General features: G+C 30.5%; 50 protein-coding genes, 1 tRNA gene and 1 pseudogene. 29 read left to right on the forward strand and 23 right to left on the reverse strand.

Annotated features, from left to right (window positions below):
• Positions 1-200, forward strand: a 200-nt coding sequence (locus tag ACP5GV_RS04540; RefSeq protein ID WP_428102523.1) for a hypothetical protein, incomplete at its 5' end; no start/stop codon positions are given.
• Between the two features lie 49 nt (positions 201-249).
• Here ACP5GV_RS04540 and ACP5GV_RS04545 read toward each other — a convergent pair.
• Entirely contained in the window at positions 250-573 is a 324-nt protein-coding gene (locus tag ACP5GV_RS04545; RefSeq protein WP_292319540.1) for a hypothetical protein, read from the reverse strand.
• A 155-nt stretch (positions 574-728) separates the two neighbouring features.
• Here ACP5GV_RS04545 and ACP5GV_RS04550 point away from each other — a divergent pair, with 155 nt between their 5' ends.
• Positions 729-1,025 carry a hypothetical protein gene (locus ACP5GV_RS04550; protein ID WP_292319539.1) on the forward strand — a complete coding sequence of 99 codons (297 nt, stop codon included), beginning with the start codon at positions 729-731 and terminating at the stop codon, positions 1,023-1,025.
• Between the two features lie 81 nt (positions 1,026-1,106).
• On the opposite strand, the gene ACP5GV_RS04555 is transcribed toward ACP5GV_RS04550, so the two are convergent.
• Positions 1,107-1,856, reverse strand: a complete 750-nt coding sequence (locus tag ACP5GV_RS04555) for a helix-turn-helix domain-containing protein (protein WP_292319538.1) — start codon at positions 1,854-1,856, stop codon at positions 1,107-1,109.
• Positions 1,857-1,932: 76 nt separating this feature from the next.
• The gene (locus ACP5GV_RS04560) at positions 1,933-2,610 is read right to left on the reverse strand and encodes a Snf7 family protein (protein WP_292319537.1); all 678 of its coding nucleotides are present in this window, start codon (positions 2,608-2,610) and stop codon (positions 1,933-1,935) included.
• A gap of 114 nt (positions 2,611-2,724) precedes the next feature.
• On the opposite strand from ACP5GV_RS04560, the gene ACP5GV_RS04565 reads away from it, so the two are divergent.
• From ACP5GV_RS04565 to ACP5GV_RS04580, 4 genes are all read left to right on the forward strand, one after another.
• Positions 2,725-3,435, forward strand: coding sequence for a CdvA-like protein (locus ACP5GV_RS04565; protein WP_292319536.1), 711 nt, complete (start codon positions 2,725-2,727; stop codon positions 3,433-3,435).
• A 92-nt stretch (positions 3,436-3,527) separates the two neighbouring features.
• Positions 3,528-3,613: transfer RNA gene (locus tag ACP5GV_RS04570), tRNA-Leu, on the forward strand.
• Positions 3,614-3,632: 19 nt separating this feature from the next.
• Positions 3,633-4,526: a DUF1028 domain-containing protein gene (locus tag ACP5GV_RS04575; RefSeq protein ID WP_428069136.1), complete on the forward strand. Its 894-nt coding sequence runs from the start codon at positions 3,633-3,635 to the stop codon at positions 4,524-4,526.
• 132 nt (positions 4,527-4,658) lie between these two features.
• On the forward strand, positions 4,659-5,171 hold the full coding sequence (locus ACP5GV_RS04580; protein ID WP_292319534.1) for a DUF4382 domain-containing protein: 513 nt from the start codon (positions 4,659-4,661) through the stop codon (positions 5,169-5,171).
• A 3-nt stretch (positions 5,172-5,174) separates the two neighbouring features.
• On the opposite strand, the gene ACP5GV_RS04585 is transcribed toward ACP5GV_RS04580, so the two are convergent.
• Entirely contained in the window at positions 5,175-6,020 is an 846-nt protein-coding gene (locus ACP5GV_RS04585; RefSeq protein WP_292319533.1) for an SPFH domain-containing protein, read from the reverse strand.
• A gap of 205 nt (positions 6,021-6,225) precedes the next feature.
• Positions 6,226-7,506, reverse strand: a complete 1,281-nt coding sequence (locus ACP5GV_RS04590; protein WP_428102527.1) for an NfeD family protein — start codon at positions 7,504-7,506, stop codon at positions 6,226-6,228.
• An 85-nt stretch (positions 7,507-7,591) separates the two neighbouring features.
• Between ACP5GV_RS04590 and ACP5GV_RS04595 the strand changes: the two genes are divergently transcribed.
• A complete protein-coding gene (locus ACP5GV_RS04595; RefSeq protein WP_428102529.1) occupies positions 7,592-7,993 on the forward strand; it encodes an NfeD family protein in 402 nt (133 codons plus the stop codon).
• Positions 7,994-8,000: 7 nt separating this feature from the next.
• A complete protein-coding gene (locus tag ACP5GV_RS04600; RefSeq protein WP_428102531.1) occupies positions 8,001-9,104 on the forward strand; it encodes a hypothetical protein in 1,104 nt (367 codons plus the stop codon).
• On the opposite strand, the gene ACP5GV_RS04605 is transcribed toward ACP5GV_RS04600, so the two are convergent.
• Positions 9,098-9,589, reverse strand: coding sequence for a TrmO family methyltransferase domain-containing protein (locus tag ACP5GV_RS04605; RefSeq protein WP_428102533.1), 492 nt, complete (start codon positions 9,587-9,589; stop codon positions 9,098-9,100). The two genes, ACP5GV_RS04600 and ACP5GV_RS04605, sit on opposite strands and share 7 nt — an antisense overlap.
• 276 nt (positions 9,590-9,865) lie before the next feature.
• Entirely contained in the window at positions 9,866-11,827 is a 1,962-nt protein-coding gene (locus ACP5GV_RS04610; protein ID WP_428102535.1) for an acetate--CoA ligase, read from the reverse strand.
• A 176-nt stretch (positions 11,828-12,003) separates the two neighbouring features.
• On the opposite strand from ACP5GV_RS04610, the gene ACP5GV_RS04615 reads away from it, so the two are divergent.
• From ACP5GV_RS04615 to dnaG, 5 genes are all read left to right on the forward strand, one after another.
• Positions 12,004-12,963, forward strand: coding sequence for an ROK family protein (locus tag ACP5GV_RS04615; protein WP_428069124.1), 960 nt, complete (start codon positions 12,004-12,006; stop codon positions 12,961-12,963).
• 80 nt (positions 12,964-13,043) lie between these two features.
• Positions 13,044-13,670, forward strand: coding sequence for a hypothetical protein (locus ACP5GV_RS04620; RefSeq protein ID WP_428069122.1), 627 nt, complete (start codon positions 13,044-13,046; stop codon positions 13,668-13,670).
• A complete protein-coding gene (locus ACP5GV_RS04625) occupies positions 13,655-14,911 on the forward strand; it encodes a UbiD family decarboxylase (RefSeq protein ID WP_428069120.1) in 1,257 nt (418 codons plus the stop codon). The genes ACP5GV_RS04620 and ACP5GV_RS04625 overlap by 16 nt, the downstream gene beginning before the upstream one ends.
• A 59-nt stretch (positions 14,912-14,970) precedes the next feature.
• Positions 14,971-16,047, forward strand: coding sequence for a tyrosine--tRNA ligase (locus ACP5GV_RS04630; RefSeq protein ID WP_428069118.1), 1,077 nt, complete (start codon positions 14,971-14,973; stop codon positions 16,045-16,047).
• A 138-nt stretch (positions 16,048-16,185) separates the two neighbouring features.
• A complete protein-coding gene (gene dnaG / locus ACP5GV_RS04635) occupies positions 16,186-17,478 on the forward strand; it encodes a DNA primase (RefSeq protein ID WP_428069116.1) in 1,293 nt (430 codons plus the stop codon).
• On the opposite strand, the gene ACP5GV_RS04640 is transcribed toward dnaG, so the two are convergent.
• On the reverse strand, positions 17,470-19,866 hold the full coding sequence (locus tag ACP5GV_RS04640) for a DNA-directed DNA polymerase (protein ID WP_428102537.1): 2,397 nt from the start codon (positions 19,864-19,866) through the stop codon (positions 17,470-17,472). The genes dnaG and ACP5GV_RS04640 overlap by 9 nt on opposite strands.
• 191 nt (positions 19,867-20,057) lie before the next feature.
• On the opposite strand from ACP5GV_RS04640, the gene ACP5GV_RS04645 reads away from it, so the two are divergent.
• Positions 20,058-21,275 carry a radical SAM protein gene (locus ACP5GV_RS04645; RefSeq protein WP_428102539.1) on the forward strand — a complete coding sequence of 406 codons (1,218 nt, stop codon included), beginning with the start codon at positions 20,058-20,060 and terminating at the stop codon, positions 21,273-21,275.
• A gap of 18 nt (positions 21,276-21,293) precedes the next feature.
• On the opposite strand, the gene ACP5GV_RS04650 is transcribed toward ACP5GV_RS04645, so the two are convergent.
• Together ACP5GV_RS04650 and ACP5GV_RS04655 are read right to left on the reverse strand one after the other, a co-directional pair.
• The gene (locus ACP5GV_RS04650; RefSeq protein ID WP_292320811.1) at positions 21,294-21,761 is read right to left on the reverse strand and encodes a hypothetical protein; all 468 of its coding nucleotides are present in this window, start codon (positions 21,759-21,761) and stop codon (positions 21,294-21,296) included.
• A gap of 13 nt (positions 21,762-21,774) precedes the next feature.
• Positions 21,775-22,272: a DUF2299 domain-containing protein gene (locus ACP5GV_RS04655; protein ID WP_428069110.1), complete on the reverse strand. Its 498-nt coding sequence runs from the start codon at positions 22,270-22,272 to the stop codon at positions 21,775-21,777.
• 134 nt (positions 22,273-22,406) lie between these two features.
• Between ACP5GV_RS04655 and mtnA the strand changes: the two genes are divergently transcribed.
• On the forward strand, positions 22,407-23,501 hold the full coding sequence (gene mtnA, locus ACP5GV_RS04660; protein WP_292320808.1) for an S-methyl-5-thioribose-1-phosphate isomerase: 1,095 nt from the start codon (positions 22,407-22,409) through the stop codon (positions 23,499-23,501).
• A gap of 195 nt (positions 23,502-23,696) precedes the next feature.
• Positions 23,697-24,962 carry an NADP-dependent isocitrate dehydrogenase gene (locus ACP5GV_RS04665; RefSeq protein ID WP_428102542.1) on the forward strand — a complete coding sequence of 422 codons (1,266 nt, stop codon included), beginning with the start codon at positions 23,697-23,699 and terminating at the stop codon, positions 24,960-24,962.
• Here ACP5GV_RS04665 and ACP5GV_RS04670 read toward each other — a convergent pair.
• Entirely contained in the window at positions 24,957-25,613 is a 657-nt protein-coding gene (locus ACP5GV_RS04670) for an HAD-IB family phosphatase (RefSeq protein ID WP_428102544.1), read from the reverse strand. The two genes, ACP5GV_RS04665 and ACP5GV_RS04670, sit on opposite strands and share 6 nt — an antisense overlap.
• Positions 25,614-25,683: 70 nt before the next feature.
• The gene (locus ACP5GV_RS04675; RefSeq protein WP_428102546.1) at positions 25,684-26,190 is read right to left on the reverse strand and encodes a DUF123 domain-containing protein; all 507 of its coding nucleotides are present in this window, start codon (positions 26,188-26,190) and stop codon (positions 25,684-25,686) included.
• A gap of 114 nt (positions 26,191-26,304) precedes the next feature.
• Between ACP5GV_RS04675 and ACP5GV_RS04680 the strand changes: the two genes are divergently transcribed.
• From ACP5GV_RS04680 to ACP5GV_RS04695, 4 genes are all read left to right on the forward strand, one after another.
• The gene (locus tag ACP5GV_RS04680; protein ID WP_428069101.1) at positions 26,305-27,180 is read left to right on the forward strand and encodes a hypothetical protein; all 876 of its coding nucleotides are present in this window, start codon (positions 26,305-26,307) and stop codon (positions 27,178-27,180) included.
• 168 nt (positions 27,181-27,348) lie between these two features.
• Positions 27,349-27,942, forward strand: coding sequence for a DUF981 family protein (locus ACP5GV_RS04685; RefSeq protein WP_428102548.1), 594 nt, complete (start codon positions 27,349-27,351; stop codon positions 27,940-27,942).
• Between the two features lie 16 nt (positions 27,943-27,958).
• Positions 27,959-28,429, forward strand: coding sequence for a hypothetical protein (locus ACP5GV_RS04690; protein ID WP_428102550.1), 471 nt, complete (start codon positions 27,959-27,961; stop codon positions 28,427-28,429).
• A gap of 51 nt (positions 28,430-28,480) precedes the next feature.
• Positions 28,481-29,509 carry an FAD-dependent oxidoreductase gene (locus ACP5GV_RS04695; protein ID WP_428102552.1) on the forward strand — a complete coding sequence of 343 codons (1,029 nt, stop codon included), beginning with the start codon at positions 28,481-28,483 and terminating at the stop codon, positions 29,507-29,509.
• Between the two features lie 14 nt (positions 29,510-29,523).
• On the opposite strand, the gene ACP5GV_RS04700 is transcribed toward ACP5GV_RS04695, so the two are convergent.
• Positions 29,524-30,342 carry an SAM hydrolase/SAM-dependent halogenase family protein gene (locus ACP5GV_RS04700; RefSeq protein ID WP_428102554.1) on the reverse strand — a complete coding sequence of 273 codons (819 nt, stop codon included), beginning with the start codon at positions 30,340-30,342 and terminating at the stop codon, positions 29,524-29,526.
• 44 nt (positions 30,343-30,386) lie between these two features.
• Positions 30,387-31,601 (reverse strand): pyridoxal phosphate-dependent aminotransferase, encoded by a 1,215-nt coding sequence (locus ACP5GV_RS04705; protein ID WP_428102556.1) that lies wholly within the window; start codon positions 31,599-31,601, stop codon positions 30,387-30,389.
• A gap of 472 nt (positions 31,602-32,073) precedes the next feature.
• Here ACP5GV_RS04705 and ACP5GV_RS04710 point away from each other — a divergent pair, with 472 nt between their 5' ends.
• A complete protein-coding gene (locus ACP5GV_RS04710) occupies positions 32,074-32,736 on the forward strand; it encodes a PHP-associated domain-containing protein (RefSeq protein WP_428102558.1) in 663 nt (220 codons plus the stop codon).
• Between the two features lie 30 nt (positions 32,737-32,766).
• Here ACP5GV_RS04710 and ACP5GV_RS04715 read toward each other — a convergent pair whose 3' ends face one another.
• Complete coding sequence (locus ACP5GV_RS04715; protein ID WP_428069087.1) at positions 32,767-34,215, reverse strand: aldehyde dehydrogenase family protein; 1,449 nt, start codon at positions 34,213-34,215, stop codon at positions 32,767-32,769.
• Positions 34,216-34,347: 132 nt separating this feature from the next.
• Here ACP5GV_RS04715 and ACP5GV_RS04720 point away from each other — a divergent pair, with 132 nt between their 5' ends.
• Positions 34,348-34,719, forward strand: coding sequence for a hypothetical protein (locus ACP5GV_RS04720; protein WP_428102560.1), 372 nt, complete (start codon positions 34,348-34,350; stop codon positions 34,717-34,719).
• 241 nt (positions 34,720-34,960) lie between these two features.
• Here the strand turns inward: ACP5GV_RS04720 and ACP5GV_RS04725 are convergent, their stop codons facing one another.
• Positions 34,961-35,560, reverse strand: coding sequence for a hypothetical protein (locus tag ACP5GV_RS04725; protein ID WP_428069083.1), 600 nt, complete (start codon positions 35,558-35,560; stop codon positions 34,961-34,963).
• A gap of 151 nt (positions 35,561-35,711) precedes the next feature.
• Here ACP5GV_RS04725 and ACP5GV_RS04730 point away from each other — a divergent pair, with 151 nt between their 5' ends.
• Positions 35,712-36,830, forward strand: a complete 1,119-nt coding sequence (locus ACP5GV_RS04730) for a glycosyltransferase (protein ID WP_428102562.1) — start codon at positions 35,712-35,714, stop codon at positions 36,828-36,830.
• Between the two features lies 1 nt (position 36,831).
• Here ACP5GV_RS04730 and ACP5GV_RS04735 read toward each other — a convergent pair whose 3' ends face one another.
• On the reverse strand, positions 36,832-37,740 hold the full coding sequence (locus ACP5GV_RS04735; protein ID WP_428102565.1) for a metallophosphoesterase: 909 nt from the start codon (positions 37,738-37,740) through the stop codon (positions 36,832-36,834).
• Between the two features lie 84 nt (positions 37,741-37,824).
• Positions 37,825-38,997, reverse strand: a complete 1,173-nt coding sequence (locus ACP5GV_RS04740) for a PLP-dependent cysteine synthase family protein (RefSeq protein WP_428069078.1) — start codon at positions 38,995-38,997, stop codon at positions 37,825-37,827.
• A gap of 159 nt (positions 38,998-39,156) precedes the next feature.
• On the opposite strand from ACP5GV_RS04740, the gene ACP5GV_RS04745 reads away from it, so the two are divergent.
• The 3 genes from ACP5GV_RS04745 to ACP5GV_RS04755 are packed head-to-tail and all read left to right on the forward strand — an operon-like array spanning position 39,157 to position 41,110.
• Positions 39,157-40,584 carry a SelD-related putative sulfur metabolism protein gene (locus ACP5GV_RS04745; RefSeq protein WP_428102567.1) on the forward strand — a complete coding sequence of 476 codons (1,428 nt, stop codon included), beginning with the start codon at positions 39,157-39,159 and terminating at the stop codon, positions 40,582-40,584.
• A gap of 9 nt (positions 40,585-40,593) precedes the next feature.
• Positions 40,594-40,857 (forward strand): acylphosphatase, encoded by a 264-nt coding sequence (locus ACP5GV_RS04750; RefSeq protein ID WP_292320778.1) that lies wholly within the window; start codon positions 40,594-40,596, stop codon positions 40,855-40,857.
• A 10-nt stretch (positions 40,858-40,867) separates the two neighbouring features.
• Positions 40,868-41,110 carry a sulfurtransferase TusA family protein gene (locus ACP5GV_RS04755; RefSeq protein WP_428102569.1) on the forward strand — a complete coding sequence of 81 codons (243 nt, stop codon included), beginning with the start codon at positions 40,868-40,870 and terminating at the stop codon, positions 41,108-41,110.
• On the opposite strand, the gene ACP5GV_RS04760 is transcribed toward ACP5GV_RS04755, so the two are convergent.
• A complete protein-coding gene (locus tag ACP5GV_RS04760; protein WP_428069073.1) occupies positions 41,103-41,543 on the reverse strand; it encodes an HIT family protein in 441 nt (146 codons plus the stop codon). The genes ACP5GV_RS04755 and ACP5GV_RS04760 overlap by 8 nt on opposite strands.
• 69 nt (positions 41,544-41,612) lie before the next feature.
• Here ACP5GV_RS04760 and ACP5GV_RS04765 point away from each other — a divergent pair, with 69 nt between their 5' ends.
• Both ACP5GV_RS04765 and ACP5GV_RS04770 read left to right on the forward strand, forming a co-directional pair.
• Positions 41,613-41,885, forward strand: coding sequence for a DUF504 domain-containing protein (locus ACP5GV_RS04765; protein WP_292320774.1), 273 nt, complete (start codon positions 41,613-41,615; stop codon positions 41,883-41,885).
• On the forward strand, positions 41,875-43,236 hold the full coding sequence (locus ACP5GV_RS04770) for a hypothetical protein (RefSeq protein WP_428069070.1): 1,362 nt from the start codon (positions 41,875-41,877) through the stop codon (positions 43,234-43,236). The genes ACP5GV_RS04765 and ACP5GV_RS04770 overlap by 11 nt, the downstream gene beginning before the upstream one ends.
• On the opposite strand, the gene ACP5GV_RS04775 is transcribed toward ACP5GV_RS04770, so the two are convergent.
• Entirely contained in the window at positions 43,222-44,169 is a 948-nt protein-coding gene (locus ACP5GV_RS04775) for a winged helix-turn-helix transcriptional regulator (RefSeq protein WP_428102571.1), read from the reverse strand. The two genes, ACP5GV_RS04770 and ACP5GV_RS04775, sit on opposite strands and share 15 nt — an antisense overlap.
• Positions 44,170-44,281: 112 nt before the next feature.
• Between ACP5GV_RS04775 and ACP5GV_RS04780 the strand changes: the two genes are divergently transcribed.
• A complete protein-coding gene (locus ACP5GV_RS04780) occupies positions 44,282-45,412 on the forward strand; it encodes a tryptophan--tRNA ligase (protein WP_428069067.1) in 1,131 nt (376 codons plus the stop codon).
• On the opposite strand, the gene ACP5GV_RS04785 is transcribed toward ACP5GV_RS04780, so the two are convergent.
• From ACP5GV_RS04785 to ACP5GV_RS04795, 3 genes and pseudogenes are all read right to left on the reverse strand, one after another.
• Positions 45,390-45,797, reverse strand: a complete 408-nt coding sequence (locus ACP5GV_RS04785; protein WP_428102573.1) for a CopG family ribbon-helix-helix protein — start codon at positions 45,795-45,797, stop codon at positions 45,390-45,392. The genes ACP5GV_RS04780 and ACP5GV_RS04785 overlap by 23 nt on opposite strands.
• A 36-nt stretch (positions 45,798-45,833) precedes the next feature.
• A complete protein-coding gene (locus ACP5GV_RS04790) occupies positions 45,834-46,238 on the reverse strand; it encodes a metal-dependent transcriptional regulator (RefSeq protein ID WP_428102575.1) in 405 nt (134 codons plus the stop codon).
• 41 nt (positions 46,239-46,279) lie between these two features.
• Positions 46,280-46,966 (reverse strand): annotated as a pseudogene (locus ACP5GV_RS04795) (NAD-dependent malic enzyme); the annotation flags it as partial.
• Positions 46,967-47,048 lie beyond the last annotated feature (82 nt).

A 47,048-nucleotide genomic window follows, 5' to 3' on the forward strand; every position in this document is an offset into this window, starting at 1 on the left:
CATTAAGCACCATAATTAAATTCACATACAAAGTATATAAACTTCACGGTTTATCGGAAACTGTTGACGACGGCTTTGCAATTATAACAGGTAGTTCTAGGTCGTGTGATAATATTGCCTCCATATGCTTGAACTATGAGAGGCTTAATAGTTGGGTAGAATTCTTCTTATCTCCTCCCAGTCCTGGGGATCAAGACTAGCCTTTAGTTTGTCATTTATGATGTAGAGCATTTAGAAGCAATTGATATTTTATTTTGTGTTAATTCTTATTCTATTTATGTCATAATCTTTTATTTTTCCATCAGAAATATCTATTTCTATGGAAAATATTACCTCTGCATCTATTAAATCACTTTTAAATTTATACTTACATTCAACAATCCCTTCTTTTGAGTTGTTGCAAATTAATTCTATTCCTTCAGTGCTTAAAGTTTCTGAAAACTTTTCTATAAAATCTCCTATGTGGTCATCTAAATAATCTTGTATTGTATTTATGTCTTCTGCTAAATCATTTAATTCATCAGATAATTCATCTATATCATTCACGTTTTCAAGATCAATATAACATGTCAAGCTATACACCAAAATGATATTTCTTAAATTAAAGTTTTAAATATATGTGCTATTTTATAATTTAATATGTAAAAATTAAAATTTAAACTAAGTAATACTGAGAGTTTCCAACTTTAATTGCAGAAAATTAATTTAATAAGAATTGGGAAATAAAAATGGAGTCAGTTGGTCAAAAAAGTATTGAACCCATGCAAAGTATAAATGCTAACTTACTTGATATTATGAATAAAAATTTAGATTTAGAGGTATATATAGATAAGCATGCATGGGAGTTACTAAAAGGTTATTTGTATAAAAAAGGATTTGTTGTAGAATTATCAAAGAAACCAAAGCATTTATACATATATGTTTCTTTGGAGAAAGGAAAAATATCAATTGAATTAAAGGATAAAGATAATATGATATATAAAGAACTTATGACAATTGAAGATTTTGTAAAAACCTTTTCATGATAGCAAGTTGATTTTAAGTTAATCGGAATATATGAAATAAAACGTTGTAGTTAATTTTCTTCTAAAATTTAATTTATAGTATTATTCATTATTTAGCTTCCATAAGGCATTTAATTTATCAAATACTTCTCTTGCTTCTAGTTCTTCTTGTTGTACTATACTAATTAATCCTTCTGCACTTCTTAAAACAATAATATAGGATTTTTTTGATGATATTAAATCATATAGTATAGGTTTATAAATTTTAAAAGATATTCCTAGTTCTTTTCCTTCATCTTTTAACCCTTTATTAAACTCATTAAATTCCTCAACAAATACTCTTATATCGTTAACGAACATCATTACTGATTTTATTAATGGTTTAAGATTTTCTTCCCAATTACTTAAATTTCTGCTTGTTGCAATGTATAATATGTCTGTGTCTCTGGCTTTTTCGGCTAATACGGATAAGAGATTATAATACCCCTTTACCATAAGAATTTCATTTATGTTTTCTGATATAGTTACATTTTCAAGATTATCTGCTATATTTAGAATTTCTTTTATTTTTTTCTTTGATTCTTCTTCTAAGCGGGCAATAGCTGAAACTGCAACAGCTCTTGGATGGACTGCTCTATACCAACCCTTTGGATCAGAAACAGCCATACCTTTAGCTTCAAGTACTTTTATTACATCATAAATTCTAGGCAATGGTACTCCGCTTTTTGCGCTGGCTTCCTTAGGATCCTTAGCCCCTTCTAACAAGGCTAAATACAATTTTGCTTCATAAAGCGTTAGATCCAAGCTTTTTCTTATTTTTTCTATAATTTCATCTTTTGTATTTTCTGACACAATATACCCCATTATATTTAATCCTGATAGAAAAGATAAACTTTTAAAAAATTTAAAATAAAAAAATTAAAATTGGTTATTTGCCGGAACCGGCAGTAGCGCTGTTAAGGTTATTAGTTGAAGTTGGTATACTTTCTGCTGATGGAATCTCTGGGAATTCTTGTTTCATCTTTTGTTCTGCTACTAAGCTTGCATCTTTTAATATCTTTTGGGCTTCTTCAGTTACGAATTCGTTTTCTAACATTGGTACACTTCCAGAGCTGTATTGCATTAATGCCATCTGTAATTCTTCATCTACTCCCATTAATTCTGTAAACACGTCTGGCATCATTCCCTTTAAGTATCCAGCTACGCTCTTCAGAGCAATTATAGCTGGGGCTAAGTCTGCATTAACGTCACCAAATATTAATGTTGTATCTAATCTCAACTTTACTCTTTCTAAAGCAAATCTAACAGTCATTAATACCTTAGCCATCTTTCTTACTTCGGCTACTTCATTAGCATACATTCCAGCTTTGCTTTTGTCTCCTTCGACCAATGCATTAACAGTCTTTTCAAATAGTTGTTTATCATATGCTTCTAGCTTGCTTAAATTGTAGTCCAATTTATTTATTTGAGTTGCTATTTTATATGTAGCACTTATTATTTGCCCCTTTAATGGGGGAGGGGGTCTTACAAACTCTTTTACTTTCTGACCTATAGTCTCCTTCTTCTGTTCATACCATCTCTTGTTCCATTCATCTAAGCTGCTCATTAATTGCTCACCGATAATCTATAGTTGCTGTTATATCTTAATAAGGAGAAGAACTTAGTAAGTGGGGGTTTCACATTATATATTCTACCTGTTAATTAAAGATTGGTGTCTATAGTGGCGATCCTAAAAATTGATGAGGTTTCCAGATATACTGGCGACGAAATACATGACGAATATGGAAGGGTTTTAGGTACTATAATAAGTATACAAAGCTCAGTTGATGGTAGGGTTGAAAGTCTTACAATTAAAGTTGCAGATAGGTATCTTGAAACAATAGAAGGAGAAAGATTAAAAATACAGGAAGGTAAAATAATTGTTATACCAAATTGGAAATTTGAAGCTAGTAGGATAATAGAAAACTTAGATAGAGCATATAAAAGAAGGAAGGCATTAGATACAGTAAATGGGCAAAACGAATTACCAAGTAGTGTAGTAGAACCAATGAAAAGAAGGCTAGAAGAAGACATAAAAGCTCTAAGAATTAAAGCAGACGAAGTTAAGAAAGTTATAAATGGTAGAGTAGGAGAAATAGAAGATGAAGAGCTTAAAGTGGCTAAAGCTATAGCTAGTATAGAAATTTCATATTTTAGTGGTGAAGTTGGTGAAAAAGGTTACACACAAAGCATGAATCATCTAAGAAAGCTAAAGGAATCAATAAGTGAAGAAAAAAGAAATGCAAAAGAGTATTTGGAGAAATTAGACAAAACTATGCAATTAGCATTTAGTGAAAACAAAGAAGTAGCTAAACCTAAAGAGGAAGAGAATAAAATACCGCAAATTCCTCAAACAAATCAAGGATCTTTAGTAGTGAAAATACAAGGTTAACGGTATAATTTTTTATTATGATATTATAATCTATTTATTTTGGTTAAAAAGAAATAAAATTTATTCCCCTCAAATGTATAATTAGAATATGCGCGGGGGTGCCCGAGCTTGGTCTAAAGGGGACGGGCTCAAGACCCGTTGGCGTAGGCCTGCGTGGGTTCAAATCCCACCCCCCGCATTTTTATGATGGTGAAAATATGAGTAACGAAAGTCAATATAAGATAAGTATGTCTACTTTTTCTATAGTAGGAGTTGACGTAGATAATGGGGATCTTGGAGTTGCAGTCGCTTCCAAATTTTTAGCTGTAGGTCATGTTGTACCATGGGTCAAAACAAATGTTGGAGCAATTGCAACTCAAGCATGGGCTAACGTCAGATATGGTCCGTTAGGATTAAGATATTTAGAAAAAGGGATAAATCCAAAGGATGCTATAAATAGATTAACAGAAAAGGACAGGAAAAGAGATTATAGACAAATTGGTATTGTCAATTTTAAAGGTGAATCGGCAGCGTTTACTGGAAAGAATTGCCTTAGTTATGCGGGTCATATAACAGGAAATGGCTTTTCAGTGCAAGGCAATATATTAAAAGGTGAAGAAGTTTTAAATTCTATGGCAAGAACCTTCGAAAATGCTAAAGGCGAATTAGTTGATAAACTTATTGCAGCTCTTGAGGCTGGAGATAACGCAGGTGGAGATAAAAGAGGAAAACAATCAGCTGCATTGATAGTATTAAGAAAGTGTGGAGGATATGGAGGATGCCGTGCAGGTGTTGATAAGTATGTTGATATTAGGGTAGATGATAGCAATGAGCCAATTGCAGAATTGAAAAGAATTTTTAAGATATGGGATTTAACATTTTTAAAAAGAGATAAAGAATTATTGGATTGGAAGGACATATGGAGTGATGTAGCAAAAGCATTAATAAAATTAGGCTATTTAGATTATGTACCTAAGAAACAAAATGATAAAAAATTGATTATGGCCTTTAATACTTGGGTTAGTACTAATAACTTTGAAAATAAGCTTAGAAGAGATAAAAAAGTTTGGAAATCTATTTACGATTATTTACTGGATCAATCTAAATCTTAAATTAACATTTAATTTATAAATCCTTTTTTAATAACAAATGTTATGTAGCTTACAATTTTTAGGTTTAAATATATTATCGTAATATGATTTTTTTAAAGTCCGAAATATATCTATTTTAAACATGGTGAAAATATGAAATCGCTAAGTAAATCTGCTTTGATAATAGCGGTTATCATAATTGTAATAGCGGGGCTGGGGCTATACTATTATGAATCTTATGGAAAGGTTTATGTATATTTATCCGATCCAGGTAATTCGAGTTTCATTGCAATTTATTTAACTGTAACATCAATTCAAGTTCATTCTAACAAAGGATGGATGACTATATCTAATAAGACTGAAACCATCCAACTATCTTCAATACCTCAATTTGTTGCATCGGCTAATCTTCCTACAGGTAATTATACAGAACTTAGATTTGTTGTAGAATCAGTAATGATATCACTTGCGAACAATGTTAACGTGTCAGCTACTTTGCCTAGCAATGTATTTAAAGTCGCGATACCAGGTGGATTGACTGTAAAGAGTGGAAGTCCACAGTATTTAACAATAAGCATTGGACCTCATGTCACAGAAACTGGAAATGGTAGCTTTATATTAAGACCACTTATAACAGTAACTGCTTCAAATAAACCTCCAAAATGATTTTTATGTTTTCTTTTGTTCACTTTCTGTTTGTTTTGGTTGAGTTTGCATTAATTCTTGCATTTTTTGGATTCCAAAAACTCCTAATGGAGATCCGGAAATTGGACCTGCAGCCGGAAGATTAACTGGTATGAGCATTAATGTATTTTTACCCTCCATTCCTAATTCATAAATCATGTTCATCCATCTTAGCATAAAAGCTTCATCATGATCTCTGTATAAATTAGCTGCTTCAACCATTTTTTGAGCAGCTTGGAACTCTGCTTCAGCTAATGTAACTCTAGCTCTTCTTTCTCTTTCAGCCTGAGCCTGCCTTGACATTGCTTCTACCAAATCGTGTGGAATTTCTACATTTCTTATCTCAACAGCAGTAACTTTTACACCCCATGCTTCTGTTTTACTATCTATTATGTTTCTTGCTAAGGCTGCAACTTTATCTCTCTCAGCCAATACCTCATCCAAAACTGTTTGACCAATAACCTCTCTTAGAGTTGTTTCAGCTGCTAATTGAGTTGCTATATTATAGTTTTCTACAGATAATACTACTTTTTGCAAGTCTACAGGTTGATAATACATTACTGCATCAACAACTACGGGAACATTATCTTTAGTTAAGGATTGCTCTGTTCTAAATGCTAAAGCTTGTAATCTTGTTGATATTCTAAAGGGTATTTGAGAAATGAAAGGTATTACATAAACTATTCCAGGTCCTTTAAGTCCTCTGAATCTACCCAAAACTAAAACTGGAATTCTTTCCCATTCTTTGACAATTTTTATACCGCTTAATAATATAATTAACACTATTAAAATAATAAAAACTTCAATAACCAATAATCCGAAATTTATCAAACTTTACGCCCCATTATTACTATTATGTGCGCAGTTAAAAGTTTACTTTAATAAATTTTTATTTTAGAATGTTTATTTATATTGAATTTATAACAAAGAAATCCGACTATTTTCATGCAGGTAAGTTTGCAGGCATCAATAAAAAACAATAATTATATAAATTAAAAGCTTTGCATTACCGCTAAACGAGATAAAGTCCTTTTTATTATTTACTCTCGATCTTCTTTACTATTAATTTTAGTCCTTCAATTCTTAAAACTTCAACCATTTCTCCTTGATTTGCTGTACAAGATTCACATATTGCCTTCCATACAATACCTTCTACTTTAACTTCTCCTTCTGGGTTTAATGGTGATATGACAACACCCTTCTTTCCTATTAATGATTCAGGTCCTGCTAGTTTTTCCTTTTTCCTCAAAGGACCTGCTATCCACCTAATATATAGACCTGCTACGATCCCCACAGCTCCCACGCCAGTTATTTCTAACTGGGATATATAACCATTGGGAACACCCGTTGAAATAAATGGAATACCCTCTGCCATGAAATAAATTCCTAATGCAGACACTATAGTTCCTGCCATTAATGCAAATCCGTGACCTAATTTTAGTTCAATTAACATTATTGCTGCTCCTATAATGATTAAAGTAATTCCAAGTAAAGAAGCACTTATAATTTCAGCTCCAACAAGTCCAGCAATAATGGCGATAATTCCTATTACAGTTAAAAATATTGTTGGATGATATAAATCTAATAATATTGCTAAAAAGCCCAATGTCATTAAAATTCCATCTACTGTTGAGTTACTTATAGCACTTAAGAATTGTTCATAGAAATCCTCGCTTATATGTATTTGAGGATTATTAGTTAAATTCCAAGACTGCAATGCAGAGCTAAGCGAATCTGATATGCCATTAATTAGATGGTATTGATAAGCCTGGGAAGATGTATACGCTATATCGTATAAAACCATGTTTGTTGCTGCAGTTGTATTACGTCCCCATTTTTGGGCTAAACTTTGCATAAAACTTATCATAGCATCTTCTGTATGATTTTGTTCTAATTGAGAGCCACCTACAACTATAGGAGTTGAAGGACCAATCTCTGAACCAGTACCCATTATAATTTGATTCGTTGCCATAGCTATATAGCTTCCTGCTGAAGCAGCAAGGCTATTAGGAGGGACATAAGTATATGTAGGAATGCCTGATTTATTGGCCTCTTCTATTATGTTTACAATATTTATCATATCGCTTAAATACCCTCCAGGAGTATTCATTACTATTACTATAGCTGATGCATTATAACTCTGTGCAATAGTTAATGCTCTCTGCATCATATCACTTGAACCTATATCAACTGGTACATCAAAATTTACTATTATAACAGGCTTTTTTATGGCACTGCTTGTGGTATTTACTTTAGTGAGCAATATAAGCATGATTAATAATAACGTGATCATTATGTATTTTTTTGTTTGTTCCATACTTATACCCCATATTTAAATAAAATTTAAAAGCTATAAAATTACATTAAATATTATATGATGATCGATATGAAGAAAACTGAAAATGTCGGATTTTTTTTCAAGAATCAGATGGGGATTTGGAAGTATATTATTAGTAATTTTGTTAATAATATTTTCAGCAATTTTTATATACATATATCATAAATATAATAGCAATTTATCTTTGTTCGTAGCAATATTATTTCTAATTGTGGTAATTATTATAGTCTTTGTTAAATCTTCTGAAATTATTTTGCCAATGAATCCAACAACAACACCAATCATTGGCAAGACTGGTATAGTAATAAAAAAGATTGAAGTTGGGAAACCTGGTGTAGTTAAAATTGATAATCAACTATGGTCTGCATATAGCGAAACGAATATAAAAGAAAACACAGAAGTTATAGTTACAGAAGTTAATGGTATTTATGTAAAAGTTAAAGAAAAAACCCAAAATGATAAGTGATTGAAATATGAAGCAATTAAATTATAGCAAAATAATGAAGTTAGTAAATAGATCTAGTATGGCTATGGTATATATATCAATATTATTGCTAATAACAGCACTATATTTGGTTACAAGAAATTTAGGTTTAATACATGCAAAAATAATTTTACTCGCTTTTTTACCTATATTTATTTCTGGTGTAGCAGAATCTTATTCTTCATCATCTTTAAGGCCGAGCGATAGGTTTGCCTCAATAATATTGATATTACAAATATCATCAACAATTCTTACTTTAATTTTAAGCTTAACTTCTCTTATTACTGGAAAAATAATATTTTTATTGGTATCTTTATTTTATTTTGGTCTAGTTAATTTAATAACATCAACAAGATCTAAAGGGGATGTTATGATATCTGTTTTATTAATAGGCTATACAGGAATCTTATCATCATTGTTTTTATATTTAAATTCTTCTGAAAATATATTCCAATTAGCTATTGGTTTTATATTTATATATGCAATTTCTTCAATATATGCTGTAACAATACATTCATTTCCAAATACGTTTAAAGATAAACCAAAAATACCAATAGTATATTTGCTTTTTGCATTACAAACTATATCAGCCATAATTTATCCATTTATGTTTAGGGTTTCTGTAATATTATTTTCTATTTCGGCTATAATTTTCTACACATCGATTAACATATACAGATATAAAAAATATAATAATTTTGCTAAAAATACTACTAATGTATATGCAAAGGCAGGTACATTATATATGCTATATGGTCAGGAAATAACTGCTTTATACTCGTTAATTTTATTAATATCTTCAATTTTATTATATTATAATATAATTAGTATGCTTGATTTTATTCATATTCTCATAATTGGATTTGTTGGGATCCATATATTTATTCATGCTCCACTTATGTTACCTGTTATATTGAGATGGACATCAGCTAGAAGATATTCATTATTGCCATATATTTTGATTATTATAGCATCTTTGATTTGGCCGATAGATCATCACGTATCATTTCTCTTTGTTGCATTGTCTATAGTATTTCTTGTATTGATAGTAAAACCTTCAAAAGAACCTATCCCTTTTTCATTAACTCATTGATTACTCCAAATTCTCTTATACCAATCAGGTGTTTCTATTTTTTCTTTAAGGATCCTTTCTATGGTAAAAGGTCTTATATCTAATATTGGAGTTCCATTAAACATATCAAGGTTATCTACTTCTAGGATGTTATCTTTTATTCCCATTAACTTTAATATGCTTACTATGAGCAAATTAGGCCTATCTGGAGAACCTGATGCAAATACCCCAACTTCAGGTGTTTTTATATTATAGAGCCTTTCTATTTTTCTAAATCTGACCTTTAATGTTGCTTGAGAATTTTCTCTTGCCTTATCTGCATATCCAATAACTAAAAGATGGGAAAATCCATCCAAACAGCAAATTCCATCCTTATATTTATCATATATAAGTATTTTCCCTCTAACTCCGTTAAAAGAGTTTCTAATTTCATCATCGCTAAAATCTGTTAAAACTTCGCCAATAGGTTTTAATAAAATTTGTTTATTAGGCAAATTTAATATCAACCCTAATTATTAATGAACTATAGGGTTAAAATTTTTATTCTTTAAATTAGTAAAGAGAAATTAAATACTATTCAATTTCAGATTATATTACTTATTAACAATAAATAATGAAAAACAATAAAATAAATTGCTTTAAGACAAAAGTTTAAATCTGTATTAAACGTTGAGATTGCCTATATGAGGTATAGAATTATCTAAAATGAAGATTGATAAATAGAAATAATAGAAAAATAAATCTAATTATAAATATAAAAGTAAAACAATTAATTTATACATTCATTTTATTTCTTTCTTGAATTCTTCAACTGCTTTTTTAATTTCTTCAACTGAAGCTTCATCTTCCAGAGTCGATATGTCTCCCATTGGTTGATCTAAATAAACTGCCCTAATTACCCTCCTCATAATTTTTCCACTTCTTGTTTTTGGTAAGGCTTTAACTATTTCAATTCCTTTAAATACCGCTATAGGTCCGAATGTTTTCTTGGCATGTTCGATAAGTTCGTTTTTGAGTTCTTCGCTGGGTTTATATCCTTCCTTTAGTATGACAAATCCCATTGCAACTTCTCCCCTTACTGGATCAGGTACTCCAACGACAGCAGCTTCTGCAACAGCAGGATGGGATACTAACGCGCTTTCGAGCTCAAATGTACCAATTCTATGAGCTGATATCTTTATTACATCATCAGCTCTTCCCATAAACCATATGTAGCCATGTTCATCAATAGTTGCAGCATCTCCTGTATATATCATCCCTTTAAGGTTTGGATTCGCTTCCCAATATGATTTCCAATATCTATCTTGATCTTTCCATAACTCTGAAGTAAATCCTGGAAACGGATTTTTTATAACAAGCACACCTTTTTCACCAGGTTTTACTGGTTTCCCAGTGTTTTCATCGACGACTTCTCCAATAATACCTGGTAATGGTATACCTGCACTACCGATCTTTATGGGTAACATCTTAATTCCATAAGTGTTTCCTACTATTGGTCCTGCAGTTTCAGTTTGCCAATAATGATCTATAACGGGTACTCTGTTTTCAAACACATCATACATCAACCATTTTAATGGTGTTGGATTTAATGGCTCTCCTGCGCTAAACACTACTTCTAAGCTTGATAAATCATGCTTTTTGGCATAGTCTGTTCCATATTTCATCAAAAGTCTAATTGCTGTAGGTGAAAACCAGACCTTAGTTACTTTATTTCTTTCTATAACTTCCCACCACATATCTGGCTTTGGGTAATCAGGAACTCCATCATATAATATGCTTGGTATACCAAATATTGGGACACCCCAAACCATATAGCTGATCCCTGCTTGCCATCCAACATCACTTGTTATAAACCAAGTATCAGTTGGCTTTAAATCATAGATCCAACGGGCCATAGTTACAACATGGTTCTGGAAACTTCCATGCTTATGTACAACAGGTTTTGGTTTTGCTGTAGTGCCTGATGTAGGAGTGATAAAGACTGGCTCATTGGATTCCATCCATTCTACTTCACTTGATCCGCTTTTAGAAAAGTCTAAAAATTCTTCCCAATAGATATCTCTCCCTTTTTCCATATTTACATCTTGATTAAAATATCCTGATTTTAGTACAACAACTTTTTTAACCTTAGTCTTCACCAACTTTAATGAATCATCAACAACTTGCTTTAAATTAGAAACTTTTCCTCTTCTTAAATTATAATCTTGTACAAATATCCATTCAGCTTCAACTCCATCTATTCTATCAGCTAAAGCCTTTGCAGAAAAACCAGCATAAACGCTTGAATGTATTGCTCCGATTCTTGCAGCTGCATGAAGTATTGCAACCGATTCTGGCCTTGTAGGCATATATGTTAAAACTCTATCGCCTTTCTTAACTCCCATGCCTCTCATTGCCGAAGCATATTTATCTACAATGTTCTTATATTGAGCAAAAGTATAAGTTTTTGAAACTCCTATTTCAGGGTTTTCATATATGTAAACTGCTTTATTTCCATAACCCTTTTCTATTTGGAAATCAATATGACTGTATTCGGTATTTGTAATCCCTCCAATAAACCACTTATATGGTTCTCCATTTTTACCCCATTCAAATGTTTTATCCCATGTTTTTTTCCAATAAATGTATTTCATGTTTTCTATAGCAATTTTTTCCCAAAAGCTTATTGGATCTTTTTTAGCCAATTCTGTTAAATATTTAACATACGGGGGAATCAAAACTAATTCTCCCATTCCTTCTGACATATAGTTCACCTATACCACTTTTTTTCCACCAATATGTATTCTTTTTTGAATACTTAAGCTTTAATTTTCAAAAGTATATATTAAAAATATTTAATATACTAATAATTTTAAATAATTAGAAAATTTTGCAAATCTATTTATAATAGGTTTTTAACTTATTAATAAAAGGGGAACGCATGAACATAATAGCCGTTGATATTGGGGCTACAAATTTAAGAGTCGCATTGTTTAAAGATAATAAAAAAACTAAAGAACTTAAAATACAAACACCTAAGGATAATCCTAGTTTTCTTTCAAAATCAATTATAAACATGATTTATGAGCTTTCTCCTGATAGAGATTTTAATTCAATAGGAATTGGATCTATAGGTCCATTAGATTTAAAAAAAGGCATTATAGAATTAGCGCCAAATCTTGGACTTAAAAATATCCCTTTAAAAGATCCTATATATGAAGAATTTAGAAAGGAAGTATATATAGCAAATGACGCAATGGCAGCAGTATGGGCTGAAAAAACTCTTGGTGATGGAAAAGACAAAGATGACTTAGCATACATTACTATGAGTTCTGGTATAGGAGTAGGGGCAATAGTTGATGGTAATTTAATGGTTGGAAGAAGAGGAAATGCTCATGAGCTAGGACACGCAGTTGTAAAATTCGATTCCAATTTTATATGCGGATGCGGTAGATTAGGTCATTGGGAAGCATATGCGGGAGGAAAAAATATACCTAAAGTAGCTTATGAGATGGCAAAGGAATGGAAAGGAGAAAAAACTCAAGGATATAATTTGGCTATTAATGGTAATTTAACACCGGAGAAACTCTACGATCTTGCTAGGAAAAATGATGAGTTTTCGAAATCATTAGTTGATTTATTAAATATTGTTCATGCTGCTGGTATATCAACTTTAATAGCCGCATACGATCCAGAAGTCATTTATATTGGAGGTAGCATTTATTTATATAATGAAGACTTAATAAAGCCATACTTATTGAAATACATACCAAAATATAGCGCTCTTGGAGTGCCTGAAATTAAAATGTGTAGTTTTGGTGATGATCAAGTATTATATGGTGCGGCGAGCATAGCAATTAATCCACCTATAACTATTAAAAAGTTTAATATTTTAAAATAAAGTTCACTTTTATTCTTAACACATTTTTATATAAAGATTAATTAACTTCTTATATTATTTAATTAATTAAGTGTATTGAGGTGGACGGTTCGGCTAAAGTAATAGTTTGCTTAAGGGCTGACTATAATGCAATAAAAACAATAAAGAATAAGAAAGACATTTTAGAAAAACAAGGTATAATAATTTTAAATGATTATATAAATACTAAACCAGATGTTATTATATCTCCCTTAAAAAACACTCCAGAATATGAAATTTATCATGATAATATTAAAAATTTTAACAATGTTATATACGAGGACGATCCAGATATAGCTTTGTTTAAAGCTATTGCATATCCTAAATTAGACTTTTCTCACATATTGATTGGAATAGATCCAGGAAGATTATGTGGATATATAATAATGGGAGATGGAATTGTTATAAATTCGGGGAAAATAGATTGCAATAAAATAGGAAACGTGATTAAAGAAGAATTAAATAAAATACCCTACAAAAGCAAGGAAGTTATATTAGGTACTGGTGAAGGGTGGACTACAGCTGGAGTTTCATTGATAAATAATGGTCTGCCCTATAAAATGATTAGAGAAGATGAAGTAGCAAAATTTATGCCAAAAACACCTATCTTCAAAATATTTAAGGATAAAGATGTAAGATCTGCAATGGCTATTGCGCTAAGAGGGAGCAGAAATTGGATGGATCATTGACTAAATTCATTGATAAAATAGGCGGCGAGTACTCTGGAAAATTGTCAAGGGACTATGAAGTTTCTAGGTTATTAAAATCTAAACAAGGAACTGAAAAAATTCAAGTATTTAATGTTGATGATATAAGTCAAATAAGTTCAGGGAATGTTGTTGATTCAAAAAGAAAAATTTTAGAATCCTTGTCTGTAAATACTTTAGAAGATGCATACAATAAGCTATTAGACTCCTTTTCGCGAGAAGGGAAAATAGTAAAGGTTGGAGAACCAAAACTAAAAGAAGGAAACTTAAAAGATTTGCCTTTTGTTAAATTCTATGAAAAAGACGGAGGTTATTATTTAACAAGTTCATTAATAATAGCATGCTATAAAAATATATGCAATGCGAGTATACATAGGATAATGATGTTAAACGATAAAGAAGCTGCAGTTAGAATAGTTCCAAGACACCTATATTATCTATATAACGAGGCATTAAAAAATAATGAGATTCTTCCTGTTTCTGTTATTATAGGAATTCATCCAGCTATCATTTTAGCCGCATCAAGTTCCCCACAGCTAGGATATTTTGAATTAAATGCGGCAGCGAATATACTTGGTAACCTTGAGATATACAATTCGCCTATACATAAAAACCCTATACCATTAGGTGCGGCAGCAATTATAGAAGGTTTCATAACAGAAAAACAGGTAGATGAAGGTCCTTTTGTTGAAGCTATGGGGGGTTATGATAAAATAAGAAAACAACCAGTTCTAAAAGCAGAAAAGGTTTATCTTAATTCAGATGAGACCACTCATGTAATTTTACCCGGTGGGTATGAACATGCTATGCTTATGGGATTTCCAAGGGAGGCAAGCATATACAATGCAGTATCTAAGGTTGTTCCGAAAGTTCACGGGGTTCATTTAACATTAAACAGCGGAGGCTGGTTGCATGCAATTATTTCCATAGATAAAAATCATGATGGTGATTCAAAAAATGCAATTTTAGCTGCTTTTTCTGCCCATCCAAGCCTTAAGCATGTAATTGTTGTTGATCCTGATGTTAATATATATGACATAAATGATGTTGAATGGGCCATTGCAACAAGATTTCAGGCAGATAGAGATTTAATAATAATAAATAATGCAAGAGGATCAACCCTTGATCCTAGCGCTAAGGATGGTCTTACATCTAAAATGGGGATAGATGCAACAAAGCCATTAAATGCAGGATTTGAATATGAAAGAGCAAAAATACCTTAAAAATTTTTATATTGAAAACATTAAAATTAGAAATGATAAGATGTGAGGTGGAAAAATTATTGGATACAAATGAAAAATTCGAGCTGATTAAAAAAAATTTGGTAGAGATTATAACTGAAAAAGAATTAATGGAGAAAATAGAACATGGAGATAAAATGAAAGGTTATTTAGGTTTTGAACCAAGTGGTTTAGCTCATTTAGGTTGGCTAATATGGATGAACAAAGTAAAAGACTTGATAAATGCAGGAGTAGAGTTTAATTTATTAGAAGCAACATGGCATGCAATGATAAATGATAAGCTAGGAGGCAATATGGATTTAATTAGAAAGGCGGCAAGGTTAACTAGAGAAGTAATGAAAGCTTTAGATATACCTACCGAAAAGATAAATTTCGTGGATGCAGAAGAAATGGCCCAAGATAAAGATTATTGGGCCCTAGTTATTAAAGTTATGAAGATGACAAGTCTAGCAAGAATGAAGAGAGCCTTAACAATAATGGGAAGGAGCATGGATGAGGCAGATTTAGATACTTCAAAGTTAATTTATCCAGCGATGCAAGTTAGTGATATAATTTACATGGATTTAGATATAGCATTAGGCGGTTTAGATCAAAGGAAAGCGCATATTTTGGCAAGGGAAGTGTCTGAAAAAATAAATGCTAAAAAGCCAATTGCTCTGCACACGCCAATACTAACAAGCCTTGATGGAGGAGAAAGAATGAGCTTTGGAGAAATAGATGAGCAAGCAGCAAGCCATAAAATGTCAAAGTCGAAACCAAACACAGCTATATTTGTAAATGATAGCGAAAATAATATAAAAGAAAAAATATTAAATGCTTATTGTCCTCCAAAGCAAGCTGAGTTTAATCCTATATTAGAAATAAACAAATATCTCTTATTTGCAAGAGAAAACTTTAAGTTAGTTCTAGAAAGACCTGAAAAATACGGCGGAACAGTTGTTTTTGAAAACTATGAAGAATTGGAAAATGCTTATGTTAATGGAAAAGTTCACCCGATGGACTTAAAAAATGCAACAATAAATTCCTTAATAGAAATGCTGAGGCCTGTAAGGAAAATATTTGAAAAAGAAGAAACCAAGGAGTTAGCTAAAGAAATCTTGAAGGGGATTACTAGGTAATTTTTTAATTAAAATTTTTAATAAATTTATATGCTCTGACAAAAACGTCAATATTTAGAGAAGGGCGAGAGCCTAATTAATGAGGTATGCCAGGTATAAACAATTTCGGTATACCTCTCAATAAAAAGGGTGTTAGAATTGAAGTATTTAATTAAAGCTTCATTCGAGGTTGATGGCAGAGTAGATAAACATGATGTAATAGGAGCTGTATTTGGCCAAACAGAGGGTCTATTAGGCAGTGATTTCAATTTGGAACAACTACAAAACAAAGACAAAATAGGAAGAGTTCACATAGATATGAAATACCAAGGAACAAAATCTGTTGGAATATTACAAATACCTAGCAATTTAGATAGAGTTGAAACTGTTTTACTTGCAGCTATGATAGAAAGTGTAGACAGAGTTGGACCATATAATTCAAGAATAAACATAGATGATATTCAAGATTTAAGAATAGAAAAATTACAAAAGATAGTCGAAAGAGCAAGACAGCTTTTGCAAAGAGTTAAAGAACAAGAACCTGATATAAAGGAAATTTTAAGACAAATTTCTCAAAAGCCCGAAGTACAGCCAAAAGTGATAGAAATAGGAGAAGAGAAATTACCAGCTGGACCAGATGTAGAGAAAGCTGATACGATTATCATAGTTGAAGGTAGAGCTGATGTCATAAACTTAATGAAGTATGGATATACTAATACAGTAGCATTAGAAGGCGCAAGAGAAAAAGTTCCAAAAACAATAGTCGAATTAGCTAAAAACAAAAAAGTTATAGCGTTTGTTGATGGAGATAGAGGAGGAGATTTAATTCTCAAAAATTTATTGGATCAAGTACATGTCGATTATGTAGCCAGGGCACCAAAAGGGATGGAAGTTGAACAATTAACAGGAAAAGAAATAGCAAGATCCTTGTCGCAAATGATGCCAGCAGAGGCTGTTAAACAACAATTATTAAGCATAAAGGAAACAAAAGAAGAAGCAGAGGCTGCTCATGAACAGACTTTGCCAGAAGTTCAAACGACAGAAGAAAAAGCAGAAGAAAAGAAAGAAGAAATTGCTCAGGAAGTCTCTAATCAACAAGTTTTACAAGAAATTGCAAAGGGAGAACAAAAGTCAGAATCTATTTCTCAATTAGTAGTTCCAAAGCAAGTCATAGATAACATCAAAAATATTAAAGGTACCTTAGAAGCAATAATTTATGACAGAGACTGGAAGGAAATAACAAGGATAAAGGTTAGAGATTTGTTTACATGGCTTGATACAGCTCAACCGAATTCTGCTTATGCAATAATATTTGACGGAATTATCACCCAAAGAATATTAGATTTAGCAGGAGATAAAGGAATAGTTCTATTAATTGGAGCAAGGATGGGTAGCAAAATATCATCCAAAAGAGGAGATGTTAAGTTTGCTACCTTTAGTGATTTAACTTGAATCCAAAAAATCAAAGAGAGAAGGTTGCTTTGAACCAACCTTCAAATCTTTTTCTGTTATTCCGAAATAGCTTAGGATTCTTAATGCAGAAGGTATTATTTGTTTATCTATGTAATAATTTGTATCTATATCGGATTCCTTCACCATAAAATAAGGTCTAGCTTTTTTAGAAATAGATCCAGAGCCTTTTATTATTACGAACCCTATTTTACTACCAGCTGTAACCTTATAACCATATTTTTCCATTAATTTTGCTGCATATGCATGTGGGGTCTCAGCTTCATATTGTTCGATTTCTTTGGTCAAAGTTTTCCATATAATTAATTTATCAAGGACTATTTTTCCATTTTTAAGATCTTCTATCACTGCTTTAACATACTCTATCGCTTTTTTTGGATTTCCTGTCTTTAATATTAGTTCAGCAATATTTGATTGGACTTCCTTTGCCAATTCGCTCCAATCCCCTCTTACAGCCTCAAATCCAACTATATCTATTTTACCATCTTCTAATAATCCGGCATATCTTTTCTTAGCTTCGGTGAAAAAGACTCTTTTATAAATTTTGTCTATCTTTATATCAAATTCCAACACTTTAGTTATCCAGTTTATTACTTGTTCTATTTTTTCTTTGTTATTGTCAACAAATATGCTATCGGTGTCTCCATAATATACTTTTAATCCTATTGATTTTGCAAAATTTATCGATTGTGATATAAGATCCCTTCCCCATGCAGTTATTGCTTCTGCACAGCTCCTGCAATACCATCTAGCAGCCCCCCATCCTAGGTAGCCATAACTAGCATTGGCTAATACCTTGATAGCTTTTTGTCTTTCATTTAATAAATTGTATTCAGAACTTCCTTCTTTATATAATTTCATGGCTTTCTTAATTTCACTTCTCCATTTTAGAAATCTTTCTAAAACTAGTCTCATAAAAGCTGGATTATCAGCACAAAATTCATGATTAACTTCAGGAGCTTTATTTCTTACTTTACATGCATCTCCATCTTTTAACAGAGTGTCAGGACCAACATTGTATTTAACCATAATGCTCGGATACATACTTGCGAAATCAAGCACTGCTACATTTTCATGTATTCCAGGTTCTGGTTTTAACACTACTGCTCCTGTATATGATTCTATATTTCTTTCTATTCTATTTGGCATAAGTTCGCTTTTTTTCTTTGCTTCTCTCATAAGTCTTGCTTCGAGTCTAAATGCTACGCTTGCAGCAACAACTTGATCCATAGGTAGTCCGCTTATAATGCTTAATTGTGCTCCAAATGGCAAGAATTTGTATGCTAATCCTAGAGTTGATTCTACATCATCTATAGAATATTGTTTTAATGTATTTCTTTTTTCTATATCATCCCAATACTGTGCTATTAGCCACCAATCTATGTTAACTCTTTTATCTTTGGGTTTTACACCTAAGTAGTCTGCAACCTCATCGAGTGATTTCACTTTGATTTCTTGTAGTTCTTCAGCGAAATCGTAAAGATCAACATTTAATCTTCCTTGTATAGAATAATGACCGAATACGCTTGGGTTTGGTACAGAATCAACTTTTCTACCAACATCTAATTTTATTTTATATAATTTAGACCTTTCTATTAAATATGGCCAATCAAATTTGTTTTGATTATAACCTATAATAATATCTGGATCTTCTTTTCTAATCAATTCTATGAATTTGTGTATGATTTCACTATCATCATGACCTTTTGCTTCTAATAATATTGTATCATTATTATCATTAAATTTTATACTTATTAAAATTATGGGATCTTTAGAAGGGTCAGGAGTTCTTTGCGGATTATAAACTTCAATATCAAACGCCATAATTTTTAATCCATCTAATGGATTGACATTTACTCTGTTTTCATCTTCAGTAATTTCCCCATTAATTTCATACATCTCATCAACTCTATAGTTAGTTTTTTTCTCCAAAGGTTTTACATTTACTTTATACCACCTCATTGGATATAGATTTTTATCTAATGTATATCTAAACGAAAACCTTATATCTGCCTCTAAGGCATCTTTAACTCCTTCAATACTTGAAAGAGTTTCTCTATATTCTCTAACACTTTCAGGTATGGTTGTTGTTACTTTGATAGCCATTGCAGGTCTACCTATATAGCTCATATTTACTTCTTCAATATTAATTATCGGACTTTTTGTCTTTGATCTGCTTAATATTTCTTGTTTAATTTTCTCTGAATTAGAATCCTTGTCAAGCAATAAATAGAAATAAGGCCTAAATGTTGTGTCTATTAGCAACACTTTTTTATTATTTAGATCCCTTCCCCATAAATTAATAATTGGCGTATTATTGACTATCTCATAGCTTACATCTAGGAGCTGAAAATTCAATGTATTTTCCATACTAGTGCCCCACTATTATTTAGTGTTCTAGAATCCTTAAGCAGTAATGCTACTATTCAACATTTTTTTAAAATTAATTTTAAAATTTATCATTGTGTTGAATAAAGAACTAATTAAGTTAACAAAATATATATTCCTTTTCAATGTTAACTTTATATGTTTTGTTTTTTATATATCGATTTGGGATAAATTTGATAACAGAATGTATATTAAAATATATTTTTGGTAATTATGATTGGCATCTAAACAACGATTTAAGAGAAAAACCAGAAGAGTGCAAAGAATGCAAAGCTTTGTATATACATGTTCCTTTTTGTAGTTCTTTGTGTCCATTTTGCATTTTTCATAGCATGTTATATAGAAAGAATTTAGTAAAGGATTATTTTGTTTCTTTAAAAAAGGAAATAACAAATTATATTGAAAATAATTATAATTTTGATTCTATATATATTGGCGGTGGAACACCAACATTAACAACATATGAAGTATGCGATTTAATAGATTATATTAAACAATACCTTAATATAAGAGATATATCGATTGAAGGTTCTATATATGATATTAATGAAGAGAAAATAGATATGCTTAAAAATATTGGCATAACAAGACTCTCTTTAGGGATAGAATCTTTTCAATCAGCAACTCAAAAATATATAGGAAGACCTCAATTGGACGATGAAGAAATTATGAATAAAATAGAAATCGCCTCTTCTATAAGTACATTAAATGTTGATATATTGTTTAATTTGCCTCATCAAACAATTAAAGATTTAGGATATGAAATCAATAAGGCCAAAGAATCAAAAGCCAATCAAATTACTTTTTATCCTATAATGCCATCTATAAGGAATAGTGAGCTGTTTAAAGAACCAGATGAAAGGAACGAAAGACCATTTTATTATTATATATTAAAGAGCTTTTTAAATTCAGATTTTATACAATCAAATGCATGGACATTTACAAAAAATCACGATTCCATAACTGACGAATACATAGTAGATCATCCATTTTTTGCTGGCATTGGTACTGGTGCTATGAGTTATATAAACGGAAAATATTATGTTAACTCATTTGATATTAATAAATATGAAAAAATGATATATAATAATAACATGCCAATTGTGCTAAGCAAAAAATTGTCATTAAGAGAACAAGTTTATCTTGAGTTTATTTACAAGTTTTATTCTCTAGAATTTAATAAAAAGATCTTTGAAGAATTATTTGGCATTGATATAGAAAATTATATGAGAAATGAATTGTCATTACTAGCTTTTATAAAAGCCATTAAATATGAGAACGACAAAATAGTTTTAACAGATTATGGAAAATATATAGCCAATTTAATCATGAAAAATTTCTACATTAATATATCCAAAATAAGGAAATATTGCTTAGAAAACAACTTATAAAGTGCGTTATTTATGGAATCAATATTTTATTCCTCTTGCTGCTATTTTATATTTACCTCCTGTTCTCCAACTGAATTTTTCTGGATATACCATACCTCCTGCCAACATGTTGAGTCCTTCTATTTCGTTTCCATCAAATATTTCTGCCCAGGCTTTAATTAGGTCTAAATCGTTTAATTCTTTAGGTTTATCGTTTTCTTCCGAAATAAATGATAGACCTACGTCTACATGCACTCTGCTTATTGGGACTATAGGATCGCAAGCGTAAACCAGAACGAGTCCTCCATAAACAGTTGCATACCATAATATTTTTTCAATTTTATTTAAATTGTAGTTATTTATATCCCAAGATTTTAAGCCATCAATAATATCTGAAATAGCATTTTCAACATTTTTATTTGCATTCCAAGGTGCATCTACTATAGGCGCTGCTATGTAAAAACAATTTGATTTTGCAAGGATTCCAGCAGGATTAAGTAAATTCAAATCAATCACTCTTTTAAATGTGCATCATTGTTTGCTCTCCTTGTTTGAAAGATCCTCCCAACTTAACTGTAAAATGAGTAACGATTAAACCATATGAATTTGAAAGTAGTCTAACAGAATCAGTTATTTCACTAGCGCTTATTTTATCGCTATATATGATTTTTGTTACTATTATGTTATCTGGATTAATTAAATCTGGTTGAATAATTATTACACATGTTGGGCACATGAAATATAAACTCTTTAAGAGCTCTCCTATCATTGAAGCTTTTTCTTGTTCAGATAGTTTAATTATTTTTTCCTTATGCTGATCGGCTATTTTAACACCCATTGTACATGCTAATTTTTCAGTTTTTCCTTTAGGTCTTTGTATTGATATAGAAACTCTAAATGGCGCAGTAACCATGGCATTTATAGCCCATTCTATTGGTGCTTCTTTTGGAATTGGTATTTCCGAAACTTCAAGATTTTCTTCTTTAAGCCATCTTATTATTTCTTCTTTAAGACTCACTTAATACACCCATTATTAGTTTAAAAATAATTTTAAAATACTTTTCTTTTTCATAAATCATATATATTAATTCCAATTTAATAATTATAGTTTAAAAAGTACAAATATACATAAATAAAATATAAGGTGAAAGCATGGAGGATATAAGGAAGGAATTAGATAAACTGGAGCAATACCTAAAAATAAAACCTCTTTATTGGGATTTTGATAAAAACGAATTTTTATGGATAGATACAAGACTTTTACCATGGAAGGAACTATATAGAAATACAAAGGATTTTAGAAGAGTTGCCCAAGCAATAAAAGAAATGGAAATAAGAGGGGCTCCAGCTATTGGTGTTTCAGCCGCATATGGCATGTCTTTAGCACTAAAGTACAGTAATGCTAATAAACCTGAAGATTTATTAAATTACGCAAAAGAAGCATATAATGTTTTAGCTTCAACAAGGCCAACTGCATACAATTTGTTTTGGGCATTGAATAGATTATGGAATGTAATTTTGAAGAGCTCAGAAAAGAATGATGTGGAATTTATGAAAGAAGAAACGTTAAATGAAGCGCATAAAATTTATATTGAAGATATAAAGAATAACATTGAAATGGGTAAGCATGGCTCTAAAATAATAGACAACAATTTTAGAATAATTACTCATTGTAATACCGGGGCATTGGCAACTGCTGGTTTTGGCACAGCTTTGGGAGTTATAAGATACGCATTTTATGAAGGTAAAAATATTCACGTATACGCTGATGAGACAAGACCATTGCTTCAGGGAGCAAGATTAACTATATGGGAATTGAAAAAAGAAGGAATACCATCTACTTTAATTGTTGATGGGGCGTCCGGTTTATTATTTAGTAAAAATATGGCTGATTTAGCAATAGTTGGTGCTGATAGAATTACTTTAACTGGGCATGTTGCAAATAAAATAGGTACATTTAACTTGGCACTCGCAGCTAATTATCACAAGAAGCCTTTCTATGTAGCTGCTCCGACTAGTACTGTTCAGCCTACGGAAAATCCGAATGACATTGTAATAGAGGAAAGATCACCAAACGAAGTTCTAAACATTATGGGCCAGTTAACTATAGCTGTTGATGGAACTCACGCATTCAATCCTGCTTTTGATATAACGCCTCCAGAGCTAATAGAGGGTATTATAACGGAAAAAGGTATAGTTAAAAAGCCATATTTAAATAATTTCAAAGCAATTATGTATAGTTATTAGATTATAGATAAATAAATATGGATCTAATAAAAAGTTTTTTATTTTATATGAATAGATGATGTTCTATTATTAAATTACATTAAAAGTTTTATAATAAAGCACTTTAAGTTAACAAAGACAATTAGATTGTTTTTAATCTGGTCAAAATTAATAAATTTATACTCTATACATATGCAAATTTAAAAGGTGAGTTGGATGGGGAAGATTCCGTGTAAAGCAGATGAATTAAAACCACCTCCAGAAGGCGAATTTGCTAAGTATGAAAATGGAAAATTGATTGTTCCTGATAATCCTGTTGTTGCTTTCTTTAAAGGAGATGGGATTGGACCTGAAATAGTTGATAGTGCAATTAAGATTGTAGATGCCGCTGTTTACAAAGCATACGGTGGTAAAAGGAAAGTCACCTGGTGGCAAGTAGCTGCAGGTGAAGAAGCTCAAAAAGAATGTGGTAATTTATTACCAGAGGCTACACTAGAGGCATTTAAAAGAGCTAGGATTAATTTAAAGGGTCCTTTAACGACTCCGGTAGGCAGTGGTTTTAGAAGTTTAAATGTCTCTATAAGAATTGCATTAGATTTATACGCAAATATAAGGCCAGTCAAATGGTATGGACAACCAGCACCTCATTGCCACCCAGAAAAGATTGATTGGGTTATATTTAGAGAAAATACAGAAGATGTATATATGGGTATAGAATTCCCATGGGATTCTCAAGAGGCAAATAAGATAAGGGATTTCTTCAAAAGAGAGTTAAAAATTGAATTAAGACCCGATGCTGGAATTGGTATAAAGCCCATATCAAAATTTGGTACGCAAAGATTAATGAGAAGAGCTATGGAATGGGCATTAAGAAATAACATTAAACGCGTAACTATACAACATAAAGGCAACATACAGAAATACACTGAAGGCGCATTTAGAGAATGGGCCTATGAAGTAGCTGTAAAAGAATTTAGAGACTATGTTGTAACTGAAGATGAGATAAATACAAAATTTGGAGGTAAAACTCCAGAAGATAAGATAGTTGTTAATGATAGAATAGCAGACAATATGTTACAACAAATAATAACGAGACCAGGAGAATATAACATAATAGTTGCACCAAATCTGAATGGAGATTACATAAGTGATGAAGCTAATGCATTAGTTGGAGGCATAGGAATGGCAGCAGGTATGGATATGGGAGATGGAATAGCGGTTGCCGAACCTGTCCATGGTACAGCTCCTAAATATGCAGGTAAAAACGTCATAAATCCAACAGCTGAAATACTAAGCGCTGCAGTATTAATAGGAGATTATATGGGATGGAGAGAAGTTAAAGAGTTAATAGAAAATGCTATAAGAAATGCCATAAAGAATAAACAAGTTACATATGATCTTGCAAGAGAAATGCCTGGAGTTACACCTATATCAACAACAGAATACACTGATGTTATAATAGGTTACATCAAACAATCATAATCTTTCTATTTTATAAATTAAATCACATATTTCTTTTAAATTATTTATTTTATACTTTGCCACATTAGATAATAAGTTATCATCTCCAAATTGTACCGGATATCCTACATTTTTCATAGCTGATATATCCCATATAGAATCTCCTACATAAATTGTTTCTTCTGAGCTAATACCCTCAGATAAAAAAATCATCTTTAATGGTTTTTCTTTGTTTGTACCGACTAATGGATATCCACCCGGGATTAAATAGCCATATTTGTCAAACTCTAATTCGTTTGAAAACCAGTAATCTGCACCTACTATTTCACTAACTCTTGAAACTAATAGATCTATACCTCCGCTTATAAGAGCGATGAGTTTTTTATTTTTGTGTAGGCAATAAGAAACTTCTTTTGCTTCCGGTCTAATTTCTATTTTATTAAGTATTTCAATAAGTTTTTCTCTCTTGAGTTTTCCATTATTCTTTTCTATCCAAAGGCTAGTATCTAATTTCATCCATTCTAGATAGTTTATTTCTCCGTTTTGAAACTTTTTGAAATATATTTTCGCTTTATCTTCCACATTAAAATACTTATGAATAAATTCCCAACTGCTTTTTTCTTTTGTCAAAACACCATCTACATCAAAAACAACTAATTTTATTTTTTTCACTTATATCCCTATTATTAAAATTACAGAACATAATAATATATTTTATAACATATTATAAATAATTTTAGTGTTATTTTTTATCAAAAAATTTTGAGAAGAAAATGATCTTTCCATCAAGTTTTTCTATAATATCTAATATTATATTCGATTCTTTACTGTAATAAAGGTGCGGCATTGATGAATCTGTAGATCCTAAATAATCCACATTTTTTAATGTTGAGTAAAAGTATTCGCTTAGTTTATCCTCAAATTTTACGCCAAAATTTCCTTCTTTATAAAACAAAATTACGGCATCTGTTTCCTTTCTATGGGATATATAGTCTATATGCCACCTTAGTTTTCCCTTTTTATTTATATGCCTTTTTAATCTATTTCTTAATCCATTTCCTGCTGAACCTATATATAATAGATATCCTTTATCGAAAATGTAAAATTTTTTATTTATAATACAATTAAAACCTTTTATAATTTTAAAGACTATTAAATATACCCCTTTTTCTGAAGTGATCTCATTTAGTAAAGAAAAGGCTCCGATACCCCAGAGATTATCATCGCTTTTAGCCTCATTCGGGCACAACTATCTTCATCGCCATATTTATATAATAATGAAAAAGATTTTTAATCCTTTTCATATCTTAATCTCAAATGAAGAAATTTAGCCTGTAATACTAGTTATAGAACAAGGATAAAAATGAAAATATTAGTTTCAGGTTTATTAGAAGAAAATTCAGGGAAAACAGTATTAGCTTCGAGTTTGATAAATTCTTTGACAAGCCAAGGATATGATGCGATAGGTTTTAAACCATTAGGTGCAACTGAATTATGGCAGCATCCAGAGGCTCTATCTGAATCTAAGAAATATAAAATGGTTGTAACTAACGACTCTCTAATTCTTCATAAATTTTCCAGAGAAAAGGAACCTATAAGCATTATAAATCCTTTCGGAGGTCTATTGGTACCAATACTACCTGAAAAACTAAGAAATCTAAGCAGTTTTAATAATGCTCTTTATATGCCTAACATGAGGTTAGCTATATCAAGATTAACGATATGCCCAATAAGCTCTGTGCATAATTTACACCTAATAAATATGAACGCTATGGATAGGATATCAAAAAACATGGAATATGAACTATTAGATTTAATATCGGTATTAGGAAATATTGCTAAAGTGGACGATGATTACATTTTAAATATTATTAGTGGCGGGGCATCTGGAGAAATAGACAAATGCTTAAGTTATCTCGAAGGAAGACATGAAATAGTCGTAATAGAGTCTAATTCTAATGTTGCATCACCAACATCGTTATCCAGTATTGTTGATTTAGCTATAGTTGTGACCCCAGGTGAGGCTATGATTATTGATGGAAATAGGTATAGAAAGGCTATAGAACTTTTAACATCTAATGGAAAACCATGGATGATTAAAACTCAGGAAATAATACAATTAACAAATTACATGTTTTCTATTGATTTACCATTACTCGAGGATCAATTACCAGTCTATAATAATGACATTCTAAATTATTTATTAGAATACATTAAAGAAATTAAACAAAAACCATAACCGTTTACTAGCAATATAATAATAGTTTTATATTTCCAAATAATAGCCTAATAAATTAATTATTTTATGAATACCTATGTATTTAAATATTCTCTACATAAAAAATATTAATCTCTTCATATAGAAAATATTAATTCTCTACATGGTAAATAATTAATAGGTGAAAAAATGCTCTTCGTAGATATATTAGATATAGAATTAATGTTGTTAGGCGGGGGTCTCTTCTTAATAGCTTATTGGGTTCTGCTAAACTTTTCATTAAATTATGACCAGCAAAAATTAATGGAAATAAATAAAAGCTTTGGATTTTTGTTCTTAGCTTTAGGTATTTATGTGCTAGCAACAGGATTATGGGGAACCTTTGTGTGGCCTTTGCCTTCTTCATATAACTTAGTTTTAACGGATCCATGGAGCCTTTATGGGATAGCATTATTAGCTCTTGGTTTAGTAAATACATATAAGGTTCCAATGCTCGGAGTTCTAGCAGGAATTTCTGTCTTGTCTATACCAGTTATTGTTTATGGTTTAGTAATTCTTCATTTTGGTTTAACTAATTCTCCATCTGGAGCTGGAGCATTATATTTATTAATTGGGATTAATGGTTTATTAAGCCCAATATTGCAAACAAAAGCTAAAAAATATTGGAGCTATATAGCTTTATTATTATTGATATTGGCTGGTATATTAGCATTATATATTGGAATTTCGGCGTCATTTGAACATACTGCAGGATGGATGAAATGGTCTCCATTTTATGGATGATATATTAGTGATAAATATGGTGATGAATAAAAACTTATCCTTTAAATCAAATGGCCTTTATTTTTTTGATTCTTCTACACTTAATTGGCTTCCTCTAGCCTGTGAAGAGGTTAATTTAAATTTATTTTTTGATGGAGTTAATTTTGTATATTTCAGCAATAATTTTTGCCCTGCGTGCAGGCTTTTTAATTTGGTATGGTATCCTTTTGTTGAAGAAAAATTCTCTAAGAAAGATAACATATACTTTTATGTTGCTCTGTGTAATTGGTTTACAGAAAATTGTGATTCAAGCTGTGCGAGAAGCGCCTTTTTGTATTTTAATATTAAGGCTTCCCCAACAATGGTTATAATGATAAAGCTTAAAGATAAAATAATTAAACATTACATTGAAGGAAATATTAAAGAAAAATTCTTATATGAAATTTTAAATCAAGCCATAAAAATTTACGAAAATTTAGCAAAAAATAGTCAAACTAATTACCATTAAAGCATAAAGAAATAAATTAACCTAAACATAGTAGATGCTTTAAGGGTAAAAATGGAGAAAGTTGAGATAATTGGCGGAGGATTTTCAGGACTCTGGACAGCAATACAAACATTAAAGAGAGGATATGATGTAGATTTAATAGAGACAAATTATCTTGGCTATGGCGCATCCAGTAAAGCCGCAGGAATATTATCATTTCAGCTGCCTGAAAAAATATTAAATGTATCTTTAAGATCAATGGAATTATATAATTCATTAGGAGATAATATATTGCATTGGTATGATTCTATATGGATACCGAGAGATGAACAATATAAATGCGCTCTTAATATATCAAAGTATTTAAAGGAAAAAGGAATTAAGGTTGAAATTATAAATGGTGACGAGATTGATGGATTCTTATTAGGTAGCAAAGGATTACTCATTTCTCAACCTACCGTAGATATTGGTAAGGCGATTAATGAATTATCTAGAAAAATAGTAGATTTAGGAGGAAGAATACTTAGTAACTATGATCATAATAAAAAATATGATATAGTTATCCACACAAATGGTCCCTGGATAGAAAATAATATACAATTAAAAGGTTTGATAAAGTACAAATGTCAAGCTCATAGTGTTGAAGGAAAACAAATAAACAAGATAATTGAAGATGATATAATGGAATTCTATTATGTGCCAGAATCTTCTTATAGAGCAATAATTGGTAATGGAAAAAGAGTATTGCTGAATAAACCTGAAGATGGTTTTATAACTGATAATAGTGAAGTCTATAATATTTTAAATAAATTGTCGAAAAAGTATAAAGAAGCCCTTAACATGTATCCTGTAAATTCATGGTCAGCACCATGTTTAACAACATGCGATGGATATCCTATTGTCGGAAAAATTAATGATAATAATTATGTATTAAGCGGATTAAATGGTGCAGGTTTAACTCTCTCCGCAGGTCTATCAGAAATTCTTGTAAAAATTATAGAAGAAGAGATTGAACAACCAAATTATCTGGAACCTTTAAGGTTTAAAAAAGGATGTAAAAAAATTGTCGAAATATTTGATAATATATGCATGGATATCTGAATGATTCTTAATATTTAGTTTTTATCATTTTTTACAATACATAACGTATTTCCAATTTTAGAATTGAGTAGATTTGATGCATTACCTTTATTCACTGCGATCTCAGCGAATCCAAAGCTATTTTTGTATAAAAGTAGTTGGCCTTCATCTACGTCAGCAAATTTTTTACCTACATTTATGTTAAATTCGATACCATCTTTAATTATTTTAGTGTTATTGAATTTAATATCTAAATTATCAAACTTAGAACTTAAAACGATATTACCAAAATCATCAATATAAATAACTTTTAGATATAATCTGTTATCTTCCTCTTTAATATCAAATAGCTTAAGCTCTATCATCTCATTATTTTTTAATATTTTAGTAAAATAGCTTAAGTTTTCATTTATAGATAACAAGGCTGCAGTTGGCGCAAAAATATCTCTTCCATGAAAAGTTTGAGATATAGAAACACTAAAATTATACTCATTTTTTAAATATTCATTAAGTTTTTCTGGTATTATTTCATAAATTGAAGCAATTCCATCTTCTATAGCACTTTCATACAATAAACCATTATCAGGTCCAACAAAATAGTAATTTTTCGTTTTTACTATTAAACCTTTTCTCTTGGTTCCAACTCCAGGATCTACTACTGAAAGTATTATAGAATTTTTAGGCATCCATTTATATGAGTTAAATAATATATATGACCCAGATAATATAGAAAACTTAGGAACATTGTTATCTATATCTATTATTTCTACATCATTATTTAATTTCTTCATTATACCTTTCATTATGCCAACATAAAAATTATTCCCAAAATCAGTTATTATACCGATATTCATTTATGTCACCGTAAACCCGCCTATCAGGCGGGTTAGCTTATTTATTAGCTATTAAATATTTTTTCAGAATATTCTACTATTCTTTGCGCACCTTCTTTTATTGACTCCATGTCTGTAGCATAGCTGAACCTTACAAACTCCCTACCTGCTTTATCAGGGAATGTATCCCCAGGTAAAACTAATACTCCAGTTTTTTCTAGTAAATCATCTACAAATAACTTTACAGTAAGATTAGTCCTATTTAATATGGAAGATATTCTTGGAAACATGTAAAATGCCCCTTCAGGCATGTATGGTTCAAAACCTGGTGCTTTTTTCAAAATATCATATAAGACTTTAGCTCTTCTATTAAACTCATTAACCATATTTTTGACAGGATCCCAATCACCTTTTAAAGCAATAACGCCTGCTTTTTGTACAAATGACGTAGCACAGCTATATAATGATACAGCTAAATCATTAAATCTAGGTATTGTTTCTCTGCGTGCAACAATATAGCCAAGTCTCCAACCTGTCATGGAGAAAGTTTTTGAAAATCCATTTATATATATTAGATTATCTCTCCAATCAGGATATTCTATTAGGCTCTTAAAGTTTCCACTGTATACAAAATTATCATATATTTCATCTGCAACGATTATTATGTTTTTCTTTTTAGTCAACTCAACTAATTGGTCAAGTTGTTTTCTAGAAAATACAGCACCTGTAGGATTATGTGGATTATTTATAAATATCATTCTCGTCCTATTAGTTATTTGAGATTCAATCTTTTCAACATTTAAACTAAATCCTTTTTGTGGATTAAAATCAAGTGATACAAATTTAGGTATGCCACCAAATAGTTTTACTACTTGGGCATATGCATAATAGCTGGGTTCAATAATTATTGCCTCGTCATTTGGCCTTATATATGACGAAGCAGCCATAAATATTGCCGTTTTTGTTCCAGGAGTTACAATAACTTCATCGTTTTTTACATCTGATTGATACCTTGTGTTCAAATAATTAGCAATTGCCTCTCTTAGTTCAGGAATACCTTGTGTTTCAGTATATCCTGTAAAATTATCATCTAGAGCCGCTTTTGCGGCAGATTTGATATGGTCTGGTGTTGGAAAGTCAGGCTGTCCAATACCAAAACTTATAACTTTTTTCCCTTGATTTTGTAGTTTCCTTATTATAGGAAGATAACTAAATGCGCTTTCTCCTTCTATAAGATAGATATTGGGTTGCATATCCAATACGGGTGGATTAATTGCCATTTGTTTCACCATTTAAATACATATATAAATTAACTAATATATAATATTATACTTTTCTGTTAATAATTAATTATGGTGGGCATTATTAATTCTAAATATTTCATTAAATTAAATTAAAATTAATATATTTGCATTTTTTAGTTAATTTGTTATTATTAAATTGATTCTAAAATATTAAAAAGTAATTATTATAAAACAAAATTCCTTTGATTAGTCTTGAGTTTATTTTATTAAATAATAAGATTTCAATTTTTATAAAAAATCAGTATTATTAATTTATTGCTTTATATTGTTTTCAGCAATCGTGTCCTTCTTCATAGCTTTTGCTCAGTAATTGCTTTACATCACAAATAATATAATTCTAATTAAAGTAAATAAACTTAATTAAATATTAGTATTGACTGTTTAACTTTGTTCATATTTATTAAAGATAAAATAAGTTTTATTAGCGTAACATATTGTGGGGCAGAAAATGCAATGCTTGGCTGAACTTCATTCACATAGTACAGTAAGTGATGGAAAACCAACTCCAGAAGAAATAGTTTTAAGGGCAGTATATTTGGGTCTCTCTGCAATAGCGGTTTCTGACCATAATACATTCAGAGGATCAGCAATAGCTATAGAATCAGCTAAAAAACTAGATCTAAACATAACTGTAATTCCAGCTAATGAGGTAAGAACTATAAGAGGAGATGTATTGGTTTTATGCGAAAGGATTCCATATGAAGAACCTCCAAAAATTCCAAATGAACTTCATGAATGGGCTATATCGAATAATTGTATAACTATAGCTGCTCATCCGTTTCATATAGGTAGAAAAAGCGTTGGAAGATATTTAAAGAATAATCCCAAGGATTTTGATGCTATTGAGGTATGGAATCCTAGAGGAATTCCTTTTCTAAATAAACCAGCCACGAAATTGGCAGAAAAATATTTTAAGCCGCAAACTAGTGGCAGTGATGCACATGTATTGCAAGAATTAGGCACTTCTCCAACAAAGATAGAAAGTAATGAATGTGATTTGTATAGTATATTAGACGCTATAAGAAAAGGTAAATGTGCACCCACAAAGAGTTACATGAAAATATCTACTATATTTAATGTATTAAAATGGAGTATTAAAAGAAGAATATAATTTTTTTAAAATTAATATGCTATTAGTCGCTTATGAAATATTTATTGAAATTAATTTAATTTCTGTTAGGCCTTCTATTGTAGATCTTACTCCTTCTCTTGCCCCAATACCACTTAACTTTACTCCTCCAAAAGGCAAAGCATCCCATCTTAGCCTTGGAGAATCATTAATCATGACTCCTCCAACTTTTAATTCTTTGGCTAAACGTAAACCTCTTTTTAAATCATTTGTAAAAATTGATGCTTGAAGTCCAAATGGAGAAGAATTCGCTATTTCTAATGCTTCATTATCATCGCTAAATTTAAATATAGGAGCTATTGGTCCGAAAACCTCTTCTTTCGATAGTTTCATATTAGTTTTTGCTTCACTGATTACAGTTGGAGAGTAGAAATAACCCTTTAGATTTAATCTATTACCACCTAGTTTTATTTTACCGCCATTGTTAAGAGCATCTTCAACATAATTATCCATCTTTTCTAATGCTTCCTTTGATATCAATGGCCCTAAATCAGAGCTCTCTTCTAATGGGTCTCCAACTATTAGTTTTCTAGCTTTCTCAATAAATTGGCTAACGAATTTTTCATAAATTTTTTCATGGACTAAAATCCTTTTGCCAGCATTGCAGTTTTGTCCAGCATATTCATACCGAGCTTTAATTGAGACATTAATAGCGGCATCCAAATTTGCATCATCTAAAACTATTATTGGATCAGATCCTCCCATTTCAATCATAAGTTTTTTTGCAGATTGAACAGCTTTGCTGGCTATATTAATACCTGTATTTGTTGAACCAGTAAATGTGATTCCGGACACTTTTTTATTGGTCACTAGCTCATCTCCTACATCAACGTCACCTGGCAGAACGCTTAAAGATTCAAAAGGAAGCCCTGATTCATAAAGAATTTTGCCTAGTTCTAAAGCCGTTAAAGGAGTATAAGGAGAAGGTTTAACTATAACGGAATTTCCAGCCATTATATTTGGGGCTACTTTATGAGCGAATGAATTTGCAGGAAAATTGAAAGGTAAAATTGCAGCTACTACGCCTATTGGTTCTCTCGTTTCTATAACCATTCTGTATTCATTACCTGGTGGGTATTCATATGAATCAACTCTATGGTATTTTCCTTCTAGAATAAATCTAGCTTCCTCAGCTGCAATGCTAAATAATTGAATTGCTCTTAGCATTTCAACTCTAGAATCTTTCAAAGGTTTACCACTTTCTAAAGAAAGTAATCTAGATAAAATTTCCTTTCTCTCCTCTATCAAAATCGACGCTTTCTTAATTATTTTTGCCCTATCTTTCAGAGGAATACTGGAAATTTTATGGAATCCTTCCAAAGCAACATCTATTGCCCTTTTAGTCATTTCTCTATCAGCAAAGCTTACTTCATCGATAATATTGTCTGGATTCGATGGAGATCTAACTTTTACCCTGTTTTCTGTTTCGATTTCTTTTCCTTCAATAAGTAGACCTTTCATTTATGCTTCACCTTTTTTATATTAAATCTTATAGCCTTAAAATATTTGCTCATTATATGATATGTTGATTATTTATGGTCAAAAAAGCAAAATTTTTATTTAGTCAATAAAACACAAATTTTATAGATAAAAATGAGAGAGCTTAGTGTCATAGAAAAATATATCTTAGTGCACATATATAAGTTTGGCCCGGATACACCTTGGTTAATGGCTCATAGGCTATTAGGTAATTATGGGTATACATCAAAATATGATCCTGATGAATTAGAAAAATATTGTAAAGTATTAAAAGATGAGGGTTTGCTAGTTGTTTATAACGGTGAATTAAAAATGAAGGTAACATCATCAATAAAGCCCTGGCTTAAAGTTAAGTCTAAGGAAATGAAACATAAACCTCAAGGTATATATTACGATTTAAGCAAAGAAGGAAGAAAAGTTGCTTCAAATTTGTATAAGGAATTATTTAAAAAAATAGTTTCAATGTTTTATAAATATATTAGATAAATTTTAATAGGCGCTGATGATAAATAAAAAAGGGAATGGATTTTGTCAAGAAAAAAAGTATTTGAATCTTTAATAGCAGATAATGTAGCTAGAATAGCAAGTGATTTAGAAAAAGCTGAAGATTTTAACACCTCAATATTGGCATCTCACGTAATAGAAGCAATTAAAAAAGTAGGTTCCAATTTGCATACAACTAAAGATGGAGTTCTTTTTTGCTACTTTTGTAATAAAGGTCCTTTTACTAAGAAAGGTTATTATCTTCATTTAATGCGTTCTCATTATCAAGATCTGATTGATTCTGTTGTTGAGGAATCTGAAAGGATAGCTTCATCGTCGAAAGATGTTGAGTTTTTATAACTCTTCTATCCTTATCTGTATCAAAAATTATCAGTTCAACATCTTCATTAGACTTCAATGGGCCATCATAAACATATAACTCTTCGTTGATATCTATCCATTTTATATCATTATTTTTTAGTATAAAATAACCTTCTGGTCCTAATTTTAATTTATCTTTGCTTACTAAGCCTACTTTGTTTAACTTGGTTGGTATATTATAAAGAAGTCTCGTACTTCTATCCTTTATACCATCTGCAATAACATATTTTGTTTCGATTGATTCAATCGTTATTATAAAAAAGTCTCCTTTATTTCTTTTATTTTTTTCTTCTTCAGCTAAATTATATAAAGCATTTAAAGGATCTCCCTTACCCTCGTTCTCTTCCTTGCTAGTTAGCTTATACACTTGAAATGAAACATCATTTAAATCTATCATATCCCTTTTAAACCACTGAATTGTAACTTTGTATTTATGTTCTTTTATTTTTTGCTCTTTAGTCATATCCTATCTACCAATTAAATAGTATAGCGCCTATTTAATAATCTTTTAATGTATTAAGTTAATACAATATTTCATTGAATCGAAGAAATTATTTTATTATACATACTATATGCTTTAATAGCGCATTAAATATTTAATTTGCTGAGGAAAAATGATATTAATAGATGCCTTACTGATAATAATATCGTTTGGAATAATTATAATAACAATTTATGGTATAAGATCTTTAATTAAAAGTATGAATTCATTTAAAGCAATAAAATGGTCCGGAAATAAAAAAGTTACAGTTATAATACCTGCAAGAAACGAAGAGAAAAATATTGTTGAATTGCTTAAAAACTTAATAATAGTCGATGACAAATTAAGCAAAATCATAATTATAAATGATAGGAGTACTGATAATACTGAAAAAATAGTAAAAGAATACATGAAGATAGATAAAAGAATACAACTAATAAACATTAAAAACGTTAATAAAGACTGGATTCCAAAATCGTTTGCATTGTATGAAGGAATGAAATACGTTGGTTTTAAAAATGCTGTTTTATTTTTAGATGCTGATGTAAAAGGAGATATGCAACGAATTATAGATATAACATCAAATATTAAAGAGGGTCAAATATACGCTTATTTACCTTATTTTGAATGTGATAATTTTGTATCTAAGGTATCTCAATCATTTTTGTCATCTATTCTTCATGGATATTTTGGGTATGATAAAACTGTTAATAAGAAAGAAAATTATGGACTAATGTTCGGTTGTTGTTGGTCTATATCACCTTATACGTATTATGAAATAGGTGGTCATGCTTCTGTAAAAAATGAATTAATTGAGGATAAAAATTTAGCAACTAGAGCAAAGCAAATGGGAGTAAATATTATACCTGTCGATGCAAGGAACTTTATAAAAACTAAATCATGGAATAATTCCAATGATATAAAAAATTTGCTTTCAAGGATATTTTATGATTATGAGAAAAATTTGAGTTCTACATTTTATGTTTATTTATTAGTCCTTGCATTAATATTATTATTTTATCTACCATTAGCATGGATACCATTACTAATATTAAAAAGATATTTATTATCTCTTTTATTTTTTTCAGCATATTTTGTTGAGAACGTATTTTATTACCTGGGTGGACTAACAAATAGAATTAAACTACCTTTTAGTATTTTTTACTTTATTCCAGCTTACTTTCTAGTTATAAGCATAATTAATGTTAAATATAAAGGGGTTAAATGGAAAGGAGAATTATATAAGATCTAGATCATATTTCAACAAACTCTATTTCATCTCTGTATATTATTACGGAACCAGCTCTACCTATATGGTATCTACTTGAAAATACTGTTATTACGCTCTTATACAGTTGATCTATATAAATTTTCTGATGATTTTTAATTTTATTTATAAAAGTTCCATCATTATTCCATATATGGACACCATCAACTATTTCATGTCCTCTAACCATAAAGTTTATACCATTAGCATCCATGAATTCATTCCATGCTTTTTTCCCATAATAGAACACTCCATCACCTCTCATGTAATTTGGTTCAAACCAATCGATATATCCATCAGGATCGTTCCATGCCATCTGAAACAATATATTGTTTTCGAATTCTAAATATTCCTTGTTTCCTTTAATTTTGTTTAGTTGATACAGTTCATCTAATTTTAATGGAATATGTTCGTTATTTATCTTAATAAAGGGTATCCCTCCATGTACAAAGAATATATTGTTTAACGACGCGGATATTGGTAAATTAGAATAAAACAATTCAATCAATTTTATTCCCTCCTTACCAATTTTTGATACAAGTTCTTCAAAAAAACCGTATTCTTGATTCATGTTTAGATCTTCGTGGTTACCTCTTATTAAGATAACCTTATCTTCGTAATTGATTAATAAATTAAATATTTCATTTAATACTTCAACACCCTCATAGCCTCTATCTACATAATCACCTAGAAATATTATCTTATTAGGAGATGTTTGCTCGATAATCTTCTTAAAATTATTTATGCTTTTCATATAACCGTGTATATCACCTATAACAGCTATTGGATAGTTGCTAACATTTTTCTCGAAAATACTTTTCTTTTTTAATATTTCAATAGCCTTTGATGCGCTTTTTAGAAACTCATTACTTTTTTTGTACATGTTTTTACCCATATTTAATTTTACTTTTTAGGATTTAATTTTTATAATATTTCAATCTTATATAAATTACAATAATGATTAATAAAATATAATTGATTATAATACCCTTTCATTGTATATTTCATCAAGATATTTAATACCGTTATCAGGTATTATGCAAACATAATCTCCTTCGTCAAGATCTCCATTATTATAAGCCTTTTTTAATCCGGCTAAAACTGCTCCACCGCTAATGCCTGGTAAGATTCCATTAGTCCTTGCTGTTGTGATTAAAACATCTATAGATTCTTCTAGACTAACAGAATAAATGTCATCTGGGGAATCATTTATATTCCACCAATTTTTAAAGTCTTGCTTTTTTATTCCAGGAATTGTGCCATTTTCTTCAGGTTGAATTCCAAATATTTTTACTGCTTTGTTTTTGTTATGGAAATAAAAGATTAATCCGGCTATATGACCTCCGGTTCCCATAGATGCAAAAATTCCATTAAGCTTAAGTTTTCCATATATTGTTTGATAGTCTATTTCTTTTGCCGTATATCTTAAATGAACTAATAAATTGAAAATATTAGAAAATTGATTTGGAACAAAAGCATTTTCTTTTTCAGCATATATTTTAACTTTTTCTATTAACTCATTAGTAGTATTGCCTTCTCTAACTACATCAGATCCATAAATTTTTAATAGTTTACTTGCATAATCCGGAGAAGTTTCTGGCATGAAAACCCTTGTTTTTTTGCCTAATATAGATGATATAGCAGCAATAGCTATTCCAGTATTTGCTGACGTAGCTTCAAAAATTTTTTCTTTATCACTTAATTTATCTAGATTATTATAAATTATATACCATGCTGTTCTATCTTTTATACTAAGGCTAAAAGGATTATACCATTCTAATTTTGCCCATATACCTATTTTCTTGTCATTTATTATACCATTTAACTTTACTAATGGAGTTGGTCTATCCCTTTCTATTAGTTCTATAGTGTTATTATAAACCCTGATACCTGGGTCAGAAACTTCATCGTAAAAACCTAAGAAATCTAAAGATACCTTTACGTTTTCTTCCTCATTAGATACTGCAATAAATTTCGTACCTAAGTATTTTAATGCCCAATATATTTCATGTTTTTTAATTACATTATTATCTTTAACAACTATGGCCTCTTCTTGATAACCACTGTTTAAGATTTCCTTTATTTTATTTATAATTGTTTTCATATCTAGTTTATCAGATTTTATCGAGTCGATTTCTTTGATTTTTACCAAATTTTCCCCCGATTTCTACATATAAATTTGGATTTTAAAATTTGGTTTATTATTTTAATGGAGCTGATTATTATGTAGGAATTTTTATATAATCTAAAGTATTCTCTATATAGGAAATATTTAAAAACTGTCCGTAGATATGTAGAATAAGGGATAGATATGAAGGAAAAAAAGGTTGAGTTGCTTAATAATATTAGACAGAGACTTTCATATTATAGGAATTTGGGAGCAGATCCGTTATCTCTTGCAACAGGATGCGCTGTTAAGGTTGATTTATTAAAAATAGTTTATCCAGCCATGGAAAAAATTAGGCCGTATCTTCAATCAAAGAATTTAAGAATTGCAGAAAGAGAAGATGCCGATATATTTTATGCAGATTCTGATTCTATAGAAATTAATAGAAAAATATTACCTTTAGGAGAAAAAGTTAATTTAAATTATAAAAATGAAAGCGAAATCAGAGCTATTATTTTAGTACAGGTTTATCAGCTAGCAGCAAATGAGGCAGATAAGTTTATTAAAAAAGTCATGCCTGCATATGAGAGCCTTTGTGAATGCGCACCCGTAATTAATGTAGGAAAAGGACATTCTATAGTAACGCCATTTAGAGAAGATGAATTTATGTTGGCTGATTTAATATCATATAACAAAGGGGAGGAGCTCATAGCTGCTAATAATGATACTATGCACATTATAGATCCAACTAGTCTTCCATCGGACTATAGACAAGTCTCAGGATCTATATCAAACTCACTAAATGACTTGTTTGTAGTCGGTGCTTATAAAGATCTTAAGATAGCTCCTGTATTAAATGGCCCAACAGAAGAACTAAGAGAAGAACTATACAAAAACTCAAAAAGATTTGCTAACGAAATAGGTGCTAAACTATTAGATATAGAACAACCTAAAAAGGGAAGGCTTTTATTAGGGGCAACAGTAATTGCATCTAGTGACAAGAAACCGCCAATGTTTCATGATAAAGCAGATAATGGTATGAAAATAATAATTACTAGGCCTTTAGGCGAATTATCTCCAATAACAACATATTTATCAACAGCTATTGATGAGAGCATTATAGATGAACTTGAAAAGAAAGGAATAGACTTAGATACGTTGGAAAAAATTAAAGAAAAAGCTGTCAATATAATCTCATCACCGAATAAAGCCATGGGAGAAGTTATAGCAAAATATTTACCAGATTTGAATGAAGACTTTTCTAAAGAAAAACACATAGTTTCAGCAACAGATGTTACTGGACCAGGAATATTGGTTGTTTGGGAACAGGCGAATTTAACAAATACTCATATAAAGTTATATGACTTTCCATTACTTTTCCCTGAAATATCAGAATTTGCAACAGAAAATTTCTTGATGCCAAATGCTACAGCAGGCACTAATGGTGGATTTATTATAATATCTCCAGAAGAAATTTACGAAGATGTTATTAAAGACCTAAAATATAAGGGTTACGATCCTTATGTAATAGGAGAAATTGTTGAAAAAGGAAAGAAAGAAGTTGACGCTCCAAAAAATATAACAAAGTATATATTAGATCAAGAAGTTTTGAGCAAGTTTAATTTATATTGAGGTGATTTAATGGATATATGTTTAAAGATTCTTGTTAATGGGCATGTCCAAGGAGTAGGATTTAGGCATTTTATTTGGTCTAATGCAAAAAAGCTTAACATAAAAGGCTACGCTAAAAATCTTTCTGATGGAAGTGTTGAAATAATTGCTAATGGAAATAACGAATCCATAAATAAACTATTGGAAATAATAAAAAATAGCTATTTCGAGGTAGATAATATAAAAACAGAAAAATTAGATAATTGTTATTTTAATGATTTTAGGAAGCTTTGAGGTGATAGTATTGAGGAGAGTAGATTTGACTAATTTAGATTGTCCCGAGCCTATGTTTTTAGCTTACAGGGAGTTTGGAAAAATGAGCCAAGGAGAAGAAGTGGAATTCATAATGGATAATGAAGTTTGTGCATATAATTCTTATAAGCTAATTAAAAATAGCGGAAATGCTTTAGTAACAATAATGAATGATTCTAATTGGATATATAGGTTGCGTGTTATAAAGCTTAGAGATTTTAGGAGTATTATATAGAAATTTCATTTAAGTAAGATTTTACTATATCTAAATAATCTGAAAGCATACTAGTTATTTCACTGGCTTCTTCTTCACTTAAAACATGTCTTCCTCCTTTCTTAAAACCATCTTGTTCCCACCTTGGTATTACGTGAACGTGAAAATGGAAAACAACTTGCCCAGCTGGAGAACCGCTGTTAGTTATAACATTAACTCCAGGAGCTTTTAATTTATCTCTATAGATTTTTGCAAAAGCTGACGCTATTACCCATGTTTTAACTAGAGTTTTTACTGGAGTGTCTTGAATTGCCTCATGATGTTCTTTAGGGATTACTAATAAATGACCCTTAGAAATTGGATTTATATCAAGTATGACCATTATATCTTTATCTTCATAAATTATGTGAGCCGGTTTTTCTTTTCTTGATATTTCACAAAATACACACGTCAATTTTATCACCATGTTAGAGTCCTATAACAAATATATTAATCTAGTTATATAATTAAATAATGGTGCGGCATGTCTAAAAAGAGAAGTACGATAAAAAATATTATTGGTAAAGCTATAAACTCATTTGACAAAAGGGAAGAGTACATAATTATATATATTGATAGGACACCTGAGCATGGCAATAGGCTTTTGCAATTATCTACAAATGATATTATAGCAGTTAGTAATTGGGCCATAACATTAAGCGATAATGAAACCGTTATACCTATACATAGAATTGTAGAGATAAGAAAAAAAGATGGAAAAGTTTTATGGAAAAGGGGCTTTAATAATGGAAGGTGAAATTAGAGGTATTAATTATACAATAAAAGTTGTTAATGGCTTTAAATTGCCATCATTTGAAGAAAATAACAAATTAATAGTGGGTGATATGGTTCTGTCCGCAGATGTAAAATTAGGTACATTAGGTGATATAGTTTCTGGTCTATTAGTTCCTCCAGTTGAGTATGATGAAAATTTTAAAGATTTAATCGAATATTATAAGATAAGAGTAACCATAGAACAAGCTTATGAATTTATGCAAAGATATGGAAAACTTGCAAACTATTTTAAGATACCTATAGAGTTTATACCTTTGTCTAAAATGTCTGATCTTAAAGATGTTTATTCGTGCATATATAATGAAGTCATTAATAAAGTAGGCCTTAAAGGTTTAAGGGACGATTACGAAGCTTACATAAAAAACATAGGAAGTATTGATAATGGTAATATAAATTTAAATTTTAACATGCTAACTATTGGAGCAAATAAAATAATGGGTAATATAGGAAAAAATGTGATACTCGGTTTTTTAACATTATATTCTAATACTAATGTTAATACCGGAAAGTCGTGTGAGCCAATAGAATTAATAAAAAATCCGTACAGTGTGATTTCTATTCCAGAAGGTATAATATTTAAGAGTTGTAGTGATTATGATGGTTACATTAAAAAAATTTTAGGTAAAGATTATAGATGTAAGAGGCCTGGAATATTATCTTCAAGCCAGATTTGTGAAAATGATGAGATGAAAATAGTAATAAAAGAGTATATCTATGGCACATTAAAGTGGTTCATGGCAGGAGCTGTTTCAGCATCCATATTTCCGTTTAAAGAGACTCCATTATCAAGGTTAGTTAATGAATATAAATCTCTATTAGATTTAAGGAAAATAATTAATACCCCAAAAATTTTAAGTTTATGTTCAGAGAAATATGAGTATAAGATGGTTAGAGAATTCCTAGATGGAGAGGTCGTATTAAAGAGCAAGAATCCCTATGCTTGGTATAATATGGGAAAGAGCTTAGCATTAATACATAATCATAATAGGACTTTAGGGGATCCTAATCCAGGAAATTTTGTCATGATAGATAATGATAATATGGCCCTTATAGATGCTGAGCAAGTAAGTAATTATACTCACAAAAAAGCAGCATGGGATTTAGCAGTATTTTTTGCATACGCAAGAACATTTCAAGCAAATCCTAGGCTTGTAAAAGAGACGTTAAAATCTTATGTAGAATCAAGGCCTAAAGAGGAATGGAAAAAAGTTTTAAGTTATATAAAAGGACCTCATCTAACAGCATTAATGACTCCTCTGCCAAATTTACTAGCGGAACTTAGATTAGCTTTAAAAGATCTAGATAATAACTGATCTTTCTATGATATCGCTAGGCAATATTGTATTTCTTAAATTGCTAATTATACTTTTCAAATAATTCTTATCTGGCTCTTCAAAGAAACTATAGCTCTTTACTGATAATTTTATTACATCTAACGGCATATTAATTATGTTTGCATAACCTTCCAAATCTGAGATATCGCTAGATATGGCATCTGAAAAAGCTTTTGATATTTTATCATATTTATCGTATAGGGATGAATGCGCTCCTAAGAGGCAACAGGTATCTAATTCGCAAGAAGTTATTTTTAAATTGTTTTTTGATGCTATTGATAAAAAAGGTTCCCAAATAACTCCCTGCCTAACTTCACCTTTTAAGACCTTGTTTAAAATCTCTTGACCGCTATTGCCATATACTCTAGGCATCTCTAGCTTGTTCATATCAGCGCATAGTTCCATTGATGACATGATAGATGTCGAATGGCCATTTTTACCGTTTAAATTGTTAATTATTCCACTACCTCCACCACTACCTCCTCCAATTATATGGACTTGACCCCTGCTTATCCTATGTATAGCTAATAAGGAAACTGCAGGGTTCATAGCTAACTTTAATTTTCCTATTGATAAGTCTAAGGCTTCCTTATATGCTTCATCGTAAACAACTATCTTAACATGATTAAAAATATTTTCCAATTTTTTAGCAAATTTTATTATATATGGATATTCGCTAGCTCTAAGAATTCCTATAGTTATTATAGAATCATTTTTTTGATTAGCAGTTATTATAGAAACGCCCCCCTGATAAGATACCTTTATGAGACCTGAATTTTCTAACTTTTTAACTCTTCTATATATCATACTCTTGCTATGGCCTAAGTTTCTAGCAAGCTCTGATAAAGTTATTGGCATGTACTCTTTAATTATATCATATAGCTCAAAGTCGATTTCATCTAATTCTTCCAAACTTTCACCATAAAAAACAGTTGTATCTAAAGGCTATAATTTTTAATTATTTCCTTATCAATAATACCTAAATATTTAATTTTCAAACTAATATTATAGGTAGGTGCATTGAATGCCAGAGGAAAACGAAATTAAATTGGATCCATGGGGAAGACCTGAAATAAAAGATTATAACAGACTTTATGAAGTGTTTGGAATTAAGCCTTTTGGTGAATTAATTAATAGAATGAAAAGTGACGGTATCGAATTAAGCCCCTTTATGAAAAGAGGGATAATATTTGGTCATAGAGATTTTGATAATGTAATATTAAAGGCTATTGAAAATAAAGAAAGAGCTGCTGCTATGACTGGATTTATGCCGAGTGGAAGATTCCATTTCGGTCATATGATGACTGGTTTAGAACTAATATATTTTCAAAAGCTGGGCTTTAAAATATTTGTAGGGCTTGCCGATGCAGAGGCATATGCAGTAAGGCATATATCAAGAAAAGATATAATAAAGATAGGTATAGAAGAATATGTTGCTAACTTAATAGCACTTGGTTTAGATCCAAGCAAAACTGATTTTTACTTCCAAACAAACAGAAAGGGTTCATACCATTCATTAATACAATTGTTTGCATCAAAAATTTCTTATAATGAGCTCGAAGCTATTTATGGCGAAATAACTCCAGGTAAAATTATATCTGCGTTGACTCAAGCAGCTGATATATTGCACCCACAATTACCAGAGTATGGGGAATACAAACATGTTGTAGTTCCAGTAGGCGCTGATCAGGATCCTCATTTAAGATTGACAAGGGACTTAGCAGGAAGGTTCAAGGGTGAAATAGAATTAGAACCTCCTGCATCTATTTATCACAGGCTCATAAGAGGTTTGGATGGAGGGAAAATGAGTAGCAGTAAACCAGATGTAACAATATTTCTAACAGATCCAATAGACATTGCGAAAAAGAAATTTATGTCATCTTTAACAGGAGGTAGAAATACGGCCGAAGAACAAAGAAAATTAGGAGGAGAACCTGATAAGTGTCCAGTATATGATTTATATTTATATCATTTAATACAAGATGATAACGAATTAGTTAATATCTATAATAGGTGTAAGTCTGGCTCATTGCTATGTGGAGAATGTAAATTTTTTGGGTTCTCTCGTTTAGAAAAGTTCTTAGAAGAGCATCAAAAGAAGCTCGAGAAAGCTATAGATAGAGCGTGGTCTATTATCGAGATTCCGAAGATTTAGATTCGTTTAATCCTATTATCGGTACATATCTTGGGTTACACTTGCCATCTTTTTGCAGACTCTTTTGTAATAATGCTATTTTTTCTGAAGGGCCAGATACAAACATTAGTTCGATACACGTGTTATTTTCGTGTGTATGAATATAAGTTTTGGCAATATCTTGAAACTTATCAATAATTTCTTTCACTGCTTTTTCATCTTTACATGAAACTATCATTATGCCAGTGCAAGTATGTGGAATTAAATAATGCTTATAATCATTTATAAAAGTTTTAACTGCTTGCTCAACTAGATCACTTCTATTAATTTCTAGTTGTTCAGATAATTTGTTCAGATAATCATATAAGTTATCTGGTATACTTATGCCAAATCTTTTCTTAGTCAATATTCATATCGCCTATTTCTATATTGTATTTAAAAATTAATAATTTTTATTTGACGCGCAATTATTAATGAATTCTCTAATCTTTTTAATAGCACTATCACTAATTTTATGTTCTAGAATACATGCTAGTTCCTCGGCTTCTTTCTCATCAATTCCTATTGATATTAAAAAGTCCCTTATTTCATTTTCTTTATTAACAATTGATGATGCTAATTCTATACCTTTTTCGGTTAATCTTACTCCTCTGTATGGAAAATAGTACAGATAGCCGTCCTTTGCAAGTTTTTGCATTGCTTCTGTAACACTAGCCTGCGTTGTCCCTAAATAACTGGCTATTTTTCCAAACTTTATCCAACCTTTGTCTCCGCCTTCTTTAAAAATTGTAGTTAAATATTCCTCTAAGCTTATTGAAATTCCTTTTCTTTTTATGTGAACAGACATTATTAATCCCAGTATTAATATTTTTTAAAGCCCTAATATTTTTACTTTGATAGAGGATCCTTTATCAGATTCTTTTCCAAGACAGTTTCTAATTTTTTCCTAGATAATAATATTATTTCTGTTGCATTTTGGAGTTCTTCTTTGTATGTTGTTGTTTTCCTAGCAAATCCCTGCTCAACAGCTTTAACAGCAACAGCAGCAGCAACCCTAGGATATACTTCCCACTCCTCCATTGTAGGCACTATGTAATCTTCTCTTAACCCTTTCTCTTCAGCAAACCTTGCAATTTCATACGCTGCAGCAATTGCCATCTCATCGCTAATTGTTTTTGCCCTAACATCTAAAACACCTCTAAACACTGCTGGAAAAACAAGGCTGTTGTTTATTTGATTTGGAAAATCACTTCTTCCGGTTGCAACAATTTTAGCACCTGCTTTTTTTGCTTCATACGGCCATATTTCTGGAACAGGATTTGCTAAAGCAAATACTATAGCATCTTTGTTCATCTTAGAAATCCATTCCTTCTTTATAACATTAGGTCCTGGTATACTTGCAGCAATTAAAACGTCTGCATTCTCAAATGCTTTTTCAATAGGTGAATTAGGCGGTAAACCACCTCCCCTAGTCTCTATTGCTATATCATATTGCCATCTATTCGATATCATTAATTTATCAATATCTGGCATCTCAGGATGTAAAATACCTTTACTTGCTATTGCAATAACATTCTCAGCCACCACTACCTCCTCCAATTATATGGACTTGACCCCTGCTTATCCTATGTATAGCTAATAAGGAAACTGCAGGGTT

The organism is Caldisphaera sp., from assembly GCF_049974385.1.
Classification (GTDB): domain Archaea; phylum Thermoproteota; class Thermoprotei_A; order Sulfolobales; family Acidilobaceae; genus Caldisphaera.

What these genes read in the sequence shown, in the direction of transcription:
- ACP5GV_RS04720 (WP_428102560.1), top strand. Translation starts at nt 34,348, where the DNA reads ATGAGAGAGCTTAGTGTCATAGAAAAATATATCTTAGTGCACATATAT.
- ACP5GV_RS04615 (WP_428069124.1), top strand. Translation starts at nt 12,004, where the DNA reads ATGAACATAATAGCCGTTGATATTGGGGCTACAAATTTAAGAGTCGCA.
- ACP5GV_RS04790 (WP_428102575.1), bottom strand. Translation starts at nt 46,238, where the DNA reads ATGTCTGTTCACATAAAAAGAAAAGGAATTTCAATAAGCTTAGAGGAA.
- ACP5GV_RS04640 (WP_428102537.1), bottom strand. Translation starts at nt 19,866, where the DNA reads ATGGAAAATACATTGAATTTTCAGCTCCTAGATGTAAGCTATGAGATA.
- ACP5GV_RS04610 (WP_428102535.1), bottom strand. Translation starts at nt 11,827, where the DNA reads ATGTCAGAAGGAATGGGAGAATTAGTTTTGATTCCCCCGTATGTTAAA.
- ACP5GV_RS04750 (WP_292320778.1), top strand. Translation starts at nt 40,594, where the DNA reads ATGGATATATGTTTAAAGATTCTTGTTAATGGGCATGTCCAAGGAGTA.
- ACP5GV_RS04560 (WP_292319537.1), bottom strand. Translation starts at nt 2,610, where the DNA reads ATGAGCAGCTTAGATGAATGGAACAAGAGATGGTATGAACAGAAGAAG.
- ACP5GV_RS04780 (WP_428069067.1), top strand. Translation starts at nt 44,282, where the DNA reads ATGCCAGAGGAAAACGAAATTAAATTGGATCCATGGGGAAGACCTGAA.
- ACP5GV_RS04765 (WP_292320774.1), top strand. Translation starts at nt 41,613, where the DNA reads ATGTCTAAAAAGAGAAGTACGATAAAAAATATTATTGGTAAAGCTATA.
- ACP5GV_RS04730 (WP_428102562.1), top strand. Translation starts at nt 35,712, where the DNA reads ATGATATTAATAGATGCCTTACTGATAATAATATCGTTTGGAATAATT.
- ACP5GV_RS04685 (WP_428102548.1), top strand. Translation starts at nt 27,349, where the DNA reads ATGCTCTTCGTAGATATATTAGATATAGAATTAATGTTGTTAGGCGGG.
- ACP5GV_RS04715 (WP_428069087.1), bottom strand. Translation starts at nt 34,215, where the DNA reads ATGAAAGGTCTACTTATTGAAGGAAAAGAAATCGAAACAGAAAACAGG.
- ACP5GV_RS04575 (WP_428069136.1), top strand. Translation starts at nt 3,633, where the DNA reads ATGAGTAACGAAAGTCAATATAAGATAAGTATGTCTACTTTTTCTATA.
- ACP5GV_RS04705 (WP_428102556.1), bottom strand. Translation starts at nt 31,601, where the DNA reads ATGGCAATTAATCCACCCGTATTGGATATGCAACCCAATATCTATCTT.
- ACP5GV_RS04710 (WP_428102558.1), top strand. Translation starts at nt 32,074, where the DNA reads ATGCAATGCTTGGCTGAACTTCATTCACATAGTACAGTAAGTGATGGA.
- ACP5GV_RS04695 (WP_428102552.1), top strand. Translation starts at nt 28,481, where the DNA reads ATGGAGAAAGTTGAGATAATTGGCGGAGGATTTTCAGGACTCTGGACA.
- ACP5GV_RS04735 (WP_428102565.1), bottom strand. Translation starts at nt 37,740, where the DNA reads ATGGGTAAAAACATGTACAAAAAAAGTAATGAGTTTCTAAAAAGCGCA.
- ACP5GV_RS04725 (WP_428069083.1), bottom strand. Translation starts at nt 35,560, where the DNA reads ATGACTAAAGAGCAAAAAATAAAAGAACATAAATACAAAGTTACAATT.
- ACP5GV_RS04665 (WP_428102542.1), top strand. Translation starts at nt 23,697, where the DNA reads ATGGGGAAGATTCCGTGTAAAGCAGATGAATTAAAACCACCTCCAGAA.
- ACP5GV_RS04680 (WP_428069101.1), top strand. Translation starts at nt 26,305, where the DNA reads ATGAAAATATTAGTTTCAGGTTTATTAGAAGAAAATTCAGGGAAAACA.
- ACP5GV_RS04690 (WP_428102550.1), top strand. Translation starts at nt 27,959, where the DNA reads ATGGTGATGAATAAAAACTTATCCTTTAAATCAAATGGCCTTTATTTT.
- ACP5GV_RS04770 (WP_428069070.1), top strand. Translation starts at nt 41,875, where the DNA reads ATGGAAGGTGAAATTAGAGGTATTAATTATACAATAAAAGTTGTTAAT.
- mtnA (WP_292320808.1), top strand. Translation starts at nt 22,407, where the DNA reads ATGGAGGATATAAGGAAGGAATTAGATAAACTGGAGCAATACCTAAAA.
- ACP5GV_RS04590 (WP_428102527.1), bottom strand. Translation starts at nt 7,506, where the DNA reads ATGGAACAAACAAAAAAATACATAATGATCACGTTATTATTAATCATG.
- ACP5GV_RS04700 (WP_428102554.1), bottom strand. Translation starts at nt 30,342, where the DNA reads ATGAATATCGGTATAATAACTGATTTTGGGAATAATTTTTATGTTGGC.
- ACP5GV_RS04600 (WP_428102531.1), top strand. Translation starts at nt 8,001, where the DNA reads ATGAAGCAATTAAATTATAGCAAAATAATGAAGTTAGTAAATAGATCT.
- ACP5GV_RS04550 (WP_292319539.1), top strand. Translation starts at nt 729, where the DNA reads ATGGAGTCAGTTGGTCAAAAAAGTATTGAACCCATGCAAAGTATAAAT.
- ACP5GV_RS04580 (WP_292319534.1), top strand. Translation starts at nt 4,659, where the DNA reads ATGAAATCGCTAAGTAAATCTGCTTTGATAATAGCGGTTATCATAATT.
- ACP5GV_RS04595 (WP_428102529.1), top strand. Translation starts at nt 7,592, where the DNA reads ATGTCGGATTTTTTTTCAAGAATCAGATGGGGATTTGGAAGTATATTA.
- ACP5GV_RS04745 (WP_428102567.1), top strand. Translation starts at nt 39,157, where the DNA reads ATGAAGGAAAAAAAGGTTGAGTTGCTTAATAATATTAGACAGAGACTT.